57 protein-coding genes (2 of these 57 running past the window's edge) are annotated in these 54,951 nt (G+C 70.2%); 26 read left to right on the top strand and 31 right to left on the bottom strand.

All coding sequences use genetic code 11. From position 1 onward, the window contains the following. A protein-coding gene (locus KTR66_RS01940) for a TetR/AcrR family transcriptional regulator (protein WP_213609794.1) crosses the window boundary here: on the top strand, positions 1-126 show its 3' end. The gene continues 513 nt to the left of window position 1, outside the view; the window shows 126 of its 639 coding nt (coding positions 514-639); the start codon falls outside the window, past its left edge; the stop codon is at positions 124-126. 88 nt (positions 127-214) lie between these two features. Here the strand turns inward: KTR66_RS01940 and argC are convergent, their stop codons facing one another. From argC to KTR66_RS01915, 5 genes are all read right to left on the bottom strand, one after another. Next, entirely contained in the window at positions 215-1,156 is a 942-nt protein-coding gene (argC, locus tag KTR66_RS01935) for an N-acetyl-gamma-glutamyl-phosphate reductase (RefSeq protein ID WP_213609791.1), read from the bottom strand. A gap of 127 nt (positions 1,157-1,283) precedes the next feature. After that, the gene (gene rpsI / locus KTR66_RS01930) at positions 1,284-1,787 is read right to left on the bottom strand and encodes a 30S ribosomal protein S9 (protein WP_213609789.1); all 504 of its coding nucleotides are present in this window, start codon (positions 1,785-1,787) and stop codon (positions 1,284-1,286) included. Positions 1,788-1,790: 3 nt separating this feature from the next. Further along, positions 1,791-2,261, bottom strand: a complete 471-nt coding sequence (gene rplM, locus KTR66_RS01925; protein ID WP_213609787.1) for a 50S ribosomal protein L13 — start codon at positions 2,259-2,261, stop codon at positions 1,791-1,793. Between the two features lie 123 nt (positions 2,262-2,384). After that, entirely contained in the window at positions 2,385-2,738 is a 354-nt protein-coding gene (locus KTR66_RS01920; RefSeq protein WP_213609785.1) for a hypothetical protein, read from the bottom strand. A 44-nt stretch (positions 2,739-2,782) separates the two neighbouring features. Continuing rightward, positions 2,783-3,139, bottom strand: coding sequence for a hypothetical protein (locus KTR66_RS01915; RefSeq protein WP_213609783.1), 357 nt, complete (start codon positions 3,137-3,139; stop codon positions 2,783-2,785). Between the two features lie 106 nt (positions 3,140-3,245). Here KTR66_RS01915 and KTR66_RS01910 point away from each other — a divergent pair, with 106 nt between their 5' ends. The 12 genes from KTR66_RS01910 to KTR66_RS01855 all read left to right on the top strand — a co-directional run bounded on the left by KTR66_RS01910 (position 3,246) and on the right by KTR66_RS01855 (position 12,095). After that, on the top strand, positions 3,246-3,620 hold the full coding sequence (locus KTR66_RS01910; RefSeq protein WP_213609781.1) for a hypothetical protein: 375 nt from the start codon (positions 3,246-3,248) through the stop codon (positions 3,618-3,620). 123 nt (positions 3,621-3,743) lie between these two features. Further along, on the top strand, positions 3,744-4,097 hold the full coding sequence (locus KTR66_RS01905; RefSeq protein WP_213609779.1) for a hypothetical protein: 354 nt from the start codon (positions 3,744-3,746) through the stop codon (positions 4,095-4,097). 187 nt (positions 4,098-4,284) lie between these two features. Then, positions 4,285-4,647, top strand: a complete 363-nt coding sequence (locus KTR66_RS01900; protein ID WP_213609777.1) for a hypothetical protein — start codon at positions 4,285-4,287, stop codon at positions 4,645-4,647. Between the two features lie 83 nt (positions 4,648-4,730). Further along, positions 4,731-6,452 carry a dihydroxy-acid dehydratase gene (locus KTR66_RS01895; protein ID WP_213609775.1) on the top strand — a complete coding sequence of 574 codons (1,722 nt, stop codon included), beginning with the start codon at positions 4,731-4,733 and terminating at the stop codon, positions 6,450-6,452. Next, on the top strand, positions 6,452-6,796 hold the full coding sequence (locus tag KTR66_RS01890) for a hypothetical protein (RefSeq protein ID WP_213609773.1): 345 nt from the start codon (positions 6,452-6,454) through the stop codon (positions 6,794-6,796). Before KTR66_RS01895 ends, KTR66_RS01890 begins: the two co-directional genes overlap by 1 nt. After that, entirely contained in the window at positions 6,793-7,623 is an 831-nt protein-coding gene (locus KTR66_RS01885) for an NADH-ubiquinone oxidoreductase (RefSeq protein WP_213609771.1), read from the top strand. Before KTR66_RS01890 ends, KTR66_RS01885 begins: the two co-directional genes overlap by 4 nt. Before the next feature lie 19 nt (positions 7,624-7,642). After that, positions 7,643-8,821 (top strand): M20 aminoacylase family protein, encoded by a 1,179-nt coding sequence (locus KTR66_RS01880; protein ID WP_213609770.1) that lies wholly within the window; start codon positions 7,643-7,645, stop codon positions 8,819-8,821. Continuing rightward, a complete protein-coding gene (locus tag KTR66_RS01875) occupies positions 8,814-9,374 on the top strand; it encodes a chromate transporter (protein WP_213609768.1) in 561 nt (186 codons plus the stop codon). Before KTR66_RS01880 ends, KTR66_RS01875 begins: the two co-directional genes overlap by 8 nt. After that, positions 9,371-9,889 carry a chromate transporter gene (locus tag KTR66_RS01870; protein ID WP_213609766.1) on the top strand — a complete coding sequence of 173 codons (519 nt, stop codon included), beginning with the start codon at positions 9,371-9,373 and terminating at the stop codon, positions 9,887-9,889. The genes KTR66_RS01875 and KTR66_RS01870 overlap by 4 nt, the downstream gene beginning before the upstream one ends. Next, positions 9,886-10,449, top strand: a complete 564-nt coding sequence (locus tag KTR66_RS01865; RefSeq protein WP_213609764.1) for a chromate transporter — start codon at positions 9,886-9,888, stop codon at positions 10,447-10,449. Before KTR66_RS01870 ends, KTR66_RS01865 begins: the two co-directional genes overlap by 4 nt. Next, on the top strand, positions 10,446-10,988 hold the full coding sequence (locus KTR66_RS01860) for a chromate transporter (RefSeq protein WP_213609762.1): 543 nt from the start codon (positions 10,446-10,448) through the stop codon (positions 10,986-10,988). The genes KTR66_RS01865 and KTR66_RS01860 overlap by 4 nt, the downstream gene beginning before the upstream one ends. A gap of 54 nt (positions 10,989-11,042) precedes the next feature. Continuing rightward, a complete protein-coding gene (locus KTR66_RS01855) occupies positions 11,043-12,095 on the top strand; it encodes an alpha/beta fold hydrolase (protein WP_213609760.1) in 1,053 nt (350 codons plus the stop codon). A 58-nt stretch (positions 12,096-12,153) separates the two neighbouring features. Here the strand turns inward: KTR66_RS01855 and KTR66_RS01850 are convergent, their stop codons facing one another. From KTR66_RS01850 to KTR66_RS01795, 12 genes are all read right to left on the bottom strand, one after another. After that, a complete protein-coding gene (locus KTR66_RS01850; protein ID WP_213609758.1) occupies positions 12,154-14,112 on the bottom strand; it encodes an alpha/beta hydrolase domain-containing protein in 1,959 nt (652 codons plus the stop codon). A 117-nt stretch (positions 14,113-14,229) separates the two neighbouring features. Next, positions 14,230-15,042 (bottom strand): aspartate dehydrogenase, encoded by an 813-nt coding sequence (locus KTR66_RS01845; protein WP_213609756.1) that lies wholly within the window; start codon positions 15,040-15,042, stop codon positions 14,230-14,232. A gap of 101 nt (positions 15,043-15,143) precedes the next feature. Then, positions 15,144-15,626: a cyanase gene (cynS, locus tag KTR66_RS01840; RefSeq protein ID WP_213609754.1), complete on the bottom strand. Its 483-nt coding sequence runs from the start codon at positions 15,624-15,626 to the stop codon at positions 15,144-15,146. A 131-nt stretch (positions 15,627-15,757) separates the two neighbouring features. Next, entirely contained in the window at positions 15,758-16,591 is an 834-nt protein-coding gene (locus tag KTR66_RS01835) for an ABC transporter ATP-binding protein (RefSeq protein WP_213609752.1), read from the bottom strand. Positions 16,592-16,726: 135 nt separating this feature from the next. Continuing rightward, on the bottom strand, positions 16,727-17,578 hold the full coding sequence (gene ntrB / locus KTR66_RS01830; RefSeq protein ID WP_213609750.1) for a nitrate ABC transporter permease: 852 nt from the start codon (positions 17,576-17,578) through the stop codon (positions 16,727-16,729). Between the two features lie 4 nt (positions 17,579-17,582). Then, entirely contained in the window at positions 17,583-18,887 is a 1,305-nt protein-coding gene (locus KTR66_RS01825; protein ID WP_371818976.1) for a CmpA/NrtA family ABC transporter substrate-binding protein, read from the bottom strand. Positions 18,888-19,085: 198 nt separating this feature from the next. Then, positions 19,086-19,871, bottom strand: coding sequence for an SDR family NAD(P)-dependent oxidoreductase (locus tag KTR66_RS01820; protein ID WP_213609746.1), 786 nt, complete (start codon positions 19,869-19,871; stop codon positions 19,086-19,088). Between the two features lie 26 nt (positions 19,872-19,897). Next, positions 19,898-21,067, bottom strand: a complete 1,170-nt coding sequence (locus tag KTR66_RS01815) for a 3-hydroxybenzoate 6-monooxygenase (RefSeq protein WP_213609744.1) — start codon at positions 21,065-21,067, stop codon at positions 19,898-19,900. 143 nt (positions 21,068-21,210) lie between these two features. Further along, positions 21,211-22,164 carry an ABC transporter substrate-binding protein gene (locus tag KTR66_RS01810; RefSeq protein ID WP_213609742.1) on the bottom strand — a complete coding sequence of 318 codons (954 nt, stop codon included), beginning with the start codon at positions 22,162-22,164 and terminating at the stop codon, positions 21,211-21,213. Next, on the bottom strand, positions 22,161-24,251 hold the full coding sequence (locus KTR66_RS01805) for a molybdopterin cofactor-binding domain-containing protein (protein WP_213609740.1): 2,091 nt from the start codon (positions 24,249-24,251) through the stop codon (positions 22,161-22,163). The genes KTR66_RS01810 and KTR66_RS01805 overlap by 4 nt, the downstream gene beginning before the upstream one ends. Continuing rightward, positions 24,248-24,733 (bottom strand): (2Fe-2S)-binding protein, encoded by a 486-nt coding sequence (locus tag KTR66_RS01800; protein WP_213609738.1) that lies wholly within the window; start codon positions 24,731-24,733, stop codon positions 24,248-24,250. The genes KTR66_RS01805 and KTR66_RS01800 overlap by 4 nt, the downstream gene beginning before the upstream one ends. After that, the gene (locus tag KTR66_RS01795) at positions 24,700-25,674 is read right to left on the bottom strand and encodes a tripartite tricarboxylate transporter substrate binding protein (RefSeq protein ID WP_213609736.1); all 975 of its coding nucleotides are present in this window, start codon (positions 25,672-25,674) and stop codon (positions 24,700-24,702) included. Before KTR66_RS01795 ends, KTR66_RS01800 begins: the two co-directional genes overlap by 34 nt. A 126-nt stretch (positions 25,675-25,800) precedes the next feature. Between KTR66_RS01795 and KTR66_RS01790 the strand changes: the two genes are divergently transcribed. Together KTR66_RS01790 and KTR66_RS01785 are read left to right on the top strand one after the other, a co-directional pair. Then, on the top strand, positions 25,801-26,253 hold the full coding sequence (locus KTR66_RS01790) for a (2Fe-2S)-binding protein (protein ID WP_213609734.1): 453 nt from the start codon (positions 25,801-25,803) through the stop codon (positions 26,251-26,253). Between the two features lie 5 nt (positions 26,254-26,258). Then, positions 26,259-28,400: a molybdopterin cofactor-binding domain-containing protein gene (locus tag KTR66_RS01785; RefSeq protein WP_213609732.1), complete on the top strand. Its 2,142-nt coding sequence runs from the start codon at positions 26,259-26,261 to the stop codon at positions 28,398-28,400. A 118-nt stretch (positions 28,401-28,518) separates the two neighbouring features. On the opposite strand, the gene KTR66_RS01780 is transcribed toward KTR66_RS01785, so the two are convergent. From KTR66_RS01780 to KTR66_RS01770, 3 genes are read right to left on the bottom strand one after another with little or no spacing between them, the layout of a single operon-like run. Next, positions 28,519-29,253, bottom strand: coding sequence for a proteasome-type protease (locus KTR66_RS01780; RefSeq protein WP_213609730.1), 735 nt, complete (start codon positions 29,251-29,253; stop codon positions 28,519-28,521). Between the two features lie 38 nt (positions 29,254-29,291). Next, the gene (locus KTR66_RS01775; RefSeq protein WP_213609728.1) at positions 29,292-30,230 is read right to left on the bottom strand and encodes an alpha-E domain-containing protein; all 939 of its coding nucleotides are present in this window, start codon (positions 30,228-30,230) and stop codon (positions 29,292-29,294) included. Further along, positions 30,224-31,684 carry a circularly permuted type 2 ATP-grasp protein gene (locus KTR66_RS01770; protein WP_249731760.1) on the bottom strand — a complete coding sequence of 487 codons (1,461 nt, stop codon included), beginning with the start codon at positions 31,682-31,684 and terminating at the stop codon, positions 30,224-30,226. The genes KTR66_RS01775 and KTR66_RS01770 overlap by 7 nt, the downstream gene beginning before the upstream one ends. 163 nt (positions 31,685-31,847) lie before the next feature. On the opposite strand from KTR66_RS01770, the gene KTR66_RS01765 reads away from it, so the two are divergent. After that, entirely contained in the window at positions 31,848-33,464 is a 1,617-nt protein-coding gene (locus KTR66_RS01765; protein ID WP_213609726.1) for a thiamine pyrophosphate-binding protein, read from the top strand. Positions 33,465-33,522: 58 nt separating this feature from the next. Here the strand turns inward: KTR66_RS01765 and KTR66_RS01760 are convergent, their stop codons facing one another. The 4 genes from KTR66_RS01760 to KTR66_RS01745 form a co-directional block, all read right to left on the bottom strand. Continuing rightward, complete coding sequence (locus tag KTR66_RS01760; RefSeq protein WP_213609724.1) at positions 33,523-33,945, bottom strand: DoxX family protein; 423 nt, start codon at positions 33,943-33,945, stop codon at positions 33,523-33,525. A gap of 64 nt (positions 33,946-34,009) precedes the next feature. Next, positions 34,010-34,756 carry an enoyl-CoA hydratase gene (locus tag KTR66_RS01755; RefSeq protein ID WP_213609722.1) on the bottom strand — a complete coding sequence of 249 codons (747 nt, stop codon included), beginning with the start codon at positions 34,754-34,756 and terminating at the stop codon, positions 34,010-34,012. Then, on the bottom strand, positions 34,753-35,964 hold the full coding sequence (locus tag KTR66_RS01750; protein ID WP_213609720.1) for a flavin-dependent oxidoreductase: 1,212 nt from the start codon (positions 35,962-35,964) through the stop codon (positions 34,753-34,755). The genes KTR66_RS01755 and KTR66_RS01750 overlap by 4 nt, the downstream gene beginning before the upstream one ends. Then, positions 35,961-38,255: a bifunctional salicylyl-CoA 5-hydroxylase/oxidoreductase gene (locus tag KTR66_RS01745; protein WP_213609718.1), complete on the bottom strand. Its 2,295-nt coding sequence runs from the start codon at positions 38,253-38,255 to the stop codon at positions 35,961-35,963. The genes KTR66_RS01750 and KTR66_RS01745 overlap by 4 nt, the downstream gene beginning before the upstream one ends. Before the next feature lie 73 nt (positions 38,256-38,328). Between KTR66_RS01745 and KTR66_RS01740 the strand changes: the two genes are divergently transcribed. From KTR66_RS01740 to KTR66_RS01695, 10 genes are all read left to right on the top strand, one after another. Then, positions 38,329-39,057, top strand: coding sequence for an SDR family NAD(P)-dependent oxidoreductase (locus KTR66_RS01740; RefSeq protein ID WP_213609716.1), 729 nt, complete (start codon positions 38,329-38,331; stop codon positions 39,055-39,057). Then, positions 39,057-39,539, top strand: a complete 483-nt coding sequence (locus KTR66_RS01735; RefSeq protein ID WP_213609714.1) for a MarR family winged helix-turn-helix transcriptional regulator — start codon at positions 39,057-39,059, stop codon at positions 39,537-39,539. Before KTR66_RS01740 ends, KTR66_RS01735 begins: the two co-directional genes overlap by 1 nt. Beyond that, complete coding sequence (locus tag KTR66_RS01730) at positions 39,536-40,342, top strand: enoyl-CoA hydratase family protein (protein WP_213609712.1); 807 nt, start codon at positions 39,536-39,538, stop codon at positions 40,340-40,342. The genes KTR66_RS01735 and KTR66_RS01730 overlap by 4 nt, the downstream gene beginning before the upstream one ends. A gap of 67 nt (positions 40,343-40,409) precedes the next feature. Continuing rightward, complete coding sequence (locus KTR66_RS01725; RefSeq protein WP_213609710.1) at positions 40,410-41,561, top strand: acyl-CoA dehydrogenase family protein; 1,152 nt, start codon at positions 40,410-40,412, stop codon at positions 41,559-41,561. Positions 41,562-41,563: 2 nt separating this feature from the next. After that, entirely contained in the window at positions 41,564-43,126 is a 1,563-nt protein-coding gene (locus KTR66_RS01720; RefSeq protein ID WP_213609708.1) for an AMP-binding protein, read from the top strand. A 55-nt stretch (positions 43,127-43,181) separates the two neighbouring features. After that, on the top strand, positions 43,182-43,652 hold the full coding sequence (locus KTR66_RS01715; RefSeq protein WP_213609706.1) for a thioesterase family protein: 471 nt from the start codon (positions 43,182-43,184) through the stop codon (positions 43,650-43,652). Next, complete coding sequence (locus KTR66_RS01710) at positions 43,649-44,047, top strand: RidA family protein (RefSeq protein ID WP_213609704.1); 399 nt, start codon at positions 43,649-43,651, stop codon at positions 44,045-44,047. Before KTR66_RS01715 ends, KTR66_RS01710 begins: the two co-directional genes overlap by 4 nt. Next, positions 44,044-45,072, top strand: a complete 1,029-nt coding sequence (gene queG / locus KTR66_RS01705; RefSeq protein WP_213609702.1) for a tRNA epoxyqueuosine(34) reductase QueG — start codon at positions 44,044-44,046, stop codon at positions 45,070-45,072. The genes KTR66_RS01710 and queG overlap by 4 nt, the downstream gene beginning before the upstream one ends. Next, positions 45,069-45,767 carry a 7-cyano-7-deazaguanine synthase QueC gene (gene queC / locus KTR66_RS01700; RefSeq protein WP_213609700.1) on the top strand — a complete coding sequence of 233 codons (699 nt, stop codon included), beginning with the start codon at positions 45,069-45,071 and terminating at the stop codon, positions 45,765-45,767. Before queG ends, queC begins: the two co-directional genes overlap by 4 nt. After that, the gene (locus tag KTR66_RS01695; RefSeq protein WP_213609698.1) at positions 45,745-46,296 is read left to right on the top strand and encodes a VUT family protein; all 552 of its coding nucleotides are present in this window, start codon (positions 45,745-45,747) and stop codon (positions 46,294-46,296) included. Before queC ends, KTR66_RS01695 begins: the two co-directional genes overlap by 23 nt. A 15-nt stretch (positions 46,297-46,311) precedes the next feature. Here KTR66_RS01695 and KTR66_RS01690 read toward each other — a convergent pair whose 3' ends face one another. The 7 genes from KTR66_RS01690 to KTR66_RS01660 all read right to left on the bottom strand — a co-directional run. Beyond that, positions 46,312-46,989, bottom strand: a complete 678-nt coding sequence (locus KTR66_RS01690; RefSeq protein WP_213609696.1) for a TetR/AcrR family transcriptional regulator — start codon at positions 46,987-46,989, stop codon at positions 46,312-46,314. 5 nt (positions 46,990-46,994) lie between these two features. Continuing rightward, the gene (locus KTR66_RS01685; protein ID WP_213609694.1) at positions 46,995-50,153 is read right to left on the bottom strand and encodes an efflux RND transporter permease subunit; all 3,159 of its coding nucleotides are present in this window, start codon (positions 50,151-50,153) and stop codon (positions 46,995-46,997) included. A 9-nt stretch (positions 50,154-50,162) separates the two neighbouring features. After that, on the bottom strand, positions 50,163-51,368 hold the full coding sequence (locus KTR66_RS01680; RefSeq protein ID WP_213609691.1) for an efflux RND transporter periplasmic adaptor subunit: 1,206 nt from the start codon (positions 51,366-51,368) through the stop codon (positions 50,163-50,165). Between the two features lie 146 nt (positions 51,369-51,514). Next, positions 51,515-52,228 carry a transporter substrate-binding domain-containing protein gene (locus KTR66_RS01675; RefSeq protein ID WP_213609689.1) on the bottom strand — a complete coding sequence of 238 codons (714 nt, stop codon included), beginning with the start codon at positions 52,226-52,228 and terminating at the stop codon, positions 51,515-51,517. After that, positions 52,218-53,828: a thiamine pyrophosphate-binding protein gene (locus KTR66_RS01670; protein WP_213609687.1), complete on the bottom strand. Its 1,611-nt coding sequence runs from the start codon at positions 53,826-53,828 to the stop codon at positions 52,218-52,220. Before KTR66_RS01670 ends, KTR66_RS01675 begins: the two co-directional genes overlap by 11 nt. Before the next feature lie 24 nt (positions 53,829-53,852). Continuing rightward, positions 53,853-54,242 (bottom strand): hypothetical protein, encoded by a 390-nt coding sequence (locus tag KTR66_RS01665; protein WP_213609685.1) that lies wholly within the window; start codon positions 54,240-54,242, stop codon positions 53,853-53,855. Positions 54,243-54,271: 29 nt separating this feature from the next. Next, positions 54,272-54,951: the end of an amidohydrolase family protein gene (locus KTR66_RS01660; protein ID WP_213609683.1), read on the bottom strand. Its footprint extends 799 nt past the window's final position; the window shows 680 of its 1,479 coding nt (coding positions 800-1,479); its start codon lies beyond the right edge, outside the window; the stop codon is at positions 54,272-54,274.

Genomic DNA, 54,951 nt, shown 5'->3' with positions numbered 1-54,951 from the left:
GGCGAGGCGCCGCCCGGCCATGCCGAGGGCGTGGCGCTGGCCGTGCTGCGCGCCTTCGGCGTGGCGGATGCGGAGGCGGTGGCTGGGCTTCCGCTCGCCCTGCCCGGCCTGCCCTGGGCTGAATGATGTCGAAGGTCCCGGAAACTGGTGAAAACCACGCAGGTTTTCACCCAGGCGGGAGAGCGCGAGAGGGCAGCGCCCTCTCGCAACCAAGTCACGCCGCCAGCGGCAGCGCCTTCTCCACATCCACGCCCAGCATCAGCCCGAGGTTCTGCACCGCGGCCCCGGACGCGCCCTTGCCGAGATTGTCGAGCCGCGCGACCAGCACCGCCTGGCCGTGTTTCTCATTCCCATAGACGCGCAGCTCCAGCATGTTGGAGCCGTTCAGCGGCTCCGGCTCCAGCCGCGCGGCCGGGTCGGCCGGCATCACGCGCACCCAGCCCGACTTGGCGTAGCGCGCGGTGAGAGCCGCTTCGAGGTCCGCGGGCTTGGGCTTGCCCGGCAGCGCGTCCAGGTGCAGCGGCACGCTCACCAGCATGCCTTGGGCGAAATTGCCGACGCTGGGCACGAAGATGGGCCGTGTGGTGAGCCCGCTGTAGCGCTGCAGCTCGGGCACGTGCTTGTGCTCGAGCGCCAGGCCGTAAAGGAAGAAGGGCGCCGCCGTGCCCTCGTCGAACTCCGCGATCATCGCCTTGCCGCCGCCCGTGTAGCCCGAGACGGCGTTCACCGTGATCGGGTGGTCAGCGGGGATGATGCCGGCATCCACCAGCGGCCGCAGCAGCGCGATGCCGCCGGTCGGGTAGCAGCCCGGGTTCGCCACCCGCTTGGCCTTCGCGATCAGATCCGCGTGGCCCTCCGTCAGTTCCGGGAAGCCATAGACCCAGTCCGGGTTCACGCGATGCGCGGTGCTGGCGTCCAGCAGCTTGGGCGCGGCCTCGCCCATCTCGGCGGCGATGGCGGCCACTTCCTTGGCGCCGGCATCGGGCAGGCAGAGCACGACGGCATCCACCTCCTGCATCAGGCGGCGCTTGGCGGCGGGGTCCTTGCGGTCCGCCTCCGCGATGGAGCGGATGGTGATGGCGGGGTGATTCTGCAGGCGGGCGCGGATCTGCAGCCCCGTCGTCCCGCTTTCGCCGTCGATGAAAATGCTCGCCATGTGAACCTCCGTATGGGTGCAGAGTGCAGCAGGTGGTGGTGGAAAAGCAAAAGGGGCGGACCCTTGCGGATCCGCCCCTTTCGTATGTCCGGCATGCAGGCCGGGCGTGACGCCCGGATCCTGGACGTCAGCGCTTGGAGAACTGGAAGGAACGTCGGGCCTTGGCCTTGCCGTACTTCTTGCGCTCGACCGCACGCGGATCGCGCGTGAGGAAGCCCGCCTTCTTCAGGATGCTGCGCAGCTCCGGCTCGTAGTTCACGAGCGCGCGGCTGATGCCATGGCGCACCGCGCCGGCCTGGCCCGAGAGGCCGCCGCCGGTGACGGTCGCGACCACGTCGAAGGCCTGGTAGCGGTCGGCCACCAGGAAGGGCTGGGCGATCAGCATGCGCAGCACGGGCCGCGCGAAATACTGCGTGGCCGGCTTGTCGTTGATGGTGAACTTGCCCTTGCCCGGCATCACCCAGACGCGGGCGACGGATTCCTTGCGGCCACCCGTGGCATAGGCGCGGCCCTGGGCGTCACGCTTCGGCTGGGCGGGGGCGGCGGCCTCGGCGCCCGGGGCGGCGGTGGCCGCGCCCTGCACCAGGCTCTTGAGGTCCGCGAGGGAATTGGCGGTGGTCTGCTCGCTCATGACTTAGGCGACCTTGTTCTTGCGGTTCATGGCGGCGACGTCGAGGGCCACCGGCTGCTGGCCGGCATGCGGGTGCTCGGTCCCGGCATAGACGTGCAGGTTCTTCATCTGCTTACGGCCCAGCGGCCCGCGCGTGATCATGCGCTCCACCGCCTTGGTGATGACGCGCTCGGGGTAGCGGCCGTCCAGCAGCTGGCCCTTCGAGCGCTCCTTGATGCCGCCCGCATAGCCGGTGTGCCAGTAGAACTTGGACTGCGCGGCCTTGTCGCCCGTCAGCTTCACCTTGCCGGCATTCAGGATGACGACATGGTCGCCGCAATCCACATGCGGGGTGAACTGGGGCTTGTGCTTGCCGCGCAGCCGGTTGGCGACGATGGTGGCGAGACGGCCGAGCACGAGGCCCTCGGCATCAATCACCCACCAGTTCTTCGTCACCTCGGCCGGCTTCAGCGAGCGGGTCTGTGTGCTGAGCATGATAACCTTCAAATACGCTGGATATGGGGCGGGTGTTTGACGCGTCGCGGCCGCGAGGTCAAGCCATGTCTGGGATTTTTCGCTGCGGTATCATCATACCGCAGAATGCCGCGAAGCCGGGCCTCAGCCCAGGTCGCGGCACATCAGCGTGGTATGCGCCTGCATCTCGGACACGTCGTAGCGGTGCAGCACGCCCAGGGCGAGGGAAAAGCGCTGGTGCAGGCCCGGCTGCAGGGTGATCGCCGCGCCATTGGGCCAGCGTGGGGAGGTCCGCGGCAATTCCATCGTCACCCGCACCTCCATGCGCTGATGCGCCACCAGCTCGACCACATAAAGGTAGGTCCAATTCGCCTGCGGCACCGAGCTGTAGATGGCGGTGAGGCGCGGCCCGCAGGGGGTGGGCGCATCGGCGCGCGCGGCGGCGGCGCCGAGCGGCAGGGCGAGCAGGGCGAGGGCGGCGGGGCGGATCATGGGCATGCGGGCAGCCTCGCAGCCCGGGCTTAACGCCCCGTGAAGCGCCGCTAATCGCACATCAGCGTGGTGCGGGCCTGCATCTCGGCGTCGCTCACGCGCGGGCCTTCCCACACCGCATAGACATCCTTCCGCGAGGAACCCGCGAGGAGCACCATCCTGCCGCCATTGGGCCAGACGGAATCCGCGCCCGGCAGCGTCATCGTCACGCGCATATGCACCGACTCATGCGCGGTGAGCTGGATGAGATAGGCGAAGCGCGTGCCCGCCTGCTGCAAGGAGGAAAAGACGGCGGTGACGCGCGGGCCGCAGGGCATGGGCGCGCGGCCGGCCTCCGCCGCCGGGGCCAGCGCGAGGGCGAGGCCGGCGATCAGGAGGCAGGGCGCGATGGCTCGGCGGATGGGCATGCGCGCGAGCCTGGCGCGGCCGGGTTAACAGAGGATGAGGCGGGCCATTCGTCTCTCGGAAAGCCGGCCCGTGGGAGAGGGGCGCATGCCGCCCCAAGGATCCGACATGCGCCCGCTCCTCCTCCTGCTCCCCGCCCTGCTCCCCGCCCTGGTCCTCGCCCCGCCGCCCGCCGCGGCGCAGGCCCCGATGGCCTGCGCGCTGAACAGCACCTACCAGAACCTCAGCGTGCGGATTCATCTCCAGGCCGCCAATGGGCAGGATGTGACGCCCGCCACCTGGAAGTCGTTCCTCCCCATGATGGAGATCTGCAATCCGCTCCAGGGCGCCGCTTCGGTGCGCTACGAGGTGACCATGGGCTTCGTGACGCCGGGCGCCGTGCCGCTCATCATCTGCGCGGTCACGGTCAGCCAGCCGAGCGGGCGCGCGCTGATGATGGTCACGGGCGGCCCCGGCGCGCCGCTCCAGTGCAATATCCAATAGCCGCCCTGCTGACGGCGCCGCATCCACGCCATCGGCCGGGCCGAACGCCGCCACCGGCCGCACCGATTGGCAAGGCCGCGCCGCGCCTTGCATGATCAGCCCTGCATCTTCCGCGAGGCCATCATGCGCAAGCTCCTCCTGCTGCTTCCCCTGCTGGCCGCGCCGCCGCCCGCCGCGGCGCAATCGGGCAGCCAGGAATTCTGCCTCGCAAACCGCCTGAACTTGACGCCGACAAGGGTCAAGATCACCCAGATCACAGCCAATGGCAGGGAGGCCACCAACGACTGGGTGCGGGTTCCACCCATGTCGCGGCATTGCGCGCGCTTCGTGCGAGCGCATGCGGTCCGGTTCCAGGTGGAAGCCCGGCAAATCGTCGACTGGGCGTTTGTGTGCAACTGGACCGTCAGCCAGCCCAGCGGCGGAGCAATCCTGCGCGTAACCGGGAACCTGTCCACGATCACATGCGGTTGGGAATAGGCGGCCCGCGCCTCTCAAGAGCGCCGCGGCCCCGGCCCGCCGCGCCCATGCGACATCCAGGAGCCGCCCGAGGCACGGCGCCGCATTCCCGCCATCGGCCGGGCCGAACGCCGCCACCGGCCGCACCGATTGGCAAGCGCGCGCCGCGCCCTGCATGATCCGGCCTGCATCTTCCGCGAGGCGAACCATGCGCAAACTCCTCCTGCTCCCCCTGCTCGCCCTGCTCGCCGCGCCGCTGCCCGCCGCGGCGCAGTCGGGAAGCCAGCTCTTCTGCTTCGCGAATGACACGCTGGTCATGCTGTTCCGGGTGAAGATCATCCAGATCACCGCCGATGGGCGGGAAGCGGTCAATGACTGGACCAACGTGCCGGGCAAGTCCCGCCACTGTGAGCGCTTCGTCCGGCCGCATGCCGTCCGGTTCGAGGTCGAGAATCGCAATGGGGGCTGGGAATCCTCCACACCCTGCAACCGCACGATCACCCGGCCGAGCGGCGGGGCGGTCCTGCGCACGACCGGAACCGTCCTCAGCTTCAACTGCGCGTGGGAGTAGGCGCGGGCAGCAGCACGGCACGGGGCTTCGCCCGCCGCGCCATCCGGCCTAAGACTGGCCCCAAGCCAGCAGGAGAGCGCGCCATGACCGACGACACCAGCAACCCCGCCGCCCATGGCCCCATCGCGCATGGATTGGGCCGCAACGCCGCGAATTACGGCGACCGCGAATTCGCCCTCTATCTGCGCCGCAGCTTCGCCGCCTCCATGGGCTATTCCAAGGATGCGCTGACCCGCCCCGTGGTCGGCATCGTGGACACGGCCAGCGACTTCAACAATTGCCACCGCTCCGTGCCCGACCTGATCGAGGCGGTGAAGCGCGGCGTCATGCTCTCGGGCGGGCTGCCCATGGCGTTTCCGACCATCAGCCTTTGCGAGCCCTTCCTGACGCCCTGCTCCATGCATTACCGCAACCTCATGGCGCTCGACACCGAGGCGATGGTGAGCGCGCAGCCCATGGATTCCGTCGTCCTCATCGGCGGCTGCGACAAGACGGTCCCCGCCCAGCTCATGGCCGCCGTCTCGGCCGATGTGCCGGCGGTGATGCTCGTGACCGGCCCCATGAGCGCCAATCGCTACCAGGGCGAGCGGCTGGCCGCCTGCACCGATTGCCGCCGCTACTGGGCGCGCTACCGCTCGGGCGATGTGAGCGAGGCGCGCATCAATGAGGTGGAGAACGCGCTGGCCGTCACCGCCGGCACCTGCGGCGTGATGGGCACGGCCAGCACCATGGCCTGCCTGGTCGCCACGCTCGGCTTCATGCCGCTGGAAGGTGCGAGTGCCCCCGCCGTCCATGCCGACCGCCTGCGCATCGCCGAAGAAGCCGGCCGTCTCGCCATGGGCCTCAAGGTCCGCCCCTCCGAGATCATGACGATCGAAGCGGTCGAGAACGCCATGCGCGTGTTGCTGGCGCTCGGCGGTTCCACCAATGCGCTCGTGCATCTCGCCGCCATCGCCGGCCGCGCCGGGCTGCGCGTGGACCTCAAGCGCCTGGATGAGATGAGCGACGAGACGCCCGTGCTGGTGGACCTCAAGCCCACCGGCGAAGGCTATATGGAAGACTTCCACTTCGCCGGCGGCATGCGCGCCCTCCTCTGGGAAATCCGCGACCTACTGCACCTGGAGACGCGCGACGTCTATGGCCGCACGCTCGCCGAGCGCATCGGCGATGGCTCGCATTTCGTGGACCGCACCTACATCAAGGCGCGCGAGAAGCCGGTCTCGCCCGTCGGTGGCCTCGTCGCCCTCTTCGGCTCGCTCGCACCCGATGGCGCGATCCTGAAGCGCTCGGCAGCCACCCCCTCCCTTTTCGAGCATGAGGCGCGCTGCATGGTCTTCGACAGCGTCGAGGACCTGGCCGAGCGCATCGACCGCGATGATCTCGACGTGACCGCCGACACCATCATGATCCTGAAGAATGCCGGCCCGCTTTCCGCCGCCGGCATGCCCGAGGCGGGCTACCTGCCGATTCCGAAGAAGCTCGCCCGCGCGGGTGTGAAGGACATGGTGCGGATGAGCGATTGCCGCATGTCCGGCACCGCCTTCGGCACCGTCGTGCTGCACATCGCGCCCGAGGCCCAGGCCGGCGGCCCGCTCGCCTTCGCCGAGACGGGCGACCGCATCCGCCTCTCGGTGAAGAGCCGCAGCCTCGACCTGCTGGTGGATGACGCGACCCTCGCCGCCCGCCGCGCCAAATGGTCGGCGCGTGCCAGGCCCAAGCGCGGCTGGGACCGCCTGGTGCATGAGCAGGTGCTCCAGGCGCCCGACGGCGCGGATCTCCGCTTCCTGCGCAGCGAGGGCGTGTGATGCGCCTGGCCCTGCTCGGCCTGCTCGCGCTGGCGCCGTCCGGACTGCACGCCCAAGGGGCGGCGGCGAACGAGCATGGCGGGCAGATCTGCTGGGCGCTCGCCACCTCCGCCCAGCCCACCGCCGAGATCATGCAACGCATCACCGAGGAACGCTGCCAGCGCGGCGATGCGCTGATGGTCATCGGCCTGCGGCAGGAGGCCCTGCCCATCGCGGCCGGCTTCTGCGACCTCAACCATCCGATCACGCTCGAACAAGCGGATGGCACGCGCTCCCTCCTCTGCACCTATGCCGGCCAGCGCCGCATGGGCCGCAACGGGCAGGAGCGCCCGCGGCCGCGATGATCGCCATCATCGGCGCCTCCGGCCGCTCGGGCGCGACGCTGTGCCGGGCGCTGGGCCAAGCTTTCCGCGCCGTGGTGCGCGATGCGGCGAAATGGCTCTCCCTCGGCATCCCCGCGCCGCATGCGGTGGCCGACCTGCGCGACGAGGCCGCGCTGCGCGAAGCCCTGGCCGGCGCCACCACCATCATCTCCTGCGCGCATGCGCGGCACATCCCGGCCATCCTCGCCGCCGCCCCACCCACGGCCCGCTTCGTCTTCATGGGGAGCACGCGGCGCCATTCGCGCTGGCCGGATGCGCATGGCGATGGCGTGCGCGCCGGCGAAGCCGCCTTCCTCGCCAGCCGCCGCGCGGGCGTGCTGCTGCACCCCACCATGATCTATGGGGCGGAGGGCGAGGACAATGTCCAGCGCCTCGCCGCCCTGATGCGCCGCCTGCCCGTCCTGCCCTTGCCCGGCGGCGGCGCCAGCCTGGTGCAGCCCATCCACCAGGATGACGTGACCCGCTGCCTGATCGCGGCCAGCACGCGCGGCAACACAGCGCCCGAGGTCACCATCATCGCGGGCCCCGAGCCCCTGCCCTATCGTGATTTCTGCGCCGAAGTCGCGCGCGCCGCCGGCATCGCGCCGCGCCCCATCCTGCCCATCCCGGCCGGGCTGCTCATGGCGCTGAGCCCCCTCACCCGCGCCCTGCCCTTCCTGCCCCGCATCGGCGCCGAGGAAATCCGCCGCCTGACCGAGGACAAGGCCTTCGACATCGCCGCCATGCGCGAAACGCTGGGCGTCATCCCCATCCCCCTTGCGGAAGGTCTCAAGCGGACGTTCTGTTGAGGCCACAGGAGAGCTTCCCATGCCCATCATCAACCGCATCGCCGAATTCCATCCCGAGATGACGGAATGGCGCCGCGATTTCCACATGCATCCCGAGCTCGGCTTCGAGGAGCATCGCACCGCCGGCATCGTGGCCGAGAAGCTGCGCCAATTCGGCTGCGACGAGGTCGTGACCGGCATCGCCAAGACCGGCGTGGTCGGCGTCATCCATGGCCGCAATGGCAAGACCGGCCGCGCCATCGGCCTGCGCGCCGACATGGACGCGCTGCCCATCGAGGAAGCGACCGGCCTGCCGCATGCCTCCACCATCCCCGGCAAGATGCATGCCTGCGGCCATGACGGCCACACCACCATGCTGCTGGGGGCCGCCAAGTACCTCGCCGAGACGCGCAACTTCGACGGCACGGTCTATGTCGTCTTCCAGCCGGCCGAGGAGAATCTGGCCGGCGGCGGCGTGATGGTCCAGGAGGGCCTCTTCGAGCGCTTCCCGATGGAGCGCATCTTCGGCCTGCACAATTGGCCCGCCATGCCGGAGGGCACCTTCGCCTGGCGCGAGGGCCCGGTCATGGCCGCCGTCGCCAACCTCGAAGTCACCATCACCGGTAAGGGTGCGCATGGCGCGCTGCCCTTCCAGGGCAATGATCCCATCGTGATCGCGGCCGCCATCGTGCAGGCGCTGCAGAGCGTGGTGGCGCGCAACCTGGATGCGGCGGATGCCGGCGTGATCACCATCGGCCACATCAATGGCGGCCACACCTACAACGTGATCCCCGAGACGGTGACCATGCTGGGCACCGCGCGCTGGTTCCTGCCGGAGGTGGGGGACATGCTGGAGGCGAAGTTCAAGTCGCTCGTCACCGGCATCGCGGCGAGCTTCGGCGCCACGGCCACCGCCGAATTCCTGCGCGCCTATCCCGCCACCATCAATGAGGGCGAGAGCACGCAGCTGGCCAGGCGCGCGGCCCTCGCCGTGGCCGGCGAGGCGCGCGTCGCGCATATGCCCAAGCCCACCATGGGGGCCGAGGATTTCGCCTTCATGCTGAATGCGCGCCCCGGCGCCTATCTCATGCTGGGTGGGGCGAAGACGGGGAACGAAGCCAGCGTCCACCACCCGCTCTACGACTTCAACGACGACATCCTGCCCATCGGCGCCAGCTACTGGGTGACGCTGGCCGAGCAGCTGCTGCCCCGTGGCTGAAGCGGAGCCGAAAATCCCGGGCAAGCTCGAGCTCTTCCTGGGCTATGCGAAGATCGGGCTGCTGGGCTTCGGCGGCGTCGGCCCCTGGTCGCGCCATGTCATCGTGGAGGAGCGCAAATGGCTCTCCGAGCGCGACTATGCCGAGGTGCTGGGCCTCGGCCAGATCCTGCCCGGGCCCAATGTGGGCAATGCCTCGGTGATGATCGGCCGGCGCTTCCACGGGCTCGCGGGTTCGCTGATCGCGACCAGCGGGCTCTATATCGGCCCGCTCTGCATCCTGATCCTGCTGTCCGTCCTCTATGACCAGTTTGGCACGCGGCCCGGTGTCGCACCCTTCATGCAGGGTGTGGCCGCCGCTGCGGCCGGCATGGTGATCGGCACCGCGATCAAGATGGGCCAGAACCTCCGTCCGCCGCCCGAACTGATCCTGGTCGGCCTCCTCGCCGTCGCGGGTGCGGCCTTCCTGCGCCTGCCCTTGCCGCTCATCGTGGTCGTGCTCGCGCCGCTCGGCATCTTTCTCTCGCTGCGGCGATCCTGGAAGCGCGCGCCATGACCCTGCTGCTGCAGATCCTGCTGGCCTTCGGCACGCTCTCGCTGCTTGCGATCGGCGGCGCCAATGCCGTCCTGCCCGAGATGCATCGCCTGGTGGTGGAGGTGCATGGCTGGATGGATGACGCCACCTTCAGCCAGCTCTTCGCCCTCGCCCAGGCCGCACCCGGGCCGAACATCCTGGCCGCCTCCGTCATGGGCTGGCACATCGCGGGCGGGGCCGGCATGGCCATGGCCACGATCGGCATGCTGCTGCCGGCCGCCATCCTGGCCTATGGCATGCAGGGGCTGACGCACCGGCTGCGCGGCAACACCTGGCTGAAGCCCGCGCAATTCGGGCTCGTCCCCTTGGCGGTGGGGCTCATCGCGGGCTCGGGCGTCATCATGGCGCAGGCGGCGGGGACGAACCTGCTCAGCTTCGTCATCATCGCCGTCTCCACCATCTTCGTCTGGCGCACGAAGTATTCGCCGCTCTGGGTGCTGGCGGGCGGCGGCGCGCTGGGGCTGCTGCTGCTGTGAGCGGGGAGCCGCGCGCGCATCCTTCCAACCGCGCGCTCTTCCTCACCTATCTGCAGATCGGGCTCACCAGCTTCGGCGGGGTGAATGCCTGGGCCCGCCACGTGCTGGTCGAGCAACGCGGCTGGCTGACCGAGCAGGAATATGCCGAGACGCTGGGCCTGGGCCAGGTGCTGCCCGGCCCCAATGCACTCAACACCGCGATCGGCGTCGGCACGCGCTTCGGCGGCGCCCTGGGCGCGCTGGCCTGTGCGCTCGGCCTCTTCGCCGGGCCCATGGCGCTGCTGGCGGGCATCGCGGCGCTCTATGACGCCTATGGGCAATGGCCGCTGGTGCGCGCCACGCTGACCGGCATCGCCGCCGCCGCGGCCGGCATGGTGCTGGGCACCGCGATCAAGATGGCCGTGAAGCTGAAGCCCTCGCTGCCCCTGCTGCTGGTCGGCCTCACCGCGCTCTCGCTCGCGCTGCTGCGGGCCCCCCTGCCCTATGTGGTGCTGGGCCTCGCGCCCTTCGGCCTCGCCGCCGCCTGGTGGGCCTTGCGGCAGGACGGGGGGCGGAAATGAGCGACGGCGACGATCTCTCGGCCCTGGTCTGGGGCTTCCTCGGGATCTCGCTGCTGTCGGTCGGCGGTGGTGTGGCGGCCCTGCCCGAGATGCACCGGCTGATGGTCGAGACCCATGGCTGGATGGATGACCTCGCCTTCTCCAAGCGCTATGCGCTGGCCCAGGCCGCGCCCGGCCCGAACGTCATGGTCGTCGGCCTCTTCGGCTGGCATGTGGCCGGCATCACCGGGATGTTCGCGGCCATGCTGGCCATGTGCGGGCCCACCTCGATCCTCGCCTATGCCTTCTGCCGGCTGCGCGGGCGCCTCCAGGGCGCGCTGGCCATGCGCGTCTTCGAACGCGGGATGGTCCCCATCGCCGTCGGGCTCATCGCCGCCTCCGGGCTGCTGCTGGCGCAGGGTGCCGCCTTCGGCACGGGCGGCACGCCGCTCGCCATCGCGATTTCCATCGCCAGCACGCTCTTCGTCTGGCGCAGCCGGTTCAGCCCGCTCTGGGTGCTGGGGGCGGGTGCGGCGATCGGGGCGCTTTTCCTGCATTAATTGTATTGCTGACCCCCCTATTGCGCGTAAAAGTTGCATGCCATTCTGGCAAACATGAACACGACGGTCTATTTCGCCACCAACCGCCAGCTCCTCGGCGATGGCAGCCTCCCCGCCCATTACGCGGGCGAGAGCGGCCCCGCCGGCCAGCCCGGTCGCGTGACCCATGCCGTCGGTTTCGTGGAAGGGACCGACCTCGCGCAGCTCCAGGCCGGGCGCCTCGCCCGCATCGAGAGCGTGGCGGCGGATGACTTCGCCGAGACGGTCCAGGCCGACCTCAGCTCCGGCCGTAACCTGCTGGTCTTCATCCACGGCTTCGCCAACAGCTTCACCGACAGCATCACCCGCGCCGCCTTCAACCGGGAATGGCTCGCCGCCTCCGGCATCCCGGCGGCCGATTGCAGCGTGGTCAGCTTCTCCTGGCCTTCCCGCGGCGTGGTGGTGAACCCGGGCGATGTGCTGGGCGGCATCGCGCTCGGCCCCATGACGCTGGCGCTCAAGCTGCTGGGCATCACCGCCTCCCCCCTCGCGAACGCGTATTTCGAGGACCAGGCCGCCGCCGCCGCCTCCGCCGCCGATGTGATCAGCTTCCTGGATCGCCTCCGCCCCGCCATGAAGCGCGTCCAGCGGCGCGGCGGGCGCGTCTTCCTGCTCGCGCATTCCATGGGCAACTGGGTGCTGGAGCACGCGCTGAACCGCTGGGCTTCCATGGGCCTTCCGAGCGGCGTCCTCTTCGACGAGGCGTTGAGCGCGGCGGCCGATACGCCCTATGCCGAAGCGGGCCGCGGGCCCGCCTGGCTCGGCCATCTCGCCAAGCTATCCGGCCGCCTCAGCCTGTATCACTCGGCGGGCGACCAGGTGCTGCGCCTCAGCCAGGTGGTGAACAACGTCCAGCGCCTCGGCCGCAGCGGGCCGACCGACCGCACCGACCTCACGCGCTACCCGCGCGAGAGTTGCCGCTTCGTGGATTGCGAGCGGCTGCCGGATACCGGCCCTGGCCTCAGCCTCGATTCCAGCCACCAGTTCTACCGTCGCATCCCGGAGGTGCGGGACGACATGGCCCGCGTGATGGATGACCGGGGCGCGGGCGGGCGCGTGGTGCTGTGAGCCAGGCCCGACCGCCCCGGGTGGCAGGCCCGGGGCGTGAACCGGCCTCGCCACCTTGCTATCGCAGGCGGGCCAGCGTGCCCGCCTCGGCCGCCGCCACCATCGCCGCCGCATCCTCGGCCAGCAGCAGCCGCTCCGTCACCAGTCGCTCCGCGCTCGCGCGCACGGCGGCGACATAGGCGGCCTGATCAGGCCAGCGCTCCGCGATGGAGGGGCGCGGGTCGCGGCGGGCTTCACGCTCCTCGCGCGTCGCGGCGAAGGCGAGCGCGGCACCCTGGTTCGTGCAGAGCGCCCCGGCGCCGAAGCCCTGGGCGCGCGGATTGTAGCCCGTATAGGTGGCGCGCGCGGCCGCGATCACGGGCAGGCGGATGCCGGCCACCGCATTGCCATCCGGATCCAGCGTCGGCACCAGCACGGGCCAGGCGCCCACGGCCCGCGGCGGCATCACGCCGAGATCGAGCCGGTAGGCCGGCGTGATGGAATCAGGCGCCACCATCCCCGGGATGGCCGGGAAGGTGAAGTTCACAGCGCCCTCACCCCGCCGCGCCAGATTCCCCGAGCTTCGCAGCGTGCCGTCGGCGACCGTCGGCGTGCGTGAGGCCGGTGGCTCGGCGCCCTGGCGGATCCATCCCTCCATCGCCACCATCAGCGCGCGCATGGGCGCGCCGGCCTGGAGCGGGTTGAGCGGCATGGCGCAGAGCTGGCCCTGCTGCGCCCAGGCATCGGCCGTCGCGTAATGCGGGTGGCCGGTGAACATATAGGCCCGCACATTGGCCGGCAGCGCGACATGGCCGCCCGCCGCGTCGGTCACGGTCAACGAGCCGCGCGCGCCCCAATATTCGAATTCGCTGTCGGTCTGCATCACGCGCGGGCAGTTCCGGCGCTCGGTGCAGCGGCGCAGCAGACCGTCCGTGGCACCACTCAGCGGATCGGTCGTGTCGGCATAGGTGAAGGGGAACTGGTCAGCCGGATAGAGCCGGTCCGTGTGGTCCGAGGGGTTGCGCCCGGGCTGCGCCCAGCGGGCGTTCACATCGGTGCGCCGCGCGCCCGGGATATGCGGCACCATGCCCTCGAAGACCTGGCGCCCGGCCGTGTCCTCGTTGAAGCCCAGATAGATCGCATCTCGCAGGAAGCGGCCGGATTGCGAGACGCCGAGCGTCACCGCCCGCGCCGAGGCGCGCCCCGCCTGCGGGTTTCCCGGCGCCTCGCCATGGCGCAGTGCCGCCGAGACGTCGCGGAAGGCGGCGAAGCCCAGGCCCATCACGCCCGGATCGCGCGCCGTATAGGTCACCTCATAGATCGCGCCGGCGTCGAAGCCCTCGGGCCGCGTGATGGAGATCCGATCCGGCGCGGTGAAAGCGACGGCGAGTCCCGGCGGCGTCTGCCGCGCATCCTCGGTCCGCGCGCGCACCGTGACGCGCAGGCTGGCCGGGTCCGCCGGCTCATAGGTGAGCTGGCCGCTCGCCGGATTGGTGCGGTTGTCGAAGACGAATTCGTCGCGGACCGCGCCGGTCACATTCGGCACGCGCGGCACCTGCACCCGCATGCCCGCACCCGGCGTCGGGTCACCCTGCCAGCCGATCCAGGCGAGGGTATAGCCCTGGCGGAACATCCAGCCATTGCCGGCATCGGCCGCACTCGCGTAGCGGCCATTGCTGGCGCCCGGCGCGTCGTTCAGCAACTGCCCGATGATCTGCCGGCCGCGATTGGGCGGCTCCACCAGCAGCGTCCCATTGGCCCGTGCGGGGTCGGTGGGGCGAAGGATCAGCACATCCGCCACCGCCTCGACGCGACCGGCCGCGTTGCGGGGCGCGAGGCCGATATCGGCGATCACCGCGTTGCGCGGATCGGCCGGGTCGAGGGCCACGGTTGCGCGCCCGCGGATCAGCTCATAGCCGCCGACAGCGCCGAAGCTGGCGCCGCCATAGGCCGGCATGGGCGCTTCCATCTCGAAGCGCGCCACCTGCGCGGCGGCGGGCGTGGCCGCGAGGGCCAGCATGAGCGCGATGTTTCGCATCGGGTGTTTCCTCGGATTCTTGCCTTCCCGCATTTCCCGAGTCGCCACGCGAGTCCGCATGGCTTGGAAATGCTTCGGACACCCAGCTTGGCCGCGCCCCCGCCCCGCGCGCAAGCCTCAGCTGCCGACCTTCAGCGTGCTCGTCATGCCGCGCAGGCAGGCCAGGATCGAGAGCGGCGTGATCTTGCCCGTGCGCGGGTTCTCGACGCTCGGCACGTTCTCGATCGTCATGGTCAGCCGCACCTCGGCACTTTCCACGCGGATGGTGTGCTGGTTGCGCGTCATCGCCGGGTCCGCCCAGATCTCGACCATGGTGCGCGTGGGCCCGATGCCGGCCATGGCGAGGGCGGCCGCCACATTCACATTGGCCGGGAAGCCCTGCGCCGCGTCGAAGGCATTGCCCTTGAAGATCATGGTGGGCGTGGTGATGGCCAGCACGTCGATCTTCTGCTGGTCGAGATAGGGCGCGCCCACCAGGCCGCCCGGCGGCTTGCGCGTCTCGATCGTGACGGAGGAGACATTCCCCTCCGCCGCCGCGCGCACCGCGTCCAGGCCCAGCAGCGCGCCGGTCGGCACGATGATCCGCGCGCCGGTCTCTTTCGCGCGCTCCACCAGATGCATGCGCGGCAGCAGCGCGCCGCAGGAAGAGGGCACGAAGACGCGCCCGCGTGCGATGGCGGCAGAGGCCACTTCCTCGAAGACGGCGGCGGGTGCCGCTTCCACCACGATGTCCGCCAGCTCGGCCAGCTGCGCCAGCGGCACGATGGCTGGCTTGTTGGCGAAGCCCGCGATATTGGCCGCGGCCTTCGCCTGGTCCTTGGCACTCACCGCGACGAGCCGCAGCCCCTGCACGCCCTGATCCAGCGCGCGGGCCAGATGCAGCCCGATGGCGCCCAGGCCAGCGATACCGACCGTCAATTCCCCAGACATGAAAACCCTCCCGAGAGACCCCAGCAGGGATAAAGCACCTGACGGCGCTGCCGCAAAGTCATGGAGTCTGGGGCCTTTCGGCCCCAGCCGCCGGAGGCCCCTTACTCCTCCTTGAACCCATAATCCTGGATCCCCTGCTCATTCCCGTAATACTTGTAGGGCAGGAACTTGCCGGACATGGTGATCTTCACGCGGTCGCCCTTCGGGTTCGCCACGCGCTCGAAATCGAAATCGAAATCGATGGCGGACATGATGCCGTCGCCGAACTCTTCCTCGATCAGCGCCTTCCAGGCCGGGCCGTTCACCATCACCATCTCGTAGAAGCGATAGATCAGCGGGTCGGTCGGCGGCATGGGCGTGCCGCGATAGGGCACCTCGTTCAGCATCCGCTCCTCGACTTCCGTCAGGCCGAACAGCTTCGCGGCCTTGGCGGCCAGCGGCTTCACGAGCTTCATCTGGCCGTGTAGCGCGCCCACGATCAGCGTCGGCGAGATGCCGCCGATCTCCTCGCAGATGTACTTCCAGGTCCAGTTCTTCTCGCGCTTGATGTCGAGGATCTTTTCCGTGAGCTGAGCGCGGGTCATGTTCTTTCTCCTCAAGCGCCGGCGCGGGCTCCGCCCGCTTGGCTTCGGCGCGCGGCGGTCGCGCCGTTGGCATGGTCCCTGGGGCGCCGCCGGCCGCTGTGCGGCCGGACCCTGGGGGTTGGGGTTGAAATTCAGCCGCCGAGTTCGACGACGGGCGGGTTGCGGGCGTCGTAATCGGCGGGCGGTGTGCCCGCCAAAGTCCGGCTGCGCGTGATCAGGAAATCCATGATGTGGTCGCGCAGCGGGTGATAGCCCGGCATGTGGTGCAGATCGGCCCGGGTGCGCGGGCGCGGCAGGCGGTTGTGCAGCACCTCCGCCACGCGCGCCTCGGGGCCATTGGTCATGAGCAGGATGCGGTCGGCCAGCAGGATGGCTTCATCCACGTCATGCGTGATCATGAAGGCGGTCTGCCCCGCCTCGGTCACCAGGCGCGAGACCTCCTCCTGCAACGTCCCGCGCGTGAGCGCATCGAGCGCCGAGAAGGGCTCGTCCATCAGCAGCAGCTTCGGGTTCACCGCCAGCGCGCGGGCGATGCCGACACGCTGCTTCATGCCGCCCGAAAGCTGCGAGGGCTTGCGCTCGGCGGCCTGGGCCAGGCCCACGCGCGACAGCGCCTCGCGCGCCGCCTCACGCACGCGCGCCTTGTCCCAGGAAGGGTTCCGGCAGGAGACGGCGAAGGCGACATTCTGCTCGGCCGTCAGCCATGGCATCAGCGCATGGCCCTGGAAGATCACGGCGCGCTCGAGCGAGGGGCCTTCGATCTCGCGCCCCTCCACCAGCACCACGCCCTCGCTCGGCGTGTCGAGCCCGGCCAGGATGTTCAGGATGGTCGTCTTGCCGCAGCCCGAATGGCCGACCAGGCAGACGAACTCGCCCTTCTCGATGGTGAACCAGACATTCTGGAACACGGTGAGGCCAGGAAATTTCCGCGCGATTCCTTCCACGGACACAATGCGATTGGTCACTTGTTTGCGCCCCTCAGACGGCGGGCGGCCGCCTCCGCGGCCTTGCCTTCGGAACGCTGAAGCGTTCCGCCGCGCCTGTTCGGCGCGGATTCTCCATGCGCACGCCGGAGCGCATCAGCCTGGTCTTGCATGTTCCTACTCCTGCCAGGCCACGGCCTGGGCGATGAAGCCCAGCAGCCGGTCGAGCGCCAGGCCCACCAGCCCGATCATCAGGATCGCGATCACGATGTCCGCGATGGAGAGGTTGTTCCACTGGTTCCACACCCAGTAGCCGATGCCCGTGCCACCCACGAGCATCTCGGCGGCCACGATCACCAGCCAGGCGATGCCGATGGAAATCCGCATCCCCGTCAGGATGGTGGGGGCGGCGGCGGGCAGGATCACGCGCATCGCCGTCTTCCAGCGCCCGGCTTCCAGCGTGCGCGCCACGTTCAGCCATTCCTTGCGCACCGAGGCCACGCCGAAGGCCGTGTTCAGCAGCATCGGCCAGATCGAGCAGATGAAGATCACGAAGATCGAGCTGATCGAGGAATCCTTGATCGTGTAAAGTGCCAACGGCATCCAGGCGAGCGGCGAGACCGGCCGCAGCACCTGGATGAAGGGGTTCAGCGCCGCATTCAGCAGCGGCGACATGCCGATCACGAAGCCCAGCGGAATCGCGATCACGGCCGCCAGCAGGAAGCCCGCCATGACGCGCCAGAGTGACCAGGCGATCTGGATGCCGATGCCCTGGTCATTCGTGCCGCGCTGGTGGAAGGGGTCGCTCAGCAGCTCGACCAGGCGCTTGCCGATATCGGTCGGCGCCGGCAGGGCCGTCTGGCCGCCGCGCGCGGCCTCCGGGCTCAGCAGCGCGGCGAGCTCGGGGTCCACCGTGGCGGCGCCGCCGGTGGCATTGCCCTTCACGGCCATTTCCCAGGCGAAGAGAAGGGCGAAGAGCAGCGCGGCCGAAAGCAGCGCGGCCCGCCAGACCGGAACCGTGGTGTTCATGAGGTCAGTTCCGCTTGATCGCGAAGCTCGCCATATAGGCTTCCGGCTGCGTCGGATCGAAGCGCTTGCCGAGGATGGTCTCGACGCGCATCGAATTGGCGGGCACCGCCATGCCGAGGTCGCGCATCACGCGCCCGGCATCGAGCGCGAGGAAGGTCTGCTCGGCCACCGCGCGCCAATCCACGTCGCGCTGCAGCTGGTTCCAGCGGCGCATCTGCGTGAGGATCCAGACCGCCATGGAGTGATAGGGGAAGGGGTCGAAGCCGATGCGGTTGGGCTGGCGCACCACCTGGCCCAGGCCATTCGCGAAGGTGCCGGTCAGCACCTGCTGCACCACGGTCAGCGGCTGGTTCAGGTAGTTCGGCCCATGGATGGCATTGGCCACCTCGACGCGGTTCGCCTGGTTGTCGGAATAGGCGGTCGCCTCCACGATGGCGCGCAGCAGCGCGGCATAGGTGTTGGGCGTGTCGGTAATCATGCTGCGCGGCACGGCGAAGGCGCAGCACGGATGCCCGTCCCACAGCTCGCGCGTCAGGATGTGGATGAAGCCCACACCATCGAAGACCGCGCGCTGGTTGAACGGATCGGGGCCGAGGAAGCCATCGATATTGTCGGCACGCAGATTGGCCACCATCTCGGGCGGCGGCACGGCGCGGATCTGGATGTCGCGGTCGGGGTCGAGGCCCGCTTCCGCCACATAGGCGCGCAGCAGGTAGTTGTGGATCGAGAAATCGAAGGGCACGGCGAAGCGGAAGCCGCGCCAATCCTTCGGGTCGCGCTTGTCGCGATGCTTGTTGGCGAGCGTGATCGCCTGGCCATTGATGTTCTCGATGGCGGCGACCGAGAAGGGAATGGGGTTGGCCACACCCACGCCGAGCGACATGGCGACCGGCATGGGCGCCAGCATATGCGCCGCGTCATATTCGCGCGCGATGGAGCGATCCCGGATCACCGCCCAGCCGGCCGTGCGGATCACTTCCACATTCAGGCCCTGGCGACGGTAGAAGCCCATCGGATCGGCCATGATGATGGGCGTGGCGCAGGTGATGGGGATGAAGCCGATCTTGAGGTCGCGCTTCTCGGGCGCGCCGGTCGCTTGCGCCATCGCCTCGCGCGCATTGGTCAGCGGCAGCACGCCCTCGAGCGCGGCCAGCAGCGTGCCGGCGCCGAAGGCCGTCAGCAGGTTGCGGCGGGTGCCGGCATCCGGGAAGGCGGCGCGGATCGCGGCCTCGTTCACCGCACGGCCCAGCTCGCCCGTGCCATCGGCCGGCGTCTCCTCGGCGCAGACGAAGCCCTGCGCGTGACTCACGCCGCAAGCGCAAAGATCGGCAGAGGTAAGACGGTTGAACATCTTGGCCATGGGGCGCTCCCTTCAGTCGGGCGCGCCCATGCATGCGCTGTGCCAGTGCGAGAGGGCACCGCCCTCTCGCGCTCTCCCGGCAGGAAACTCAAGTTTCCTGCACCTTCGGACGGTCAGCGCGCGATGATCTGCCTGAAATTCAGGCAATCACACGACGGGGCTGCGCCCGCCATCCACATTGATCGCGGTGCCGGTCACATAGCCGCCCTGCTCGCTCGCCAGCATCAGCGCCATGGCGGCGAATTCTTCGGCCTTGCCGATGCGCCCGAGCGGGACGGAGCGGCCCTGCTCCTCCTTCCACTCCTCCCAGGTGATGTTGCGCTTGTCCGCCGCATGGCGGCGCACCCATTGGTCGCTCTCGATGATGCCGACGAGCAGCGCATTCACCAGCACATTGTGCGGCGCATATTCATTCGCCAGCGCCTTGGTCAACGCCATGCCGGCCGCACGGCTCACGCTGGTCGGCGTCGAGGTCGCGAGCGGCGCCTTCGCCCCGATGTTCAGCACATTGATGATCCGGCCCCAGCGGCGCTGCTGCATCCCCGGCAGCACGGCGCGGCAGAGGCGGATGGCGGCCATCAGCTTCAGGTTGAGGTCGTCCTCCCAAAGGTCGTCGCTGATGTCCAGGAAGGGCCCGCGCTGCGAGGTGCCGGCATTGTTGACCAGGATGTCGATGGGCCCGATCGCGGCGGCGGCCGCGGAAGCGGCGGCGGCGCAGCCCTCGGCGGTCCGGATATCGGCGGGGATGGCGGCCACCTTCGCGGCCGGGGCGGCGGCCTGGATCTCGGCCTTGGCCGCCTCCAGCGCCTCCGCGCCGCGCGCGACCAGCGCCACATGCCCCCCCGCCTGCGCAAAGGCCTTCGCCATGGCGAGGCCGAGGCCCTTGGAGCCGCCCGTGATCAGGGCCTTCCGCCCATTGAGGGTGAGTTGCATGGCGCCGATTCCTCCGTGTTTGAAGGCTATGGTGCCTGCCAATCCGGCCCATCGTAAAGCCAGGCCATCCCCTCCCAGGCGGCCTCGGGGCTGCGGCCCATCAGCATGGCGTCGCGCAACTCCGCGCGGACATCGGCGGCGTGGTAGATCTCGCCATAGATGCGCGCCATGGATTGCACGCGGCCGGTGCGCAGCACGCGCGCCTCCTCATAGGCCGGCAAGGCGCGGTCCAGCGGCACCGCGTCCAGCATGTCGGCCAGGCAGAGCGCATCCTCCAGCGCCATGTTCGCCCCCTGCGCCAGGTATTGCAGCATGGGGTGCGCGGCATCGCCCAGCAGCACGGCCGCGCCATCCTGCCAGCCGCGCTTCGGTTCGCGGTCGCAGAGCACCCAGTATTTCCAGGTGTCGATCTTCTCCAGCATGGCCCGCACCTCGGGCCGCGTGCGGGCGAAGTGCTTGCGCAGCAGTGCCGGATCACCCGCCTGATCCCAGCCTTCCGAATACTCGGTGCTGTGGAAGACGGCGACGAGGTTCATGAGCTCGCCGCGCCGCAGCGGGTAATGCACCAGGTGCAGCCGGGGCCCGGCATGCAGCAGCACCTCGTCGCGCGGAATGCCGTCCGGCACCTCGCCCATCGGCAGCACCGCGCGATAGGCGATATGGCCGGAGACGACGGGCTTCTCCGCCCCCAGCATGGCGGTGCGGATGCGCGACCAGAGGCCATCCGCGCCGATGACGAGATCGCCGCGCTCGCTCGCGCCATCCTCGAAATGGAGCGCGACCTCGGCGCCGATGCGGCTGTAGTCGCGCGCCGAACGCCCGGTGGTGAGCGTGATGGCGGGATGCGCGGCGCAGGCGACGAGCAGCACGCCATGCAGATCGGCGCGATGGATGACGGCATAGGGCTGGCCGAAGCGGGCCTGGAAGCCTTCGCCCAGCGGCACGCGCGTGATCTCGTGGCCCTTCACGGCGCAGCGCATGACGAGCGCGCGCGGGATGGCGACGCGGCTCAGGATTTCCTCGCGCAGCCCCAGCCGGTCGAACATCTTGAAGACGTTCGGCCCGAGCTGGATGCCCGCGCCGATCTCGCGGAACTCCGAGGCGCGCTCGAAGACCTGCACGCTGTGGCCGCGCTGGGCCAACGCCAGCGCGGCGCCAAGGCCGCCAATGCCGCCGCCGGCGATGAGGATCTTCATGAAAGCCTCCCGAAGAAAAGAAAAAAGCCTCCGGCGGCTGGGGCCGAGAGGCCCCAGACCCCGATACCGCGCAGCCTTCCAAGCACGGCGCCAAGGAATGGGGTCTGGGGCCCCGGCCCCAGCCGCCGGAGGCCCCTTTTCTCTTACGCCACTTCCGCCAGCACCGAAGGATGGAACAGCTCCTCCGGCGTCAGGTCCCGCGCCGCCAGCCCATCCGCCCGCGCGAAGCGGATCATGGCGGCGATTTCGTCGCGGTTCTTCGCGAAGCCATAGGGCCAGACATCGCCGCCCATGGCGCGCTCCTGCTCCTCCATCGCGGCCGCGATCCAGGGCAGCGAGACGCGCAGCACATTCACCAGGCGCAGCTCCTCCAGGGAAAGGCGGCGGGCTTCGGCGAAGGCGCGGAACAGCACCAGCGGCAGCCACGGATTGGCCTCCGCCACATCGCGGCGGACGGCGAGGCAATGCATGATGGGGAAGAAGCCGGTCTCTCCGAACCAGGCCTTCTCGGCGGCCGGATAGTCGGGAAACAGGCGCGCGATCTGCGGATGCGGCGCGGGCGGGCGCGGGCCGATCATCGCATCCACCCGGCCTTCGCGCAGCGCCTGCTCCGGGCTTTCGCCCAGCGCCGCCACGTCGAATCCCTCGGGCAGCGTGATGGCGATGCGCTCGGCGCCGATGCGCCACTTGATGGCACGCGTGTCCACGCCATGCGTCTCGCGCAGGATGCCGCGCACCCACAGCGCCGCGGTCTGCTGGTATTCCGGCAGGGCGATGGTGCGGCCGGCGAGGTCCTCCGGCTTCGTGATGCCGCGATCCGTGCGGATGTAGATCGCGCTGTGGCGGAAGGCGCGGGAGAGGAAGACCGGCACGCCGATATAGGCACTGTCACCCCGCGCGGTCGTGGTGATGTGGCTGCCCATGGAGAGTTCCGTGACATCGAAGGCCTTGTCACGCAGCGCCCGCTTGAAGATGTCTTCCGGCTCGCCCGGAAGGGCGATGAACTCCACGCCCGGGATCTGCACCCGCCCGTCCAGGATGGGGCGCGTGCGGTCGGAGAGGGTGCAGGCCAGGGTGATACGCAGCTTCTGGGTCATCGGGTCAGGTTCTCGGGGGTGAAAGGCAGGCGGTCGGGCCGCACGCCCAGCGCCTGGTGGATGCCGCCCGCGATGGCGGCGATGGTCGGCGCCATGCTGGCCTCACCGGCGCCGAGCGGCGGCGCCTCGGGCCGGGCGATCAGGTTGACGCTGACGCGCGGCACGTCACGGAAGCGCAGCACGGGATAGGCCTCCCAGCTGTCGGAGGTGATGCGCATGCCATCCGTGGTCGCGGCCTCATGCAGCGCCACCGAGACGCCATGGATCGCGCCACCCTCGAGCTGGTTGATGGCGCCATCCGGGTTGATCACCTCGCCCATGTCGGCAGCGATGTGCAGCGCCACGCAGCGCACACGCTCCTCAGCCCGGACATGGGCTGCGACGGCGCACCAGGCGCCGGTGTTCTTGTAGCGCGCCACCGCGATGCCCAGGCCCTCATTCTCCGGCAGGGCGCGGCCCCAGCCGGCCATGCGCGCCGCCTCGCGCAGCACATGCGCGGCGCGGTCATCCTCGCAATGCCGCAGGCGGAAGGCGATGGCGTCCTCGCCGGCGAGCGCGGCCAGCTCCTCAATCACGCTCTCGATGGCCCAGACATGGATGAGGGCGCCCAGGCCCCGCAGGGCGGAGCTGCGAATGGGCATCTCCGTCAGCCGCGTCATGGTCGCGGAGAGTGCGGGCACGCGATAGAGCGGCACCATGTTGCGCTGCGCCCCGCCGCCACCGGCCAGCGGCGGGTTGATCGAGGGCGGGATGGGCGCACCGCCTTCCATCAGCGGCGCCGAGAGCAGCACCGGCGTCTTCACCCGCCCCGGCCGGCCGGAATGGCCGTTGGAGCGCACATGCACCCGCCAGGAAGCGAGGGTGTTGCCGGCATCCAGCCCGGCCTCGATCTCCACCAGCATCGCGGGCGAAAGCGGCGCCTGCGCCAGTTCCTCCGCGCGGGACCAGAGCACGCGGATGGGCGTGCCCGGGCAAAGCCGCGCGCAAATGGCGGCATCCAGCGCCACGTCATCCGCGCCATTGTGCCCGTAGCAACCCGAGCCTTCGACATGCTCGACGATGATGCTCTCAGCGGGCATCCCCAGCGCGAGGGCCAGGTCGGTGCGGAGATTGTAGGGCCCCTGCGTGTGGCTCCAGACGCGCATCGTGGTGCCGTCGAAATGCGCGATCGCACAGCAGGTGCCGACCGAGCCATGCGCGATGAAGGGCCGGAAGAAGCGCCGCGTGATGCTGCGCGTGGCGGGCGCGGGCGTGCCGTGCTCGGCCACCACGCTCTCCTCGCCGGGCGCCGTCTCCAGCCAGCGCGGCCAGTCCTGCGGCAGCGCGGCGCCTTCGCTCCAGCGCGCGGCGCGGCCAGCGCGTTCGGCGAGCTTTTCCGCCTCCGCCTCGGTGTCGGCGATCACGGCCAGCACATCGCCATCGCGCAGCGCGCCGGGCGGCGCTTCCAGCAGCCGCGCGCCGGGCGCGGGCGGGCGGATCATCCGCGCGTGGCGCATCCCCGCAAAGCGCAAATCCTGGATGAAGCGCGCCTCACCGAAGATCTTCGCCGGAAGATCCAGGCGCGGCGCGGAAATCCCCGTCACGCGCCGCGCGGCGGCGGGCTTCGGCCGCGCTTCGGGCGAGGCCTCGGCATCCAGCAGCTCCCGCTCGGCCAGCGCGGCATAGGAGCCGACGGGGCCATCGGGGCCAAGGAACACGCCATTCTCGACGCGCAACTCCTCCAGCGGCACGCCGCTCGCCTGCGACACGACGGAGAGGCACAGCGCCCGCGCATCCGCGCAGGCATGCCGCAGAGCCATGCCGCCTTCCTGGATGGAGAGGCTGCCGGAGGTCACCGCCTCATTCGGGCTGCGCCCCGTGATGGTGGGCGTGACCAGGATGCGCTCCAAGGCCACATCCAGCTCCTCGGCGGCGATCTGCGCGAGGGCCGTCAGGATTCCCTGCCCCAGCTCCACCTTGCCCGGATGGACGGCGACGCGGCCATCCGCGTGGAAGGTGAGCCAGGTGTCGAGGCGGCGGTTCACATGCAGGCTGCCGGGCAGTTTCGGCCGGTCATCTGGCCCAGCGCCGCCGAAGGCGAGGTTCATGCGCGCATCTCCTCAGCCGCGCGCAGGATGGCGCGGAGGATGCGGTTATGGCTGCCGCAGCGGCAGAGATGCCCCTCCAGCGCCGCGCGCAGCGCTGCCTCATCCGGCGCAGGGTTGTCGCGCAGGAAGGCCGCGGCCGTGACGATGATGCCCGAGAGGCAGAAGCCGCATTGCCCGGCCTGCTCGACGAGGAAAGCGGTCTGCAACGGGTGCGGGCTGCTGCGGGTGCCGAGCCCCTCCAGCGTCTTCACCTCACGCCCCGCCACGCCCTCCACAGGCAGCGTGCAGGCGGGCACGGAGCGGCCATCCAGCAGCACATGGCAGGCGCCGCAGGCCTCGGCCCCGCAGCCGAAGCGCGGGCCGTTCAGCAGGAAATCCCCACGCAGCGCGTGCAGGAGCGAGACGCCGCCCGGATGCGCGACCTCCGCGCCATTCAGCGTGAAGGCGATCACCCGGCGGTGATCCGCGCCATGCGGATCCATTCGCGTTGCCGCTCGATGTCGCGCGTGAGGAAGGTGCCGAACTCCTCGACCGACATGGGCAGCGGCTGCGCGCCAGCCGTCGCCTGGCGCTCCCGCGTCTCGGGCCGCTCGAGGATGCGGTTCACCTCCGCATTCAGCCGCTCGACGATCGGACGCGGCGTGCCCGCGGGCGCCATGAGGCCCAGCCAGATCGAGGCCTCATAGCCCGGCAGCGTCTCGGCCACCGCCGGCAGTTCCGGCAGCAGTGGGTTACGCTGCGGGCCGCTGGTGGCGAGCCCCCGCACGCGCCCGGCCGCGATCTGCTCGCGCATGGTGGGGATGGCATCGAACATGATGGGCACCTGGCCGGAGATCACCGCCGTGCGCGCCTCGTTCGAGCCGCGGAAGGGAATGTGCTGCATCTGCACATCCGCCATGGCGCGGAACACCTCGCCCGCGATGTGATAGGGCGTGCCCGGCCCGCTGCTCGCGTAGTCGTAGCGGCCAGGATTGGCCTTCAGCAGCGCGATCAGCTCCGGCACCGTGGTCGCGGGAATGGAGGGATGCACCACCAGCGCGTGATAGGCCACGTTGATGGCGGCCACCGGCGCCAGGTCCCGCATCAGCACATAGGGGCGGTTGGGCAGCAGCGTTTCATTGGCCGTATGCGTGTTGCTCATCAGCAGCAGCGTCTGGCCATCGGGCGGCGACTTCACCACCTGGTCCGTGCCGATGGTGGCCCCGGCCCCCGGCCGGTTCTCGATCACGAAGGGCTGGCCGAAGGCGGCGGCCAACGGCTCGCCCAGGAAGCGCGCCGCGACATCGGCCGAGCCGCCTAGCCCGAAGGGCACGATGATGCGCACCGGTCGCTGCGGCCAGGCCGGGGTTGCCCCTTGGGCCGAAGCTCGCCCCGCCAGGATCAAGGCCGGCGCGGCCAGCAGGAAAGGACGGCGATGCAGCATGGACGTGTTCTCCTTGCCCGCTACATCGCCCGCGATGACCGACCCCGCAAGTGGGACTTGCAGTGGCTCCCGCTCCCCTGCATAGATTTCGGCAAGGCAATCAAACGGCCATCCAGGGAGAACGTGATGATCGAGCTGACCATCAATGGGCAGGCGCGCCGCCTCGACGCCGCGCCCGACATGCCGCTCCTCTGGGCGTTGCGCGACATCCTGAACCTCACCGGCACGAAATATGGCTGCGGCATCGCGCAATGCGGCGCCTGCACCGTGCATCTGGATGGCCAGCCCGCCCGCGCCTGCCAGACCACGCTCGCCGATGCGGTCGGCAAGAGCGTCACCACCATCGAAGGCCTGCACCCCGAAGGGCGCCACCCGGTCCAGCTCGCCTGGATTGCGGCCCAGGTGCCGCAATGCGGCTATTGCCAGTCCGGCCAGATCATGGCCGCCGCCGCCCTGCTGCGCGAGACGCCGCGCCCCACCGATGCGCAGATCGACGCCGCGCTGGAGGGCCATATCTGCCGCTGCGGCACCTATCAGCGCATCCGCGCCGCGGTGCATCAGGCGGCGGCCCAGGGGTGATGACCATGCTCGACCGCCGCGCCCTTCTGCAATCCGCCCTTCTTGTCCCCCTCATGGCCGATGCCGCCATGGCCCAGGCGCCGGCCGCGCCCCCGCCGCCGACCATCGCGGGCAGCGGCGCCAATGGCACGCTGAGCGGCTTCCTGCGCATCGGCGCCGATGGCCGCGTGACGCTCTTCACCACCACCAGCGAATTGGGCCAGGGCACCCACACCGCCCATGCGCAGATCGTGGCCGATGAGCTGGGCTGCGCGCTGGAGGCGGTGACCGTCACCGTCGGCCAGCCCGAGCCCGCGCTGCGCCTGGCCGGCGTGAATGAGATGTACACCGGCGCCTCCTTCGGCATCCGGCAATGGGCGCCCCGCCTGCGCCGGGGAGCTGCCGCCGCCCGCACCGTCCTGGTCCAGGCGGCCGCCGAGCGCCTTTCCGTCCCGGCCGATAGCCTGACCGTCGCCGATGGCCGCGTGGTGCACGCCGCGAGCAACCGCTCGCTCGGTTTCGGCGAGTTGGCCGAAGCCGCCGCCCGCCTGCCGCTCCCTGAAATGCCCGCGATGAAGCCGGCCAGCGAGCGCCGCATCAGCGGCCACAACGCGCCGCGCGCCGACATCCCGGCCAAGACGCGGGGTGCCGCCACCTATGGCGTGGATGTGCGCCTGCCCGGCATGCTCTTCGCCGTAGCCCGTCTGCCCGAGGTCTTCGGCGCGGAACTGGAAAGCTTCGACGCCGCCCCCGCCCTCGCCATCCCGGGCGTGGTGCAGGTGGTGCCCATCCCGCGTGGCCTCGCCGTCGCCGCCACCAACACCTGGGCCGCCATGCGCGGCGCCGAGGCGCTGGTGGTGCGCTGGAAGGCCACGCCGCATGACGGCATGGATTCCGCCGCCGTCTCCGCCCGGCTGCGCGCCGCGCTGGACCAGCCCCAGGCGCAGCGCCCGCGCAATGACGGCGATTGGGAAGCGACCCGCGCCGCCGCCGCCCGCGTGGTGAGCGCGACCTACGAAGTGCCGTATCTGGCCCATGCGCCGATGGAGACGGAGAACGCGACCATCCGCATCACCGGGGACCGCGCGGAGATCTGGGCGCCCACCCAGCACCAGGATTGGTGCGTGCGGGACGTGGCGGCCGCGCTGAACATCCCGCCCGCGAACGTGACGATGCACACGACCTATGCCGGCGGCGGCTTCGGCCGGCGCCTGCATGTGGAAGTGGCCGCCCAGGCCGCGCATGCGGCGCGCGCGCTGGGCCGGCCCGTGCAGCTGATCTGGTCGCGCGGCGATGAATTCGCCCAAGGCTATTACCGCCCGGCCTTCGCGGCGAAGATGGAGGCGGCCCTCGATGCCTCGGGCCGCGTCACCGGCTTCAACATCCGCGGCGCCGGCGGCTCGGTCATGTATGACTATCGCCCCTGGCTCTTCCGCAACCCGAATTTCGTGGACCCCTTCGCGCTGCAGAGCGTGACGGACACGCGCTACCGCTTCGGTGCCTTCCGCGCCGAATATGCGCGCGTGGACCTGCCGCCCAAGGTCTGGCTCTGGCGCTCGGTCGGCTCCTCGCAATACGGCTTCTTCGTCGAGAGCTTCCTCGATGAGGTCGCCGCCGCCGCGAACAAGGACCCGCTCACGCTGCGCCGCGAATTGCTGGCGCATGACGCGCGCGCGCTGGCGGTGCTGAACCTCGCCGCCGAGAAGGGCGGCTGGGGCACGCCGCTGCCGCCCGGGCGCTATCGCGGCATCGCCTATATGGAGGCCTATGGCAGCCTCTGCGCCGAGGTCGCGGAAATCTCCATCACGCGCGGCGAACTCACCGTCCACAAGGTGACCGTCGCCTATGATTGCGGCGATGTGATCAACCCGGACACGGTGGCCGCGCAGATGCAGGGCAGCGTGGTCTGGGCGCTCTCGGCCATGAAGCATGAGGCGGTGACGCTGAAGCAGGGCCGCGCCGAGCAGCGCAATTTCGACAGCTACCGCATCGCCCGCATCAGCGAGGCGCCGGTGGTGGAGACGCACATCATCCGCAGCGGCCAAGCGCTGGGCGGCGTGGGCGAGCCCGGCGTGCCGCCGCTCGCACCCGCCGTCTGCAACGCGATCTTCGCGGCGACGGGCAAGCGCATCCGGCAATTGCCGCTGGCTGGCCAGGACCTGAGCTGATCCATGCCCTCAAACGCCGGGCGCGCGCTCCGCGCGCTTGGCTTCGCGGCACAGGCCGCGGGCCGCAATTCGCGGCCTCGGCCGCCGGCGGCGGCCGCCGATCAGGGGTCCTGGACCTTCAGGGAATGAAGTCCGGCCGCGGCAGCGCCAGATATGCATCCCGCAGCGCCTGCGACCAGCCATTGCGGATGGTCTGGTAATAGGGGTCATCCTCGGTGAAGCGCCGGCGCGAGGCGACGCTGCATTCGCCTGTGCGGATCACCGCGATGTCGAGCGGCATGCCGACCGAGAGGTTGGAGCGCAGCGTGCTGTCCATGCTGATCAGCGTGAGCGCCACGCCCATGACGAGCGAGGTCTCGGGCGTCAGCACGCGGTCCAGGATGGGCTTGCCGTATTTGTGCTCGCCGATCTGGAGGAAGGGCGTGTCCTCCGTCGCCTCGATGAAATTGCCCGCCGAGTAGATGAGGAAGAGGCGCGGCGGCCCGCCCGCGATCTGGCCGCCCAGCAGCAGGCTGCAATCGAAGCCGAGGCCCTGCGCGCCCAGCGCCGCGCCATCCTGCTGCTGCACCAGGCGCACCGCGGCCCCCACGAGCTGCGCGGCGCTCACCATGTCCGGCACGTCGGTCAGGCGCAGCTGCGCGCCATTGTGCCAGACGCCCGCCTGCAGGTGGTTCACCACGGCCTGGGTGATGGCGAGGTTGCCCGCCGTCATCATGACCAGGGCGCGTTCGCCCGGCTGCTCGACCACGAACATCTTCGAGAAGGTCGAAATGTTGTCGAGGCCCGCATTGGTGCGCGTGTCCGAGAGCATGACGAGGCCCTCATTCACGCACAGCCCCACGCAATAGGTCATTCCCGCGCCCTCCGTTGCAGCGCGCGGAGAATGCCCGATCAGGCGCGGATGTAGAAGGCCTGGACCGCCTCGCCCAGCTCCGCCGTGTTGATGATCATGGCGGTGAGGTATTCATGCAGCCCCGCCTCCATGATGTCCTCGATGCGGCCGGTGCGCAGCTGCGTGCGCAGCTCCTCCGCCAGGCGGTGCGGCTCGCCCCGCCGGCCATCCTGCTCGGCTGCGATCAGCTCCAGCACCTCGCAGACGCGGTTGTAGCTGGCGATCAGGCTGCGCGGCAGCTCGGGGCGCAGGATCATCAGCTCCGCGATGCGCGCGGGCGTGATGCGATCGCGGAAGACCCAGTGGTAGGCGCGCAGCGCGGAGAAGGATTGCAGCACCGCCTGCCACTGCCCATGGGCGACGGTGGTCTCGGCCTCGCTCTCCAGCACCTCATGCTTCACATCGAGCAGGCGGGCCGTGTTGTCCGCGCGCTCCAGCGCGGTGCCGAGCTGGACGAAGAGCCAGGCCTCGCCGCGCAGCATGGTGTCCATCGCCGCACCGTTGAACAGCAGCACGCGCTCGCGCACCCATTCGAGGAAGCCCGGCAGCTTCTCGCCCTGGAAATCCGCGGGGCCGATGCGCCGCAGATGGTTCCAGCTGTCGGACATGGCACTCCACATGTCCACGGTCAGCGCGGTGCGCACCGTGCGGGCATTGTGCCGCGCGGCGGCGAAGCAGGGAATGATGCCCGAGGGGTTGTCCGGGTCGCGCACCAGGAAGTCGATCACGGCTTCCTCGGTGATCTCCTGGTGCTTCTGGAAGAAGCCCGGCTCGCAGCCGGCGGCGACGAGAAGCGCGCGCCACTCATCGCCCTCATGGTTGAGTTCGGCCGTGAGCCCCGCCATGCGCGAGGCGACGGAAAGCCCGCGCGCCACATTGGCGGCGCGCTCGGTATAGCGGCCCAGCCAGAACAGGCTGTCGGCGGTGCGGCTCAGCATGCGGCGGCACCCCCATGCGCGGTGCTGGGTATGGGATCGGCCTCCAGCACCCAGGTGTCCTTCGTGCCGCCGCCCTGGCTGGAATTCACCACCAGCGATCCCTCGCGAAGCGCCACGCGCGTCAGCCCGCCCGGCACGATGCGCACCGCATCCTTGGTGCTCAGCACGAAGGGGCGCAAATCCACATGGCGCGGCGCGATGCCCTGCTCCACCAGCGTCGGCACGGTGGAGAGCGCCAGCGTGGGCTGCGCGATGTAGTCCTGCGGCTTGGCGCGGATGCGGGCCGCGAAGTCGTCGCGCTCGGCCTGCGTCGCGTGGGGGCCGATCAGCATGCCGTAGCCGCCCGAGCCCTGGGCGAGCTTCACCACCAGCTTGTCCAGATTGGCCAGGACCTCGCGGCGGTCCTCCTCACGCTCGCAGAGCAGGGTCGGCACATTGGCCAGGCGCGGCTCCTCGCCCAGATAGAAGCGGATCATGGCGGGCACATAGGGGTAGATCGCCTTGTCATCGGCGATGCCGCAGCCCGGCGCGTTGCAGAGCGCGACATTGCCGGCGCGATAGGCGGCGATCAGGCCCGGCACGCCCAGCATGCTGTCCGGCCGGAAGGCCTTGGGGTCCAGATAGTCGTCATCGATGCGGCGATAGATCACATCCACGCGCTTGGCACCCGCCGTGGTGCGCATGTAGACGATGTCATCCTCGACGAAGAGGTCCGGGCCTTCCAGCACCTCCACGCCCATCTCATCGGCCAGGAAGCAATGCTCGTAATAGGCGCTGTTGAAGCTGCCCGGTGTGAGGATCACCACCGTCGGGTCCGGCCCCGCGCGCTCCGGCGCGGCCGCCTTCAGCGTCGCGAGCAGATCCTCCGGGTAGCGGTTCACGGGCGCGATGCGGTGCCGCGCCATCAGGCGCGGGAACAGCCGCAGCATCGCCTCGCGGTTCTCCAGCATATAGGAGACGCCGGACGGCGTGCGCGCATTGTCCTCCAGCACGTAGAACTGGTCCGGTCCGGTGCGCACCAGGTCGATGCCCGCGATATGCGTGTAGATCCCGCCGGGCGGCAGGAAGCCCTGCATCTCGGGCCGGAACTGCTCATTGCCCTCGATCAGGTGGGCCGGGATGCGGCCGGCGCGGATGATCTCCTGCTTGCCGTAGATATCGGCCAGGAAGGCGTTCAGCGCGCGCACGCGCTGCGTGAGGCCGGCCGAGAGCGTCTGCCATTCCGCACGCGCCAGGATGCGGGGGATGATGTCGAAGGGGATGAGGCGCTCCGGGTCGCCGCCCTCGCCATAGACGGCGAAGGTGATGCCGACGCGGCGGAACAGCACCTCCGCCTCGGCCCGCTTGGCGGCGAGGTCGGCGGCCGGCGTCTCGCGGAGCCAATCGGCGATGGCCGCATAGGCGGGGTGGAGGGAGGCGCCCTTCCCCATCTCATCGAAGGCTTGGCTCGTCATGCACATCAATCCCGGTAGACTGCATGAGCTTTGCCGCAGCCCGGCGCCCTGCACAAGCCAGCCCAGCGTGGAATGCGCATCGGCCGGCCCGGCTTTGCCCAAGGCGCGGGCAGCTTGGCGCGCGGGGCGCAGCGCCTATGCTGCGTGGCCGAGGGAGAATCCGATGAACGACCAGCCGCAGCTCACCACCGGCGCCGAGGCCATGCTGGCAAGCTTCGCCGCCGCCGGCATGCCGGCGATCTTCGGCGTGCCGGGCGGCGGCTCCAGCCTCGATCTCATCGCCGCGGCCAAGGCGCGCGGCATTCCCTTCCTGCTCGCGCGCACGGAGAATGGCGCGGGCATCATGGCCTCCGCGCTCGCCGAGCTCACCCACAAGCCCGTCGGCCTGCTGACGACGCGCGGCCCCGGCGTTTCCAACGCGGCCAACGGCATGGCCAATGCGAGCCTGGAGCGCGCGCCGGTGATCCTGGTGGCGGATGGCTTCGCGGCGCGGGAGAGCCGCTATGTCACGCATCAGCTCTTCGACCAGGCGGCGATGATGGCGCCCGTCACGCGCGCCCGCGGCCTGGGCGCGACCGAGGCCGCGCGCGTGCTGGAGGCCGCCCTCTCCGCCCCGCGTGGCCCTGGCTATCTGGAACTGGCGGGCGACGCCGCGCGCGCACCGGCCGCCCCCGCCGCGCCCTTCAACCCGCCCGTGCTGGAGGCCCCCTCGCCCGGCGCCATCGCCGAGGCGCGGCGCCTGCTGGAGGCCGCGCAGCGCCCCGCGCTCATCATCGGCCTGGAAGCGACCGCGCCCGCACGCGCCGCCGCCACGCGGCGCCTGGTCGAGGCGCTGGGCTGCCCCGGCCTCGTCACCTACAAGGCCAAGGGCGTGCTGCCCGACAGCCACCCGCTCTTCGGCGGCGTCTTCACCGGCGGCGAGGCGGAGGCGCCGCTGCTGCGCGAGGCCGACCTCATCCTGCTCCTGGGCGCCGACCCGGTGGAGTTCATCGGCCAGCCCTGGCGTTATGGGGTGCCGATCCTCGACCTCGCCTGCTGCGCGCGGGAGATGGAATACCGCAAGCCGGAGCTGGCGCTGATCGGCGCCTGGGAGGTGGCGGCCGCCGCGCTCGCCGAGGATGCGCCGCGCCGCCCCTGGCCCGAGGGCCGCGTGGCCGCGCTGCGCACCGCCTGGCTCGCGGCGCTGGAGAACGCGCCCGGCGGCAATCGCGGCATGGCGCCGTCCGACATCGTGCGCGTGACGCAGGATGCCTGCCGCCGCCTGGGCGTGGACCCGCGTGTCAGCGTGGATGCCGGCGCCCACATGTTCCCCGCCACCACCTTCTGGCAGGCAGAACGGCCGGGTGACCTGCTGATCTCCAATGGCCTCGCCACCATGGGCTATGCGCTGCCCGCCGCCATCGCCGCCGCCTGGCATGACCCTGGCCGTGGCGCGGTCGCCTTCACCGGCGATGGCGGGCTGCTCATGGCGATCGGTGAACTGGCCACCGCCGCCGCCATGGGCGTGAACCTGACGGTGGTGGTGTTCAATGACGCGACCCTCTCGCTCATCGACATCAAGAAGGGCGCGCGGGACCTGCCCGATGGCGCGCTCGACTGGCCCATGGCCGATTTCGCCGCCGTGATGCGCGGCATGGGCGGCCGCGCCTGGAGCGTGGCAGATGCGTCCGGCCTCGACGACGCGCTGGCGGAAGCCATGGCGCAACCCGGCCCGCGCCTGATCGACGTGCGGACGGACCCCTCCAGCTATCCGGCGCAGATCAAGGCGTTGCGCGGATAGCGCACCTGGGATGTTGCGCGGATAGCGCACCTGGAATGTTGCGCGGATAGCGCACGGATCACGCTGCGGGGCTGACCTTCCCGGCGCCGCCGATCCGGTAGCGATCCCAGTCGCGCAGCAGATACAGCGCGAAGAAGGCAGCGAGGATCGGCACGCCCGCGATGAAGAAGTGGTTGCTCACCGGATTCCACGGCGAGAGGATGCGCGGGATGGAGACGATCACCGTCACGCCATGCAGCAGCAGCACGATTCCGTAGGTGAGGCGCGGCTGGAAGCCCAGCAGCAGCGCCACCGCGATCAGCACCTGCGCCACACCCAGGATGGGCGGCACCCAGCTGCCGAAATCGATCCCGTAGAAGTTGCGGAAGATCGCGAGCGTCGTCGCCGGGACGACGAATTTCTCGATCCCCCATTGCAGGAAGAAGACGCCGAGCGTGAGGCGCAGGACGAGCAGGGCGATGGCCAGGCGAGCTTCGGGCATGGGCGCGGTTTCTCCGGTCGCCATCATGGCGAGCCTCCGGTTTTCGCGCCGAAGGTCGGGGAAGTTACCGCCGGCGGTTGAGGAAGTGCCCCATCATCGCGCGGGGCTCCGCCGTCTCCCAGGATTTCGCGAAGGCCGGAATTCCGGCCGCGATGGCCTGGCTCAGCGGCAGATCCTCCCAGGCACGGATCAGCGCCTTCTGGTTGGCGATGGCGACCGGCCCCGCCTCACGCAGCAGGGCGATCCATTCCTCCACCGCGGGGTCGAGCCGCTCCATCGGCACCACGCGCTCCAGGAAGCCCCAGGCTTCCATGGTCGCGGCATCCAGCGTCTCGGCCAGCAGCAGCAGGCGCCGCGTGCGGCCCCAGCCGATCAGCCCCGGCAGCAGCGCGGCCTCGACCACGGAGGGGATGCCGACGCGCACCTCCGGCATGCCGAATTTCGCCCCATCGGCGGCGATGCGCAGATCACAGGCGGCGGCGATCTCGAGCCCTGCGCCCAGGCACCAGCCCTGGATGCGCGCGATGACCGGCACGCGGCAGGCGCGGATGGCGGCGCAGGCCCCATGCACGCGCTCGATGAAGGCGCGGCCTTGATCCGGCGTCGCCACGGCCCCCATCTCGCGGATATCCGCGCCGCCGATGAAGGCGCGCGGCCCCTCGCCCGCCAGCACCACGGCGCGGATATCGTCCTCCACCTCGAAGGCGGCGGCGAGCTGCAGCAGCAGCTCCGAGTTCAGCGTGTTGAGCTTGGCGTCATTCGCGACCGTGACGCGGCGGATATCGCCGTCGCGCGTGATGTCGATCCTCACCGCACCATCCCCGCGAGCTTCGCATAGCCGCGCGCGATGGCGGCCAGCTCCTCATGCGCGATCACGGCGTTGAGGTCGGTGAAGCCATCGGGCGCGCGTTCGCTCACCACATCCACCACGCGCTCCGGCCCGCCGCGGCGGTTGGAAAGCGCGATCTCCCGCGTGGCCGGCAGGCGCTCGGCCTCATAGGCGGTCAGCGCCTCCTCCACCGGCAGTTCATCCAGCAGCCGCGCCAGCAGGCGCGCGTCGATGATGGCCTGGGAGGCGCCGTTGGAGCCGGTCGGGTACATCGCATGCGCCGCATCGCCCAAGAGCGTCACCCGGCCCTGCGTCCAGAAGGGCAGCGGATCGCGGTCGCACATCGGGTATTCCCAGAATTCCGGCGTGGCGCGGACCATGGCCTCCACATCGAGGCCGGGCACGCGGAAGCGCTGCACATGCGGCAGAACCTCGGCCAACTGGCCCGGCCGCGCCCAATCCTCGCGGCGGGGCGGCGGGCGCGTCGGGTCGCCGATCTGGGCGCAGACCACCCAGTTGGTGAGGCGCGTCTCCGGCGTGGACCCACGGCCGATCGGGTAGAAGACCAGCTTCTCCTTCATGTCGCCGGCCACGAACATGACGTCACCCGTCTCGTAGCAGGGCCAGAGGGTGGCGCCGCGCCACATCTGGATGCCGTTCCAGCGAATGCCAGGATCATTCGGATGCAGCGCCGCGCGCAGCATGGAATGGATGCCATCCGCGCCAATCAGCGCGCGGCCCTGGATCTCGCTCCCATCGGCGAAGCGCGCGGTGACGCCCTGCGCATCCTGCGTGAAGCCCGTGAGCCGCATGCCCGTCCGCACCGCATCGCCGCCCAGCCGCTTCAGCGCCGCGCGCCACAGCACGCCATGCATGCGGCCGCGATGGATGGAAAGCTGCGGCGCATCATGCCCCGCATGCAGCCCGCGCGCCTCGGTCCAGATGCGGTTGCCGAAGCGATCCATGTAGCGCAGCTCGCGCGTGCGGATCGCGACCTCGTCCAGCTCGTCCAAAAGGCCGAGAGCCGTCAGCTCCCGGATCGCATTGGTCAGCGTGTTGATGCCGACGCCGAGCTGCTTCACCTCGGCCGCCGCCTCCAGCACCAGGCAGGGGATGCCGCGCTCGTGCAGCGAAAGCGCCAGGGTCAGGCCGCCGATGCCACCACCGGCGATGAGGATGGGCGCGCTCATTTCGGCGCGTGGCTCGCGGGTTTCGCCTTGCGACGCAGTTCCATCAGATCCTCCCTCGCGCGCTTCGCATTGCGGAACAGCGCATCCTTGCCCCAGCCATATTGAACGGGGGTGTTCACCCCGCGCACGCCGTATTCTGCGGCGGCGTGCAGCGTGAAGGAAGGGTCCGTCAGATGCGGGCGGGCCAGCGCCACCAGATCGGCGCGGCCGGCCGCGATGATGGTGTTCACCTGGTCCGCCGTGGTGATGGAGCCCACGCACATGACCGCGATGCCCGCCTCATTGCGCAGCATGTCGGCCCAGGGGAGCTGGAACATGCGGCCATAGACCGGCTCGGCATCGGCCACCGTCTGGCCGGTCGAGACATCCAGCAGGTCGCAGCCCGCCTCGCGGAAGGCGCGCGCGATCACCAGCATATCCGCATCGGTGATGCCGCCCGCAGCCCAGTCGGTGGCGGAGACGCGGACCGACATGGGCCGATCCTCCGGCCAGAGGGCGCGCATGGCGGTGAAGACCTCCAGCGGGTAGCGCAGGCGGTTCTCCACGCTGCCGCCATAGTCATCGGTGCGGTGGTTCGTCAGCGGCGAGAGGAAGCTCGCCAGCAGATAGCCATGGGCGCAATGCAGCTCCAGCATGTCGAAGCCGCAGGCGATGGCGCGCTCGGTGGCGGCCAGGAAATCCGCCTTCACCCGGTCCATGTCCGCGCGTTCCATGGCGCGCGGCACCTGGCCATGCGGCAGATAGGGGATGGCGCTGGCGGAGAGGATGGGCCAGGCACCCTCGGCCAGCGGCTGGTCCATGCCCTCCCACATGAGCTTGGTCGCGCCCTTCCGCCCGGCATGGCCAAGCTGGAGGCACATCTTCGCCCCCGCCGCATGGGCATTGGCCACAATCCGCGTCCAGGCCGCCTGCTGCGCGTCATTCCAGAGGCCCGCGCAGCCTGGGGTGATGCGCGCATCCCGCGCGGGGCAGGTCATCTCGGTGAAGATGAGTGCCGCGCCGCCCATGGCGCGCGCGCCGTAATGGATCAGGTGGAAGTCGTTCGGCACGCCCTCCTCCGCCGAATACATGCACATGGGCGAGACGACGACGCGGTTGGGCAGCCGCATGCCGCGCAGCTGGAAGGGTTGGAACATGGGCGGGTTGCGGGCATCGCCGCCCGGCGTCTCCGCCGCCACCACCTGCTGCACCTCCGCCACGAATTCGGGCGCGCGCAGCAGCAGATTGTCCCAGGTGATGGCCTTGCTGCGCGTCATCACGCCGAAGGCGAAGCGGGCGGGGTGGAAGTTCCAGAAGCGCTTCACATGCTCGAACCAGACGAGCGAGACATCGGCCGCGTGCTGGATCTTCTCCACCTCCTCGCGCCGCCCGGTCTCGAAGCGGGCGAGGCAGGTGGCGACATCGCCGCCTGCCATGAAGGCGGCATGCAGCGCGATGGCATCCTCCATGGCGAGCTTGGTGCCCGAGCCGATGGAGAAATGCGCCGAGGCCTTGGCATCGCCGAGCAGGACGATGTTGTCCTTCACCCAGCGCGCGCAGCGGATCATCGGAAACTGCCGCCACATGCTGCGATTGGTGATGAGCTTGTGGCCCTGCAGCGCCTCGGCGAAGACGCCCTCCAGATAGGCGGCGCTTTGCGCCTCATCCATCTTGTCGAGGCCCGCGCGGGCGAAGGTCTCGGGGTCGGTCTCCAGCACCCAGGTGCTGGCACCTGCCTCATATTGATAGGCATGGGCGATGAAGATGCCCTCGGGCCGCTCCTCGAAGAAGAAGCTGAAGGCGTCGAGCGGCCTGGTGCTGCCCATCCAGGCGAAGCGGTTGGGGCGGAGATCCACCTCGGGCTGGAAGTGATCCAGGAAGCGGTTGCGGATGGCGCTGTTCACGCCATCGGCCGCGATGATCAGATCGGCGTCGGGGAAATCCTCCGGCTTCGCCTCGCGCCGGAATTCGAGCGTGACGCCGAGTTCCCGCGCGCGCGCCTGCAACAGCGTCAGCAGCGTGCGGCGCGAGCAGCCGCAGAAGCCATTGCCGCCCACGCGATGCTCATGTCCACGCGCGATGATCGCGATATCGTCCCAATAGGCGAAGTTCTCCACGATGGCGCGGTAGGAGGGCTCGTCCGCGTCGCGGAAGATGTCGAGCGTGGCGTCCGAGAAGACGACACCGAAGCCGAAGGTGTCATCCGGCTGGTTGCGCTCCACCACGGTGATCTCGGCCTCGGGCCGGTCGCGCTTCATCAGGATGGCGAAGTAGAGGCCGGCGGGGCCGCCGCCGATCACCGCGATGCGCATGGAGCTCTCCATCAGGCTGCGTCGCCAAAATATGCTTGAACGGAGGCGCCCCGCAATGCTTTAAGCTTAAAACATGCAGGAGCTGGCGGGAGAATTCGCCCTGGTGAGCGGCGGCGGCACGGGCATCGGGCTCGCCTGTGCCCGCGCGCTCAAGGCCGCCGGCGCGCATGTCACCATCCTGGGTCGCCGGGCAGGCCCCCTGGAAGCCGCGGTGGCGCGCGGCGAGGCGGACGCGGCGCTGCCGGGCGATGCGACGGCGCCGCCCGCCCTGCCGCGCGTGACGATCCTGGTGAATGCGGCCGGTGCCGCCGTGAGTGCCCCCTTCCTCAAGACCAGCGACGCCGATTTCCGCGCGGCCTTCGAGACCAATGTGATGTCGGCCGTCGCCCTCTCCCGCGCCGTGCTGCCCGGCATGCTGGCGGCAGCCCAAGGGCGCATCATCAACATCGCCTCCACCGCGGCGCTCAAAGGCTATGCCTATGTGGCGCCCTATGTCGCGGCCAAGCACGCGCTGCTGGGCTTCACCCGCGCGCTGGCGCTCGAGGTCGCGGCCAAGGGCGTCACCGTCAACGCCATCTGCCCCGGCTTCACCGAGACGCCGCTGCTGGCCGAGAGCCTGGCCGTGATCCAGGCCAAGACCGGCATGGACGAAGCCGCCGCGCGCGCGGAACTGGCGAAGCACAATCCGCAAGGCCGCCTGTTGCAGCCGGAGGAAATCGCCGCCGTCACCGTCTTCCTCTGCACATCCGCCGCCGCCGGCATCCATGGCACGGCGCTGCCCGTCAGCGGGGGTGAGGTCTGATGGATGCCGAGACGCAGCTCGCCCATGCGCCGCCCGGCACCAAGGATTCGCTGCGCCTCTGGCTGCGGCTCCTCACCTGCGCCACGCTGATCGAAACCGAAATCCGCCGCCGCCTGCGCGAGGAATTCGCCACCACCCTCCCCCGCTTCGACCTGCTGGCGGCCCTCGACCGCAATGGCGAGGGGCTGACGCTCGGCGATGTCTCGCGCCGGATGATGGTGAGCAACGGCAATGTCACCGGCCTCGCCACACGCCTCGAAGCCGAGGGCCTGATCGAGCGCCGCCTGGATGCCGAGGATCGCCGCGCCTTCCGCCTGCGCCTCACCGCCAAGGGTGCGCGCGAATTCGCCCGCCAGTCCCGCGCGCATGAGGGCTGGATCGCCGAACTGCTGGGCGAGCTCACCGCCACCGAACGCGCCGAGCTGCACCGCCTGCTGGGCCGCGCCAAATCCTCCATCCGCGAGAGCCTCGACACGCCATGACCCCCCTCGCCCGCTATGTGCCGGAACACCTGCAACTGACCGAGGCGGGCGGCGTCATCACCCTCACGCTCAACCGGCCGGAGCGGAAGAACCCTCTGACCTTCGAAAGCTATGCCGAACTGGTCCGGATCTTCCGCGCCGGGGCCGAGGACGACGGGGCCAAGGTCTTCATCGTCACCGGTGCCGGCGGCAATTTCTGCTCGGGCGGCGATGTGCATGAGATCATCGGGCCGCTGCTGGAGCGCGACACCAAGGGCCTGATGCGCTTCACCGCGATGACGGGCGAGCTGGTGAAGGCCATGCGCGCCTGCCCGCAGCCCATCATCGCCGCCGTGGATGGTGTCGCGGCCGGCGCCGGCGCCATCATCGCCATGGCGAGCGACATCCGCCTCGCCACCTCTCGCGCGCGCGTCGCCTTCCTCTTCAACCGCGTGGGCCTGGCCGGATGCGACATGGGGGCCTGTGCCATCCTGCCGCGCATCATCGGCCAGGGGCGCGCCAGCGAATTGCTCTTCACCGGCCGCGCGATGCGCGCCGAGGAGGGCGAGCGCTGGGGCTTCTTCAACCGCCTGAGCGAAAACCTGGCCGAGGATGCCGCGGCACTCGCTGCCGAAATCGCCGCCGGGCCCGGCTTCGCCCATGGGATGACGAAACGCATGCTCGCCATGGAATGGGCGATGGGCGTGGAGCAGGCGATCGAGGCCGAGGCGGTGGCCCAGGCGCTCTGCATGACCACCCAGGATTTCCGCCGCGCCTATGAGGCGTTTGCCGCCAAGCAAACCCCGGTTTTCCGGGGCGACTGACCATGCGATCGCGAAGCACCGCAGGCGGAGCCGAGGAGCGCAGCGTGAATCGCATGGTGCGACGCTAATGGCGGACCGTAGCTTCCTCGACTGGCCCTTTTTCGAGGTACGCCACCGCGAATTCGCGGCGGAGGTCGAGGCCTGGGCGGCAGCGCATGCCGAGCGCCTGACCGATCATCACGACGCCGATGGCAGCACGCGCGCGCTGGCCCGCGCGCTGGGTGAAGCGGGCCTTCTCCGCATGGCCGTGCCGGAGTCCGGCGCGCTGGATGTGCGCAGCCTGTGTCTCGCGCGCGAGATCCTGGCGCGGCATTCGGGCCTGGCCGACTTCGCCTTCGCCATGCAGGGCCTCGGCACCGGGCCCATCACGCTTTTCGGCAGCGAGGAACTGAAGCGGCTGGTCCTGCCCAGCGTGCGCGCCGGCACCACGCTGGCCGCCTTTGCGCTCTCCGAACCGGAAGCCGGCAGCGATGTCGCGGCGCTGGCCACCACCGCCAGCCGCGACGGCAATGCCCATTGGCGGATCGAGGGCGAGAAGACCTGGATCAGCAATGGCGGCATCGCCGGCAGCCATGTCGTCTTCGCCCGCACGGGCGAGGCGCCGGGCGCCAAGGGCCTCACCGCCTTCTGGGTGCCGGGCGATGCGCCGGGGCTGGTGACGGCCGAGCGCATCCAGGTCTCCGCCCCGCATCCGCTCGCCCGCCTGCGCTTCGAGGGCGTGCGCGTGCCGGACGCGCATCGCATCGGCGCGCCGGGGGATGGCTTCAAGATCGCGATGGCCACGCTGGATGTCTTCCGCGCCACGGTGGGCGCAGCCGCGCTCGGCTTCGCGCGCCGCGGCCTCGATCTGCTGCTGCACCGCGCCACCAGCCGCAAGCTCTTCGGCGCGCCGCTCTTCGACCAGCAGATGACCCAGGCCGCCATCGCCGACGCCGCGCTGGATGTGGAAGCCGCCGCCCTCCTCACCTACCGCGCCGCCTGGCTGAAGGATCAGGGCACGCCCCGCGTGTCGCGTGAGGCCAGCATGGCCAAGCTGCACGCGACGGAAGCGGCCGGCCGCATCGCCGATGCCTGTGCGCAGCTGCATGGCGGCCTCGGCGTCGTCACCGATTCCGCGCCCGAATTGCTGACGCGCGAGGTCCGCGCCCTGCGCGTCTATGAGGGCGCCTCCGAGATCCAGCGCGTCATCATCGCGCGCGCCGAGCGGGAGAGGATGTGAGGATGGACAGCTTCGCGGCCGACAACCTGCCCCCCCGCGAGGAATGGCCGGACTTCAAGCTTCTGCCCTATCCCGCCCGGCTGAACTGCGCGGTGGAGCTGCTGGACCGCAACCTCGAAACCCGCGCGAACCACCCGGCCATCGTGACACCCGCCGAGACGCTGACCTATGCGGAACTCGCCGCGCGCGTGAACCGGATCGCCAATGTGCTGGTGGGCGAGCTGGGTCTCACCCCTGGCAACCGCGTGCTGCTGCGCTCGGCCAATAATGCCTGGATGGTCGCGGCCTATTTCGCCGTGCTCAAGGCCGGCGGCATCGTCGTCGCCACCATGCCGCTGCTGCGCGCGAAGGAGATCGGCGAGATCGCCCGCAAGGCGCGCATCACCCACGCGCTTTGCGATGCGCGCCTGCTGGACGAGCTGCAACGCGCGGACGCACCGGATCTCCGCCATATCCTCACCTGGGGCGATGGCGCGTTGGAAGCCCGCTGCGCCGCCGCCAGCGACCAATTCACCGCCCATGACAGCGCCGCGGATGAGACCTGCCTGATCGGCTTCACCTCCGGCACCACGGGCGAGCCCAAGGGCACCATGCATTTCCACCGGGACATGCTGGCCATCTGCGATGCCTATTCGGCCCAGGTGCTGAAGCCCGACGCGAAGGACCGCTTCATCGGCTCGCCGCCCCTCGCCTTCACCTTCGGGCTCGGCGGCCTGGTCCTCTTCCCCTTCCGCGTGGGTGCGACCGCCATCCTGCTGGAGCGCGCCGGCCCCGAGGATCTGCTGCGCGCCATCGTGGCCCATCGCGCCACCATCTGCTTCACCGCGCCCACCGCCTATCGCGCCATGGCGGCGCATGTCGAAGGCCAGGACATCAGCGCACTCCGCAAATGCGTCTCGGCCGGCGAGGCGCTGCCCAAGCCCATCTTCGACCTTTGGCAGGAAAAGACCGGCCTCAAGCTCATGGACGGCATCGGCGCCACCGAGATGCTGCACATCTTCATCGCGGCACCCGAGGAGAAGATCCGCCCCGGCAGCACGGGCCTCGTCGTCCCGGGCTATGAGGCGCGGGTGATCGACGAAGCGGGCCGCGAGGTGCCGCGCGGCACGCCCGGGCGGCTCGCCGTGCGCGGCCCCACCGGCTGCCGCTACCTCGCCGATCCGCGCCAGCGCAAATATGTGCAGCATGGCTGGAACATCACCGGCGACACCTACATCCAGGATGAGGACGGGTATTTCTGGTACCAGGCCCGCAGCGACGACATGATCGTCTCCTCCGGCTACAACATCGCCGGCCCGGAGGTGGAGGCCGCGCTGCTGACGCACCCGGCCGTGCGCGAGTGCGGCGTGGTGGGCACGCCCGATGCCGAGCGCGGCATGCTCGTCACCGCGCATGTGGTGCTGCACCCGGGCCATGCGCCGGATGACGCGATGCGGCTTGCGCTGCAGGAGCATGTGAAGGCGACCATCGCGCCCTACAAATATCCGCGCCGCGTGATCTTCGCGGAGAGCCTGCCACGCACCGGCACCGGCAAGCTGCAGCGCTTTGCGCTGCGAAGCCCATGAGCACCGCCGATTCAGACTTCAGCGCGACAAGCGCGCTTCAGTCATCGGAGGTGACATGACCAGACCGACACCCCTCGCGGCCTCGGCCCTGGCCGCCGCCGCCGCGCGCATCCCCGGCCGCATCCGCTTCTCCGATTGCGACCCCGCCGGCATCGCCTTCTTCGGCGCCTGGTTCACGCTGGCCAATGCCGCGATCGAGGATTTCTTCGAACAGACGCTCGAACTCGATTTCCACCACATCCATGGTGAGCGCCGCACCGGCACCGGCTTCGTCCATGCCGAGGCCGATTGGTTCTCGCCCGGCCGCATGGGGGATCATGTGGTCTTCACGCCGCTCATCACCCGCATCGGCGGCGCTTCCTACGCCACCACCCTGCACGCCCATCGCGGCGAGACGGAGCTGGTCCGCTTCCGCTTCGTGAACGCAACGACGGATCTCGACACCGCCCGCCCCAAGCCCATCCCGGAGGATCTGCGCGCCGCCCTTGCGCGCTACGCCGCCGCCTGCGAAAGCCTTGCCCCATGAGCCTGATCAACCTGCAGCCCAAGGGCTGGCCCGCCCCCAAGGGCTATGCGAATGGCCTGATGGGCGAGGGGCGCCTCGTCGTCATCGGCGGCCAGATCGGCTGGGATGCGGCCGGCCGCTTCGCCGAGGGCTTCGTGCCCCAGGTGCGCCAGGCGCTCTCCAACATCGTGGCCGTGCTGGCCGAGGCGGGCGGCAAGCCCGAGCATATCGCCCGCCTCACCTGGTATGTGACGGATATCGGCGAATACCGCGCGAGCCTGGCCGAGCTCGGCCCCGCCTACCGCGCCGTGATGGGCCGCCATTTCCCGGCGATGACGCTGGTGCAGGTGGTCTCGCTGGTGGAGGAGGAGGCCAAGGTCGAGATCGAGGCGACGGCCATCCTGCCGAAGGTTTGAGCCCCAAGGACGCCATACGGAACGAGGCCCTGCGCCTCGGCTTCGACGCCGTCCGCTTCACCGAGGCCCTCCTCCCCGAATCCGCCCGCGCCCGCCTCGATGCCTTCGTGGAATCCGGCGCCCATGGCGGCATGGCCTGGATGGAGACGCGGCGCGAGCAGCGCGCCCAGCCCCGCGCGCTCTGGCCTGAAGCCATCAGCGTCATCGCCCTCGGCCAGAATTACGGCCCGGACTACGACCCGCTGGCCAGCCTGAAACAGCAAAGCCGCGCCACCATCAGCGCCTATGCCCAGGGGCGCGACTATCACGACGTGGTGAAGAAGCGCCTGAAGGCCCTCGGCCAGTGGATGGCGCGGCACTTCAAGGGCAGCGCGCTCAAGGTCTTCGTGGACACGGCGCCGGTGATGGAAAAGCCGCTCGCCGCCCAGGCCGGCCTCGGCTGGCAGGGCAAGCACACCAACCTGGTCAGCCGGACGCATGGCTCCTGGCTCTTCCTGGGCGAAATCTACACGACCCTCGCGCTCGAGCCCGACGCGCCGGAGACGGACCATTGCGGCTCCTGCCGCGCCTGCCTGGATGCCTGCCCCACCGCCGCCTTCCCCGCGCCCTACCGGCTGGATGCGCGGCGCTGCATCTCCTACCTCACCATCGAGCATCACGGACCGATCCCGCAGGAATTCCGCCGCGCCATGGGCAACCGCATCTATGGCTGCGATGATTGCTTGGCCGTCTGCCCCTGGAACAAATTCGCCCGCGCGGCGGCCGAGCTGCAATTCGCCCCGCGCGGCGAGGTGGCGCCGCCCCTCGCCGAACTGGCCGCGCTGGATGATGCCGCCTTCCGCGCGCGCTTCGCGGGCTCGCCCATCAAGCGCATCGGCCGCAACCGCTTCACCCGCAATGTGCTCATCGCCATCGGCAACAGTGGCGATGCTTCCCTCCTGCCCGTGGCCCGCCGCCTGTGCGAGGATGCGGACCCCGTGGTGGCCGAGGCCGCCCATTGGGCTGTGGAGCAACTCGACCCATGAGCGACGGCGCGCTTGTCCTGTTTTCCGGCGGCCAGGATTCCGCCACCTGCCTCGCCTGGGCGCTGGACCGCTTCCCCCATGTGGAGACGCTGGGCTTCGACTACCGCCAGCGCCACGCCGTGGAACTCACCTGCCGCGAGAAGCTCCGCGCCGGCATGGCCTCCCCCCGCCTCGGCCCCGACCACACGCTCGATCTCGGCGTGCTGGGCCAGCTCAGCGAAACGGCGCTGACGCGCGAAGCCGAGATCGCGCTCCGCGAGGATGGCTTGCCCAACACCTTCGTCCCCGGCCGCAACCTGATCTTCCTGACCTTCGCGGCCGCACTCGCCTATCGCCGCGGCCTGCGCCACATCGTGGCCGGCATGTGCGAGACGGATTACTCGGGCTACCCCGATTGCCGGGATGACACGATCAAGGCGCTGCAGGCCGCCATCAACCTCGGCATGGCGACCCGCCTCGTGCTGCACACGCCGCTCATGTGGCGCGACAAGGCCGAAACCTGGCGCCTGGCCGAACGCCTGGGCGGCCCGGCCCTGGTCGAGCTGATCCGCGTGCAAAGCCATTCGTGCTACAAGGGCGAGCGCGCCACCCTCCACCCCTGGGGACATGGCTGCGGCGAATGCCCCGCTTGTGACTTGCGCGCCAAGGGCTGGGCGGCCTATGCGGGCGCGCATGATGACCCGCACGCGCCTTGAAGGCCTGGCCTTCCTTCTCGCCTTCGCCCTCTGCATCCCCGCCGCCAATTGGCTGATCGGCAATGCCGGGACATTCTGCGTGCCCAATGGCCCCTGCCTGATCCCGGTGGCGCCGGGCATCATGGCGCCCTCGGGCGTGCTGATGATCGGCCTGGCGCTCGTGCTGCGGGACCTGGTGCAGCGCCGCCTCGGGGTGAACTGGGCGATCGGCGCCATCGCGCTCGGCGCCGTGCTCTCGGCCTGGATTGCCCCGCCCGCGCTGGTCATCGCCTCCACCGTCGCCTTCCTGCTGTCGGAGCTGGTGGATCTCGGCGTCTATACGCCCTTGCAGAAGCGCGGGCTGGTGCTGGCCGTCGCCGCCTCCTCCCTGGTCGGGCTGGTGGTGGACAGCGTGATCTTCCTTTGGCTCGCCTTCGGCAGCCTGGACTACCTCTCGGGCCAGGTCATCGGGAAGGCCTGGATGGTGCTGCTGGCCCTGCCCATCGTGGCGCTGCTGCGCCGGCGTGACGCGCGGCTCGGCCTCGCCTGAGGCCGCGGCCGGCCGTCAGCTGGCCGCGACCGAGAGGCGCCGGGCGTTCACCTCGGGCCGCATCCCGTCCAGGAAGACCTCCACCGCCGCGCGCGCCAGGCCCGCGATTTCCTCGGGCGGCGGCACGAGGCGCAGCCCCAGCAGCAGACGGATCTGCACGGAGCCGAAGGCCATGCCGTAGAGCATGCGGCCCACGGCATCCGCATCCCCCCGCCGCAGCCGCCCGCGCTCCATCTCGGCCGCGATCAGCCGTTGCAGCGCGGTCGAACCGCGGCGGACCAGCACGCGGTGGAAGCTTTCCGCCAGTTCGGGCGAACGGCCCTGCTCCGCGATGACCAGCCGGAAGATGCCCGTCCGGCGCAGCGCCAGAAGATGCCGCCCCGCCGCCTCCAGCATCACGGCCAGGCCGGTGCGCAGGTCCGTCTCGGGGGCGAGTTCGAGATCGAGCTGGGCGGGCACCAGCGAATCCTGGATCGCCGCCTCGAACAGCGCCGCCTTGGAAGGATAGAGGCGATAGAGCGTGCGCTTGGACATGCCCGCCTCCTGCGCCACCTTGTCCATGCTGGCGGCGGCATAGCCGTCGCGCGTGAAGACGGTGGTGGCCGCCTCCATGAGCGCGTTGCGCCGCGCCGCCTCCGGCATGGGGCTGGGCCCCGGCCGGCAGCGCGCGCGGGCGGGCATCACCTCGCTCACGCGCCCTACTCCGCCGGCGCCGTCTTGGCGGGGGCCGCCTTGGCCGGGGCCGCGGCCTTCTCCACCGCCGAGCGCGTGCGGAAGAGGCGCAGGATCAGCACGAAGAAGAGCGGCACGAAGAGGATCGCCAGCACCGTGCCCGCCACCACGCCGCCGATGACCCCCACGCCGATCGCGTTCTGCGCGCCCGAACCCGCGCCGGAGGAGATCGCGAGCGGCACCACGCCCAGCGTGAAGGCGAGCGAGGTCATGATGATCGGCCGCAGCCGCTGGCGCGCGGCTTCCGTCGCCGCCTCGGCCAGGGAAAGCCCGCGGTCGAAGCCCTCGCGCGCGAATTCCACGATGAGGATGGCGTTCTTGGCCGTCAGCCCGATCGTCGCGAGCAGCCCCACCTGGAAATACACGTCATTCGCCATGCCCTTCCACAGCGAGGCGAGCACGGCGCCCAGCACGCCAAGCGGCACGGCCAGCATGACCGCCGTGGGGATGGACCAGCTCTCATAAAGGGCCGCGAGGCAGAGGAAGACCACGATCAGCGAGATCGCATAGAGCGCCGGCGCCTGGCCGGAGGATTGCCGCTCCTGGAAGGAGATGCCGCTCCATTCATGCCCGAAGCCGGGTGGGAGCTGCTGCATCAGTCGCTCCATCTCCTCCATCGCCTGGCCGGTGGTAAAGCCGGGGGCCGGCCCGCCCTGGATTTCGCGCGAAGGGATGCCGTTGAACCGCTCGAGCCGCGGCGAGCCGAAGCGCCATTCCGCGCGCCCGAAGGCGGAGAAGGGCACCATCTGCCCCTGCGCGTTGCGGACATACCATTTGTCGAGGTCGGAGGGGACCATGCGCGCATCCGGCGCGCCCTGCATGAAGACGCGCTTGATCCGCCCGCGATCCATGAAGTCATTGACGTAGGTCGCTCCCCAGGCGGTGGAGAGCGTCTGGTTGATCTCGGTGATGGTGAGGCCGAGGGCGCTCGCGCGCTCCCAGTCGATGATGAGGCGGAACTGCGCCTCGTCATTCAGCCCGTTGGCGCGCACGCGGGAGAGGATGGGGCTGGCCTGGGCGAGGCGCAGCAGCTGGTCCCGCGCCTCCATCAGCGCCTGGTGGCCCATGCCCCCACGATCCAGCAGCTGGAAGGAGAAGCCGGTGGCATTGCCCAGCTCGCGGATGGCGGGCGGCGAGGAAGCGCTGATCAGCGCATCCTGATAGGTGGCGAAGCGGCGATTGATGCGCTCGGTCAGCGCGCTCACCGAGTTCTGCGGCCCGCGCCGCTCATCCCAGTCCTTCAGCGTGATGAAGCCAAGGCCGGAGGCTTGCCCGCGCCCGCCGAAGCTGAAGCCGTTGATGGCGAAGAGGCTGTCCACCACGGCCCCCTCCTCCTCGCGCAGGTAGCGGCCGACATCGTCCAGCGCGCGCTGCGTGCGGTCGGCCGTCGCACCCGGCGGGGCGGTCACCTGCACGAAGGCGATGCCCTGGTCCTCATTCGGCAGGAAGCCGCCGGGCAGGCGCAGGAAGGAATAGCCGAGCGCGCCGAGCAGGGCGACGTAGACCAGCATCATCCGCGCCGGGCGGCGCAGGCTGGCGCGCACGCCCCAGAGATAGCCATTCGTCGTGCGGTCGAAGCCGCGGTTGAACCAGCCATAGAAGCCGCGCGTCCCCTGCCCCGGCTTGTGCGGCTTCAGCATCGTGGCGCAGAGGACCGGCGTGAAGAAGATCGCGACCAGCACGGAAAGCCCCATGGCGGTGGCGATGGTCACCGAGAATTGCCGGTAGATCACGCCGACCGAACCGCCGAAGAAGGCCATGGGCAGGAAGACGGCCGAGAGCACGAGGCCGATGCCGATCAGCGCGCCGGTGATCTGGTCCATGGATTTCCGCGTGGCCTCGATCGGCGAAAGATGCTCCTCCGCCATCACGCGCTCGACGTTCTCCACCACCACGATCGCGTCATCGACCAGAAGGCCGATGGCCAGCACGATGCCGAAGAGGGTGAGCGTGTTGATGCTGAAGCCGAGCGCGGAGAGCACCGCGAAGGTGCCCAGCAGCACGACCGGGATCGCCATGGTCGGGATCAGCGTCGCGCGCAGGTTCTGCAGGAAGAGCAGCATGACGAGGAAGACGAGGACCACCGCCTCGATCAGCGTCATGATCACGCTCTTGACCGAGCGCTTCACGAAGGGCGTCGTGTCCTGCAGGTAGGTGACCTCGAGGCCGGGCGGGAAGCTCGGGCGCAGGCGGTCCACCGTGGCGCGGACGGCGGCGGCCGTATCCAGCGCATTGGCGCCGCTGGCCAGCCGGATGCCGATGCCGCTCGAGATGCGGCCATCGAGCTGGGTGGTGATGGCGTAGTTCTCGCCGCCGATCTCGAGCCGCGCCACGTCGCGCAGCCGCACCTGCGAGCCATCGGCGCGCACGCGCAGCAGGATGGCGCCGAAATCCTCGGTGGTTTGCAGGTAGGAGGGGCCGATGATGGTGGCATTCAGCTGCTGCCCGGGCACCGCCGGCAGCCCGCCCATCTCGCCGCTCGAGACCTGGACGTTCTGCGCGCGCACGGCGGCCGCGACGTCGGAGGGCGTGAGCCCGAAATTGATGAGCCGCGCGGGATCGAGCCAGATCCGCATGGCGAATTGCGCGCCGAAGACCTGGAAATCCCCCACGCCCGGCGTGCGGCTGATCGGGTCCTGCACATTGGCCGCCAGGAAGTCGGTGATGTCGAGGCGCTCCATGCTGCCATCGGTCGTGTAGAAACCGACGATCATCATCCAGTTGCCGGCCGACTTCACGACGCGGATGCCCTGCTGCTGCACCGTCTGCGGCAGGCGGGGCACGGCGAGCTGCACGCGGTTCTGCACCTGCACCTGCGCCGTGTCGGCATTGGTGCCGGGCGCGAAGGTGAGCTGGATGCGCGCCTGGCCGTCCTTCGTCGTCTGGCTGTCGAAGAAGAGCAGGTTGTCGATGCCGGTGAGCTGCTGCTCGATCACCTGCACCACCGTCGCCTGCACCGTCTCGGCCGAGGCGCCGGGGAAGGTCACGTTGATCGCGATGGTGGGCGGCGCGATGGCCGGATATTGCGAGACGGCCATGCCCCGCAGCGCAAGCACGCCGGCCAGCATGATGCCGATGGCGATGACCCAGGCGAAGACCGGGCGGTCAATGAAGAAGCGGGCCATGGGGCGGGCCTAGCTCGCCGCCTGGCCGCGCTCGGTCGCCCGCACCCGCGTGCCGGGGCGGATGCGCTGCAGCCCCTCCACCACCACCTTGTCCCCGGGGTTCAGGCCGGCGGTCACCATCCAGTCATTGCCCAGCGCCCGGTTGGCCCGCAGGATGCGGCTCTCCACCACGCCCTCGGCATTCACCACGAAGGCCATGGGCTCGCCGCGGGGCGTGCGCAGCACGGCGCGCTGCGGCACCAGCAGGGCGCGGTCGGTCACGCCCTCCTCGACGCGGGCGCGGACGAACATGCCGGGCAGCAGCAGCTGGTCGGGGTTGGGAAACACGGCGCGCATGGTGACCGAGCCGGTGCCCTGGTCCACGATCACCTCGGCGAACTGCACCTCGCCCGGATGCGGATATTCCGAGCCATCCTCCAGGATGAGGCGCGCCGTCGCGCGATCGGCCGAGGGGCGGCGGAGCGCGCCGCTCTCCACATCACGGCGCTGCTGCAGCAGGGCGGCGGCGGGCTGCGTCAAATCCACCAGGATGGGATCGAGCTGCGCCACCGTCACCAGCGCGGTCGGCTGGTTCGCGGTCACCAGCGCGCCCGGCGTCACGGTCGAACGCCCCGTGCGGCCCGCGATGGGTGAGGCGACGCGGGTGTGGTTCAGGTCGATCCGCGCCGTCTCCAGCGTGGCGCGGAGCGAGACCAGATCCGCCTGGGCCTGGCGCAGCGTGGTCTCGGCATTCTCCAGGTTCTGCTCGCTCACCACCTGGGAACGCGCGAGGGTGCGCAGCCGGTTCACCGTGCTCTGCGCCACGCGCTCGGCCGCTTCCATGCGGGTGATGTTCGCCTCGGCCCGGCGCACCGCCGCCTCGAAGGGGGCGGGATCGATCTGGAACAGCGGCTGGCCGACGGCGACTGACTCGCCCTCGGTGAAGAGGCGCTCGCGCAGCAGCCCGCCGACCTGGGGGCGGATCTCCGCCACGCGCAGCGGCGCGGTGCGTCCGGGCAGCGTGGAGGTGACCGGGATTTCCCGCCGCTCGATCGTGACGACGGTGACGGCGACGGGTGCGGGCGGCTGGGCCGGGGCCTGGGCCTGGGCGGCGCCCACCTTCGGATCGTCGCAACCGGCCAGGAGCAGGGCCAGCCCGGCGGCGGGCAGCGCGGCCGCCCAGAACATCGCGAGGCGGGAGGGCGAGGCGGCAGCTCGTGCGGTCACAGGCGTCATGTCGGTCACCCTGGAAGTATCATTGCAGAAACTGGTGAGTTTCCAAACCAAGTCAATGTCACGTGGCATGATCTTTCTGGCGCGCAACGCAAGCAGCGGAGGAATCGACGATTTTTTGGGCAGGCTGCCTGCCGGCTGGGCCATTCTCAACGTGCGACGGAAAGCCCCCGCACCCCGTGCCGCTCGATCAGGCCGGCCACCAAGCCGCTCGCCTTCGCCTCGGCGACGAACTCCGCGAGCCAGGCGGCGCCGGCCGCATTCGCCCGGGCCGTGCCAATCGCTTGCTGCACCGTGGTAAAGTTGCCCTCCAGGATCCGCGCGCCCGGCAGCGCCTCGGCATCCGTGAGCAGCCGCGGCTTCAGGCCGGCCAGCACCTCGAGTCCCTCGCGCTGGAACAGCTCGAAGGCGCCGTCGAGGCTCTCGGCCCGCAGCAGTTCCGCCGCGCGGATATTGCGCGCGAGCCAGAGGTCATAGGCCGCGCGCGCCGTCACCGCGATGCGCACACCCGGCCGGTCCACCTGGGCCAGTTCTGTGATGGGGGAATCGCCCCGCACCAGATAGGTGGCCTCGATCTCGGCATAGGCCGGCGTGAAGGCGATCTTCTCGGCCCGCTGCGGCTCGGCGCCGATCAGGCCGATATCCCAGCTGCCCACGGCATCGGCCAGCTCGCCGGGCCGCGGGAAGGGCATGTACTGCACCGGCACGCCGAGGCGGTCGGCGATGGCGCGCGCCATGCCGGGCGAGACGCCATCCGGCTCGCCCGCCGGGCCGCGCCCGGTGACCAGCAGGAAGTTGCTCATGTTGATGGCGGCGCGCAGCACGCCTGTCGGCGCCAGCTGGGCAAGAGCCTCACGCTGCATGGGGAAGCACCGCCTGCATCGAGGTCTTGACCAGGATCGCCGCCGGCCCCGGCGCCGCGATGGCCGCCCGCATCGCCTCGAAGTCATGGCGCGTGTTCACCCGCGTGACCGGCAACCCAAAGGCCTGCGCCCAATGGGCGAAATCCGGATTGGCGAACATGGTGCCGCTGACGCGGCCGGGATGCTGCCGCTCCTGATGGATGCGGATGGAGGCGTAGCCGAGGTTTTCCGACAGAAGCAGCTTGATCGGCAGCCGCCGTTCCAGCGCCACCGCCATCTCGCCCCCCGTCATCAGGATGCCGCCATCCCCCACGCCGCAGACCACGGTGCGCCCCGGCTCGCGCAGCAGGGCGGCGACGGCGGCCGGCACGCCGAAGCCCATGGCGCCCGAGACCGGCGCCAGCAGCCGCTGCCCCGGCCGCCAGATCGCCTTGCGGTAGAAGGGCGCGCCGAAGGTGCCGGCATCGAGCGTGATGATGCCATCCGCCGGCAGGGCCGCGTGCACCACCTGCGCCACCTCGGCGAAAGCGAGGCCATCCTGCCAGTCGCGCGGCGTCACCTTGCAATCGGCCACGTGCAGCGCACGCAGCCGCGCGATCCATTCGCCCCGCGGCGGGCGCCGCCCCGGCGCGCCCAGCACCGTCATGAGCTGCACCGGATCGGCCGTCATCGCCACCTCGGCCGGGAAGTGCCAGTTGAGGTGCTTGGGGTCGGCGCAGAGATGCACGAGGCGCTGGCCCGGGGCGGGCCAGGAATAGCCCTGGGTCGTGATGTCCGTCAGCCGCGTGCCCAGCGCGAGGATGAGGTCGGCTTCGGCGAAGGCCTCGCGCTGCGCGTCCGGGTTCCGCAGGCCGAGATCCCCCGCATAGAAGCGGCTGGCATTGTCGAAGAGGTCCTGCCGGCGGAAGGAGACGGCGACCGGCACCTCCCATTGGGCCGCGAAGCGCGCCAGCGCCGCGCGCCCCTCCGCACTCTCGAAGCCATGGCCCGCCAGCAGGATGGGCCGCTCGGCCAGGTGCAGCAGATCCGAGATGCGCGCCACTTCGGCGGGCGCCGGGAGAGCGGGCCGGGCCGGGATGATGGCGGGCGCGGCAACACCGCATTCCATCGCCAGCACATCCTCGGGCAGCGAGAGCACGACGGGGCCGGGCACGCCCTGCATGGCCGCCGCATAGGCGCGGGCGATGAGCTCGGGCACCTGCTCGGGGCGCGTCGCCTCGCCCACGAATTTGCAGAAGCCGCCGAACATGCGGCCGTAGTCGATCTCCTGGAAGGCATCGCGGCGCAGATCCCGCGCCTCCACCTGGCCGATCAGCAGGATCAGCGGCACCGCATCCTGCTCGGCCGTGTGCAGCGCGATCGCCGCATTGCAGGCCCCCGGGCCCCGGCTCACCAGCACGACGCCGGGCCGGCCGGTCAGCTTGGCATCGGCGATGGCGGCGAAACCCGCCCCCCCTTCGTGCCGGCAGACGACGAGGTCCATCGGCGCGTCATGCAGCGCGTCCAGCAGCGCGATGTAGCTCTCACCCGGGACGCAGAAGGCCCGGTCCATGCCATGTTCGACCAGGAAGCCGACAAGGCGTTCAGCAGCGGTGCTCAAGGATCAATTCCGTTTTCGTGAAGGTCAGCGCGCGCCCTGTTCCCAGATTCGCGCGCTCGTCTCGGTGACGTTGCCGCGGTCCACGCGGAGGATGACCTCCATGGAGAGCATCTGCCGGTTCTCCATGGGGCGGCGCAGGTTGCAGTTCCATTCCCCGGCGGCGCCCGCCGGCGCGGCGCAGCTGAAACCCAGCGCATTGAGCCGCTGGATGGCTGGCCCGGGGTCGGCCCCGCGCGGGGAGAGCTGGTCCACCTCGCGCTTCAGCGCCTCGCCCGCCTGGCGTGGCCCCTGCCGGAGATAGGTGTCGAGCGCGGTCACCGGCCGATGATCCGGCCAGACTGACGCAACCAACGCCACCCCCGCGAGGATCGCGGCGCCCAGCATGGCCGCCCGCTTGATGGTGCCAGGTTGCATGACCGCCGAATCCTCCGGGTGTGACGCCATCAGGCGGCTTTGCGACGTGGGTTGCCGAGGAAGCGGCCAGGCGCCGCACTGCCCGGCCCCTGCCCTTCGACATGCGTCCGCACGCCATTGCACCAGACCTGCGCGATCCCGTCCGAAACCCGCATGGGGTCGGCATAGGTCGCGTTGTCGCGCACACGGGCAGGGTCGAAGAGCACGAGATCGGCGAAGGCGCCGGCGCGGATCACACCGCGATCCGGCAGGCCGAAGACCTGCGCGGTGCGGCCCGTCATCTTGTGGACCGCGCTTTCCAGCGTGAAGAGGCCGAGGTCGCGGGCATACATGCCCAGCACGCGCGGGAAGGTGCCCCAGAGGCGCGGATGCGGCTTCGCGTCGTGCGGGATGCCGTCGCTGCCGATCATGGCGCGGGGATGCGCCATGATGCGGCGGACATCCGCCTCGTCCATCATGAAGCTGATGGCGCCGGCGGGCAGGAGCCGATCCGCCGCCGCGCGCCGGGTCATGCCCCATTCCTGGGCGATGTCGTCCAGGTTGCGGCCCGCCATCTCCGGATGCGGGACGGACCAGGTGATCTGGATCGGCACGTCCTGGCGCAGCTTGTCGGGCATCAGCACCGTCGAGCCCGCCGGATAGGGATAGACGTCATAGGCGACCGGCTGGTCCTGGCCGAGGCGGTCCATCAGGGCCAGCGTATCGCGCG

It is taken from the genome of Roseococcus sp. SDR (assembly GCF_019083995.1).
In the GTDB taxonomy this organism is placed as follows: Bacteria; Pseudomonadota; Alphaproteobacteria; order Acetobacterales; family Acetobacteraceae; genus Roseococcus.
This window is presented reverse-complemented; position numbering and strand designations above follow the sequence as displayed.

Excerpts from the sequence above, each read along its gene's own strand:
- KTR66_RS01765 (WP_213609726.1), top strand. The coding sequence starts at position 31,848 with ATGAACGACCAGCCGCAGCTCACCACCGGCGCCGAGGCCATGCTGGCA.
- KTR66_RS01890 (WP_213609773.1), top strand. The coding sequence starts at position 6,452 with ATGCGCCTGGCCCTGCTCGGCCTGCTCGCGCTGGCGCCGTCCGGACTG.
- KTR66_RS01680 (WP_213609691.1), bottom strand. The coding sequence starts at position 51,368 with ATGACGCCTGTGACCGCACGAGCTGCCGCCTCGCCCTCCCGCCTCGCG.
- KTR66_RS01900 (WP_213609777.1), top strand. The coding sequence starts at position 4,285 with ATGCGCAAACTCCTCCTGCTCCCCCTGCTCGCCCTGCTCGCCGCGCCG.
- KTR66_RS01725 (WP_213609710.1), top strand. The coding sequence starts at position 40,410 with ATGGCGGACCGTAGCTTCCTCGACTGGCCCTTTTTCGAGGTACGCCAC.
- KTR66_RS01745 (WP_213609718.1), bottom strand. The coding sequence starts at position 38,255 with ATGCGCATCGCGGTGATCGGCGGCGGCCCCGCCGGCCTCTACTTCGCC.
- KTR66_RS01880 (WP_213609770.1), top strand. The coding sequence starts at position 7,643 with ATGCCCATCATCAACCGCATCGCCGAATTCCATCCCGAGATGACGGAA.
- KTR66_RS01855 (WP_213609760.1), top strand. The coding sequence starts at position 11,043 with ATGAACACGACGGTCTATTTCGCCACCAACCGCCAGCTCCTCGGCGAT.
- KTR66_RS01710 (WP_213609704.1), top strand. The coding sequence starts at position 43,649 with ATGAGCCTGATCAACCTGCAGCCCAAGGGCTGGCCCGCCCCCAAGGGC.
- KTR66_RS01910 (WP_213609781.1), top strand. The coding sequence starts at position 3,246 with ATGCGCCCGCTCCTCCTCCTGCTCCCCGCCCTGCTCCCCGCCCTGGTC.
- KTR66_RS01915 (WP_213609783.1), bottom strand. The coding sequence starts at position 3,139 with ATGCCCATCCGCCGAGCCATCGCGCCCTGCCTCCTGATCGCCGGCCTC.
- KTR66_RS01735 (WP_213609714.1), top strand. The coding sequence starts at position 39,057 with ATGGATGCCGAGACGCAGCTCGCCCATGCGCCGCCCGGCACCAAGGAT.
- KTR66_RS01770 (WP_249731760.1), bottom strand. The coding sequence starts at position 31,684 with ATGACGAGCCAAGCCTTCGATGAGATGGGGAAGGGCGCCTCCCTCCAC.
- KTR66_RS01895 (WP_213609775.1), top strand. The coding sequence starts at position 4,731 with ATGACCGACGACACCAGCAACCCCGCCGCCCATGGCCCCATCGCGCAT.
- KTR66_RS01720 (WP_213609708.1), top strand. The coding sequence starts at position 41,564 with ATGGACAGCTTCGCGGCCGACAACCTGCCCCCCCGCGAGGAATGGCCG.
- KTR66_RS01800 (WP_213609738.1), bottom strand. The coding sequence starts at position 24,733 with ATGGATCCGCATGGCGCGGATCACCGCCGGGTGATCGCCTTCACGCTG.
- KTR66_RS01795 (WP_213609736.1), bottom strand. The coding sequence starts at position 25,674 with ATGCTGCATCGCCGTCCTTTCCTGCTGGCCGCGCCGGCCTTGATCCTG.
- KTR66_RS01665 (WP_213609685.1), bottom strand. The coding sequence starts at position 54,242 with ATGCAACCTGGCACCATCAAGCGGGCGGCCATGCTGGGCGCCGCGATC.
- KTR66_RS01870 (WP_213609766.1), top strand. The coding sequence starts at position 9,371 with ATGACCCTGCTGCTGCAGATCCTGCTGGCCTTCGGCACGCTCTCGCTG.
- KTR66_RS01820 (WP_213609746.1), bottom strand. The coding sequence starts at position 19,871 with ATGCAACTCACCCTCAATGGGCGGAAGGCCCTGATCACGGGCGGCTCC.
- KTR66_RS01905 (WP_213609779.1), top strand. The coding sequence starts at position 3,744 with ATGCGCAAGCTCCTCCTGCTGCTTCCCCTGCTGGCCGCGCCGCCGCCC.
- queC (WP_213609700.1), top strand. The coding sequence starts at position 45,069 with ATGAGCGACGGCGCGCTTGTCCTGTTTTCCGGCGGCCAGGATTCCGCC.
- ntrB (WP_213609750.1), bottom strand. The coding sequence starts at position 17,578 with ATGAACACCACGGTTCCGGTCTGGCGGGCCGCGCTGCTTTCGGCCGCG.
- KTR66_RS01810 (WP_213609742.1), bottom strand. The coding sequence starts at position 22,164 with ATGACCCAGAAGCTGCGTATCACCCTGGCCTGCACCCTCTCCGACCGC.
- rplM (WP_213609787.1), bottom strand. The coding sequence starts at position 2,261 with ATGCTCAGCACACAGACCCGCTCGCTGAAGCCGGCCGAGGTGACGAAG.
- KTR66_RS01860 (WP_213609762.1), top strand. The coding sequence starts at position 10,446 with ATGAGCGACGGCGACGATCTCTCGGCCCTGGTCTGGGGCTTCCTCGGG.
- KTR66_RS01885 (WP_213609771.1), top strand. The coding sequence starts at position 6,793 with ATGATCGCCATCATCGGCGCCTCCGGCCGCTCGGGCGCGACGCTGTGC.
- argC (WP_213609791.1), bottom strand. The coding sequence starts at position 1,156 with ATGGCGAGCATTTTCATCGACGGCGAAAGCGGGACGACGGGGCTGCAG.
- KTR66_RS01760 (WP_213609724.1), bottom strand. The coding sequence starts at position 33,945 with ATGCCCGAAGCTCGCCTGGCCATCGCCCTGCTCGTCCTGCGCCTCACG.
- cynS (WP_213609754.1), bottom strand. The coding sequence starts at position 15,626 with ATGACCCGCGCTCAGCTCACGGAAAAGATCCTCGACATCAAGCGCGAG.
- KTR66_RS01675 (WP_213609689.1), bottom strand. The coding sequence starts at position 52,228 with ATGCAGCGTGAGGCTCTTGCCCAGCTGGCGCCGACAGGCGTGCTGCGC.
- KTR66_RS01790 (WP_213609734.1), top strand. The coding sequence starts at position 25,801 with ATGATCGAGCTGACCATCAATGGGCAGGCGCGCCGCCTCGACGCCGCG.
- KTR66_RS01805 (WP_213609740.1), bottom strand. The coding sequence starts at position 24,251 with ATGAACCTCGCCTTCGGCGGCGCTGGGCCAGATGACCGGCCGAAACTG.
- KTR66_RS01740 (WP_213609716.1), top strand. The coding sequence starts at position 38,329 with ATGCAGGAGCTGGCGGGAGAATTCGCCCTGGTGAGCGGCGGCGGCACG.
- KTR66_RS01845 (WP_213609756.1), bottom strand. The coding sequence starts at position 15,042 with ATGTCTGGGGAATTGACGGTCGGTATCGCTGGCCTGGGCGCCATCGGG.
- KTR66_RS01920 (WP_213609785.1), bottom strand. The coding sequence starts at position 2,738 with ATGCCCATGATCCGCCCCGCCGCCCTCGCCCTGCTCGCCCTGCCGCTC.
- KTR66_RS01850 (WP_213609758.1), bottom strand. The coding sequence starts at position 14,112 with ATGCGAAACATCGCGCTCATGCTGGCCCTCGCGGCCACGCCCGCCGCC.
- KTR66_RS01780 (WP_213609730.1), bottom strand. The coding sequence starts at position 29,253 with ATGACCTATTGCGTGGGGCTGTGCGTGAATGAGGGCCTCGTCATGCTC.
- KTR66_RS01730 (WP_213609712.1), top strand. The coding sequence starts at position 39,536 with ATGACCCCCCTCGCCCGCTATGTGCCGGAACACCTGCAACTGACCGAG.
- KTR66_RS01775 (WP_213609728.1), bottom strand. The coding sequence starts at position 30,230 with ATGCTGAGCCGCACCGCCGACAGCCTGTTCTGGCTGGGCCGCTATACC.
- KTR66_RS01750 (WP_213609720.1), bottom strand. The coding sequence starts at position 35,964 with ATGAGCGCGCCCATCCTCATCGCCGGTGGTGGCATCGGCGGCCTGACC.
- KTR66_RS01695 (WP_213609698.1), top strand. The coding sequence starts at position 45,745 with ATGATGACCCGCACGCGCCTTGAAGGCCTGGCCTTCCTTCTCGCCTTC.
- rpsI (WP_213609789.1), bottom strand. The coding sequence starts at position 1,787 with ATGAGCGAGCAGACCACCGCCAATTCCCTCGCGGACCTCAAGAGCCTG.
- KTR66_RS01685 (WP_213609694.1), bottom strand. The coding sequence starts at position 50,153 with ATGGCCCGCTTCTTCATTGACCGCCCGGTCTTCGCCTGGGTCATCGCC.
- KTR66_RS01785 (WP_213609732.1), top strand. The coding sequence starts at position 26,259 with ATGCTCGACCGCCGCGCCCTTCTGCAATCCGCCCTTCTTGTCCCCCTC.
- KTR66_RS01815 (WP_213609744.1), bottom strand. The coding sequence starts at position 21,067 with ATGAAGATCCTCATCGCCGGCGGCGGCATTGGCGGCCTTGGCGCCGCG.
- KTR66_RS01715 (WP_213609706.1), top strand. The coding sequence starts at position 43,182 with ATGACCAGACCGACACCCCTCGCGGCCTCGGCCCTGGCCGCCGCCGCC.